We start from the raw sequence: 57,671 nt of genomic DNA on the forward strand, positions 1-57,671 counted from the left end.
ATTATGTAATCAAGCGTCTTTTTTGTCAACCCTTAAAACAGGCTTTTTCATATTTTTTTGAAAAAGTCTTTTTTGCAATCCTTGGAAGTGAGGTGGTGTAATGGCTACCTCACTTCATAATGCTAAAAAAGCTAAAAACGATGAATTTTTTACTCGCTATCAAGATATATCAGATGAAGTTAGCCACTACAGGCAACATTTCAGAGATAAAATTGTTTATTGTAATTGTGATGACCCTATTTATTCCAACTTTTGGAGATATTTTCACAATAATTTTACTAGCTTAGGTCTGAAAAAGTTAATCGCAACTCATTATAGGGCTGATAGCGAACCTTCTTATGCTCTAATTTATGAAGGCGGAGATGATTTCAATATGGAAGCTGGTGACGTTGTACCTATATATGGAGATGACGATTATACAGCTGGAGACTTCCGAAGCAAGGATAGTATTAGATATTTGAAAGAATCCGACATCATTGTCACTAATCCTCCATTTAGTCTTTTGAGGGAATTTGTTGCTCAATTAGTTTGTTATAATAAGAAATTCATCATAATGGGAAATAAAAATGCAATTACTTACAAAGAAATTTTCCCCTTACTGAAAAATAACAAAATTTGGATTGGAAATACTTCTCTAAACGGTGGAAGATGGATGATTATTCCTGATTATATCAAAGCGACTAGCGAAGGAATTAAAATAGATGACAATGGAGATAAAATATTGAATATCGCTGGTGTTTGTTGGTTTACTAATTTAGACAACAACAAACGACACGATGGACTTTGGCATATAGGGGATAAGTTCGATAAAACTAAAGCTCATAAATATTATGAAGGTTTTGAGGAACGCTATCCAAAATATGATAATTACAATGCCATTGAAGTTGGATATGTAAAAGATATTCCGATTGACTACAATGGGATTATGGGGGTTCCGATTACATTATATGAATAGTTTTAATCCAAATGAATTTGACATTCTAGGAATGAGTGCATCTGCTGGTTATAATCCTGAATTGGTAGGTATAGATTTTTTAGGAGAAAAAGATGCACGACCTTTAATTAATGGTAAAAACACATATGCTAGGATATTTATAAAAAATCGAAATCCCATTAAACGTAATGAAGATACAGGTTATTAAGGAGTATAAACAATGAAAGTAACAAGACTAAGAGATATATTAAATAAACCATTTACTATTCATGATTTAGTTACTGGTTATACCAATAATGATGATGGTGCTACTACTGACGCTGTAAAAGGATATAATGGTAACTTGAATATTCGTCCTTCTTATCAGAGAAATAGTGTATATAACGAAGATAAGAGACAAGCTGTAATTCAAACCGTTTTAGATGAGTGTCCTTTAGGTATTATGTACTGGGTTGATTTAGGAAACGGACAATATGAAGTTCTCGATGGTCAACAACGTATTTTAGCTATTTGTAATTATGTTATGGGGAATTACTCTGTAAAATCAAGTAAATTTCCATCCAGTGCTCCACAACAAGATTTCCCAAATCTTCAGATGAACCTAACTGACTTAGCAGAACAAATTCTTGATTATGAGTTAGACATATATGTTTGTGAAGGAACTGCTTCCGAAAAAATGAAATGGTTTCATGTTATCAATACAGCAGGCGAACCATTAAATGAGCAAGAATTAAGAAACTCTGCTTATACAGGAACTTGGCTTTCTGATGCTAAACAAAGATTTTCAACAAAGACTGGACGGGGCGTTGTACTTGCTGACGAGAATCCAAATAACGATAAAGCAGAACCGCTATTAAATGGTAATTGGAATAGGCAGGAGTATCTACAAACCGCTATTAAATGGGCAACTCAAAATGATAGTGACGATAATATAAATACAATTGAAGATTATATGTTGAAGCATCAAGGAGATGCTGATGCTTCTGAATTGTGGCAAAACTTCTCAGCTATTTTGGAGTGGGTACGTGGAAAGTTTATAAGCTATCAAAACAGCTTGAAAGGTATGGATTGGGGAACAATCTATAAAGAATATCATTCAGGACAGCTTGATGACAACGTCATCAAAAATAGCGCCTCAGTTATTAACGAAAAAATTGCGGAGTTGGTAAATGATGATGAAGTTACAACCAAAATGAAAGGAATTTATCAGTACATCATTTATGGAGATTCCAAATATCTCCAACTTAGAACTTTTGATGATAAAACTATCAAGCAAAAATATGAAGAGCAAAGTCATCATTGTGTTTATTGTGTAGATGAAGGAAACAATAGAGAGTATGCTCTCAAAGAACTAGCAGGCGACCACATTACACCATGGTCTTTAGGCGGAAAAACTGTTCCAGAAAATTGCCAATTACTATGTAAAAAGCACAATTCTTCTAAAGGAAATAACTATTAAAATCAAAAAGCGTTTCATAAATTTGAAACGCTTTTTGATTTTATCACAATTACTATATCTTGTGTTTGGTGTAAACTGGTATATAGTTCCCTAATTTTAAACGTCACGGCCAGCGATTTTGAGGCCGATTTATTTCTATATGATACTCAGGCGATAGAATTTCCAGAGTTTTATCTCATTTGCAAAGTTAGCTACCAAGACGACACAATAAAAGCAATTGAATTGGTTGAGATAGGCTATTAAAGAAAAGAGTGTATTCTCCATGAAAGTCCTCTGATGATAGATTTAACAATGTTGCCTTCGTTTTTCTCTGAAAAAACAGAACGTTATAGCAATTGAAATCGTTTAAGCTGCATTTTTTTAGATATGTAGTTAGTATGATATGGATGAGCAGTCGTAAATTTTACTCTGTATATTTTAATTTATTCCGATACTTTGTAGTTTTCTCACAGTCTTAATCGAATTGGACATGTTTTATACATGAAAGGAATGAATTTCTAAGGTAAATGTCTTAGATATAAATTTAACCGAACAATAAATCAGTACACTATCCACTCAAGAAATGGGAGTAGAAAGTAGACTGATATATAGGAACTAAAACTTTTAAAGACCAGTTGCTTGGTCTTTTTTTTGACTTCAAATTGTGGTATAATTGGCTGGTATCAAAAACGCGTTCCATTAGCGCGGAAAGGAAAAAAACATGACAAAAACACCGTTTTACATCACCACACCGATTTATTATCCGTCTGGTAAGCTCCATATCGGATCGGCCTACACGACTATTGCCTGCGATGTCTTGGCTCGCTACAAGCGTCTCATGGGGCACGAGGTCTTCTATCTGACAGGGCTTGATGAGCATGGCCAGAAGATTGAAGAGAAAGCTAAAGAAGCTGGTTTGACTCCGCAAGCCTACGTTGACGGTATGGCGGTTGGTGTCAAGGAGCTCTGGAACTTGCTGGACATCTCTTACGACAAATTCATCCGCACGACCGACGATTACCACGAGGAAGTAGTGGCGGCTGTTTTTGAAAAATTGCTGGCGCAGGACGACATTTACTTGGGAGAGTATTCCGGATGGTACTCCGTATCAGACGAGGAATTTTTCACCGAGAGCCAATTAGAAGAGGTCTTCCGAGATGAAAACGGCAAGGTAACAGGTGGTATCGCTCCGAGCGGCCACGAGGTTGCCTGGGTGTCAGAAGAGTCCTACTTCCTCCGCCTCAGCAAGTATCAGGATAAATTGGTTGAGTTCTTCAATGCTCACCCAGACTTTATCCAGCCGGACGGTCGTCTCAATGAAATCATGAAAAACTTCATCGAGCCAGGCTTGGAAGATTTGGCAGTGTCACGTACCTCATTTACCTGGGGTGTGCCTGTACCGTCCAATCCAAAACACGTTGTCTATGTTTGGATTGACGCCCTACTCAACTACGCAACTGCCTTGGGCTATGGTCAGGAAGAAACAGCCAACTACGACAAGTTCTGGAATGGAACAGTTTACCACATGGTTGGTAAGGACATTCTTCGCTTCCACTCCATTTACTGGCCAATCATGCTCATGATGTTGGATATGAAGTTGCCAGACCGCTTGGTTGCTCATGGCTGGTTTGTCATGAAAGACGGCAAGATGTCCAAGTCTAAGGGTAATGTGGTTTATCCAGAAATGCTGGTTGAACGTTTTGGTTTGGACCCACTGCGTTACTACCTCATGCGTAGTCTGCCAGTCGGCTCTGACGGCACCTTTACACCAGAAGATTATGTCGGTCGTATCAACTACGAACTGGCCAACGACCTTGGAAACCTGCTCAACCGTACCGTTGCTATGATTAACAAGTACTTCGGTGGTCAGGTACCGACTTTTGTGGCTAATGTGACAGATTTTGATGAGGACTTGGCAGCAGTAGTAGCTGAAAACTTGGCAAGCTACCACAAGTATATGGAAGCTGTTGACTATCCACGCGCTCTGGAAGCGGTCTGGAATATCATCTCCCGTACCAACAAGTACATCGATGAAACAGCACCGTGGGTCTTGGCAAAAGAAGAAGCAGATCGTGACAAGTTGGCGGCGGTGATGGCTCACTTGACAGCAGGTCTTCGTGTGGTGGCTCACCTCATTCAGCCATTCATGATGACCACTTCAAATGCTATTATGGAACAGCTTGGTTTGGGAACAACATTTGACCTTGAAAATCTTGACTTTGCAGGTCTTCCAGCAGGTTTGACAGTGGTCGTAAAAGGCACGCCTATTTTCCCACGTCTGGATATGGAAGAGGAAATCGCCTATATCCAAGCCCAAATGGGTGGTAGCTCTGCTATTTCCCAAGAGGAAGAAAAAGAATGGGACCCAGCTGACGTGGAACTCAAAAACGAAAAAGCTGCGATCAAGTTCGAGGACTTTGACAAGGTGGAAATCCGCGTGGCCGAAGTCAAAGAAGTAGCCAAAGTAGAGGGTTCTGACAAGTTGCTCAAGTTCCGCCTGGATGCAGGTGATGGCCAAGACCGTCAAATCTTGTCTGGTATCGCCAAGTACTATCCAAATGAGCAGGAGTTGGTCGGTAAGAAAGTTCAAATCGTTGCCAACCTCAAGCCGCGTAAGATGATGGGCTTGCTCAGCCAGGGTATGATCCTCTCAGCCGAACACGACGGCAATTTGACACTCTTAACAGTCGATCCATCTGTGCCAAACGGCAGTCAGATTGGGTAAAATTGCTTAGAAAAGACACAAAAACCAGCCTAATCAGCTGGTTTTTTGAGTGCTTTCCATTCCTCTTCTAGAATGGACATAATGAGTGTATCGGTGTAGCCATCTGCTGTCTTTTGGCTGTCCCGTTTGATACCTTCCAAACGAAAGCCAGCTTTTTCATAGGCACGTTTGGCGCGTGGATTGAAGGAAAAAACTTCCAGTTCCAAGCGATGTAAGCCAACCTGCTCAAAAGCAAAGTCTCTGGTCTTTTCAACTGCCCAAGAGCCCAATCCTTGTCCCAGATAACCCTCGTCAAAGATAACGATACGGAAGTTAGCAGAGCTGTTTTCCCTATCCAGTTCATTGATAACCGATTCGCCGATGAAGGTCCCGTCAGGTGCCATCAGCATAAAATCAAACCGTTCAGAGTCGTTGACAATTCGATTGTAGTAGCTGACTACATCTTCTTTTCTATAAGTTCCCGAACTCCCCGTCAGGCGATAAATTTCAGCAGAAGGCTTGGTAAAACAGTCCTCATAATACTTCTCCGCAAAGCCCGCTTGGAAGGACTGCAAGACAAAGCCGTCCTTTTCCCATTTGGCAATTTTTTTGGTCATTTTTACTCTCCTTTCCAACATTTTACCACAACTTGCGAACTAAGTAAAGAGAGGAGGTTTTATGTTAGTTGCACTTGATGAAGATGGACAAGTTTTTAATGTCTTGGAAAATCCTGCGCCGCAAGGCAGTTTTACTTGTCCGGGTTGTGGAGGCCTGGTCCGATACAAGTCTGGAAAGGTTCTGCGTTCGCACTTTGCCCATGTCACCCTGCGGGATTGCCACTATTTTTCCGAGAATGAGTCTGCCCAGCACCTCTCCCTCAAATCAGAGATTTACAGCTGGCTTGTGGAAAAGGAGCAGGTTGAACTTGAAAAATGCTTGCCAAAAATTGGCCAGGTCGCTGATTTATTGGTCAATAATGGTCTAGCCTTGGAAGTCCAATGTTCCAGTCTACCGATTTCTCGTTTGCAGGTGAGAACAAAAGCCTATTATGATACTGGTTATCAAGTTGTCTGGTTGCTTGGTAAGGATTTATGGCTCAAGGAACGACTGACCAATTTGCACAAGCAATTTCTCACTTTTAGTATGAACATGGGCTTTCATCTTTGGGAACTAGATGATGAGAAGAAAGAGTTAAGACTCCGTTACCTCATTCATGAAGATTTGCGAGGTAAGGTACACGGTCTTACGAAAGTCTTTCCCTTTGGTCAGGGAAACTTACTGGACATATTACGTTTACCTTTTGCCAAGCAAACCCTATCTAGCATGACTTGTCCAATGGATGAGGATTTGCCTCGCTACATTGCTCAACAGCTTTATTACAAATCCCCCAAATGGCTCGCCCTGCAAGCAGAGGCTTATGGACGTGGAGAAAATCTACTGACCAAGACAGCATTTGACTGGTATCCCCACATCCGTCTACCCCGCTCTGCTATTGGCTTTGCCCAAATTCGCCAAGACCTGACGCCGATTTACCAAGCTTTTAATCAGTTTTACGACAAAGTGGAAAATAAGAGGAAACAAGTCTTGTATCCACCTAAAATGTATAGATAAAACGTGTAAATAATGATATAATAAACAAAAATGGTTACAAGGAGGTTCAAAAGATGAAATTCAGTCGCATTTCCTTGATAAGTGTAGCATTATTGTTAATAGCTTGCTTATCAGCCTGTGCTGCTAGGTATGAAAAAGGACAAACAAGCACTGTCTCGAGTCAGCCAGTACAAACCATCAATGAGGAAGAAGCACAGAAGTTTACCTCCCAACATAGTCAGAAAGTAGTCTCTAAGGAAATAGCGGAAAGCGGAGGTACCAGCATTACCTTTGATGATGGAACTGAGTATGTTCATGTCTCCGATACAACCGTTGGGGAATATTATATGCTTTCCTATCCAAGTGGTTGTAAGGTAACCTATTTCGTTGAAAGTGGTGATTATACTGTAGCGACAGATGAATACGAAGGCGAAGACAAAGCAAGTGCAGCCAAGGGACAGGTCGGACAGTATTTTGTAGACAGTGGCTATTCTATTTCTTTTGCAAATGATGGCGCCCTCCTCATTGATTTACAAGGAAATTTCACCCACCAGTATGATGGCAAGGAGAAAAAAGGTAATATTAAAGATGCTGAAGGAAGCAGTTACGTTGACGATTTGTTAAATAAATATGGTATCCCCAATCTTGCATTCTATGACAGATTTGTCAAGGAAGCAGTAGCAGATGCCAAGACCTACTTTACTACTGATGAGTAGGTTGTAAGCCCTCACTTTTCAATGGAAAGCGAGGCTTTTTTGTGGTAAAATAATAGGAACGGAGGATTTATTATGTCTAAACAACGTCATGAAATTGAAGAAAAATACCAGTGGGATTTGACCACTATTTTCCCAACAGATGAAGCCTGGGAAGCAGAACTTGCAGATTTACAAGCTGAAACTGAAAAAACAAAAGAATTTGCAGGGCATTTGCTCGACTCAGCGATGAGCCTTTTGGAAATCAGCGAAACGCAACTTGGTCTCATGCGTCGCATTGAAAAACTCTATGTCTATGCGTCTATGAAAAACGACCAGGATACTCGCGAAGGAAAATACCAGGAATTTCAGGCTAAGGCTATGGGTCTTTATTCTGCTTTTTCACAAGCATTTGCCTTCTATGAGCCTGAATTTATGGCTATTACTGAAGAGCAATTGGAGGCCTTTAAGGCAGAAGAGCCTGCTCTTGTTCAGTACAGCCATCAATTTGAAAAACTCTTAGCAGCCAAGGATCATGTCCTGTCACAAGAAGTAGAAGAAGTCCTTGCGGCGACCAGCGAGATTTTCGAGTCACCAGCTGAAACCTTCTCAGTCTTGGACAATGCAAGTATTTTATTCCCTGAAATTGCAGACGAGGATGGTCATTTGGTACCACTCTCTCACGGAAACTACATCCACTTTATGGAGTCTAAAAACCGCGACGTCCGCCAAGAAGCATATGAGGCTATGTACGGTACCTACGAGCAGTTCCAGCATACCTACGCTAAGACTTTGCAGTCTAATGTCAAGGTCAATAACCTGAAAGCTCGTTTGCGTAAGTACGATTCAGCCCGCCACGCATCACTTGCAGCCAATTTTATTCCAGAATCCGTTTACGATACATTAGTGGCGGCTGTCAACAAGCACCTTCCGCTCTTGCACCGTTATATCAATTTGCGTAAGAAACTCCTGGGGATTGAGGACTTGAAGATGTACGATATGTACACACCATTGTCAGATTTCAGCACCAAGATTTCTTATGAAGATGCACTCAAGAAATGCCAAGAAACCTTAGAAATCTTTGGTGAGGATTATTCGGCTATTGTGAAGGAAGCCTTCGAAAATCGCTGGATTGATGTCCATGTTAATGAAGGAAAACGCTCAGGAGCATACTCAGGAGGCGCCTACGACACCAACGCCTTCATGCTTCTCAACTGGCAGGATAACTTGGATAATATGTACACCCTTATCCATGAAACAGGGCATTCTCTTCACTCTATGTTGACTCGTAAGACTCAACCCTATGTCTACGGTCATTATTCCCTCTTCTTGGCAGAAATTGCTTCAACAACCAATGAAAATCTTTTGACAGAAAAACTCTTGGCAGAAGTAGAAGATGATAAGGAACGCTTTGCGATTCTTAACCATTACCTAGATGGTTTCCGTGGTACAGTCTTCCGCCAGACCCAATTTGCCGAGTTTGAGCAAGCTATCTATAAGGCAGACCAGGAAGGTCAAGTCTTGACGGCTGATTTCCTAAATGAATTGTACGGTCAGACAAACGAGAAATACTACGGACTTTCTGCCGAAGAAAACCCAGAAATCCAGTTTGAGTGGGCTCGTATTCCACACTTCTATTACAATTTCTATGTCTATCAATATGCGACAGGTTTCGCGGCAGCATCAGCTCTAGCAAACAAGATTGTCAATGGTAGCCCAGAAGACAAAGAAAACTATCTCAACTACTTGAAGGCTGGTAGCTCAGATTATTCCCTCAATGTCATCGCTAAGGCTGGCGTAGACATGACCAAGGAAGATTACCTCAATGATGCCTTCAAGGTATTTGAAGCTCGTTTGGAAGAATTAGAAGCTCTCGTTGAGAAAGGTGTGCACCTCTAATATGATTTCCTATAAACGTTCGATTGTGATACCAGTTGCAGTCAGTATTGGTTTGGTCTTGATTGGAATTGGCTTAATGACAAAGCCGGAACCAGCAGTGATTTCAGGATTGTGTTATTTATTGCTGAATATTCCGTCAGCATTATATGCTTATTTCTTGCGCAAACAGGGAGCTGTCTTTGTCTTGAATGAGCAGTATTTAGAATATCAAAGCAAAGCAGGAGGAAACTATCAGCGCCATTCGTTAGAAGAGATTGCGGAGATTCGATACATCGTTTCTCCTGTCTATCGTGGCTATCAGTCGAAACGTTTGCGAATCGTAGGAAATAAGGGAACACTACTTGCAGTCGTCAATTTGAATAAGCTTGATGGTGCAGATTTTAATGATATTTACCATTTTGTAGAGCAAGTAGCACCGCTTATAAGATGGGATTTTTCAAATTCATAATGGAGGTATTATGTTAACGGAAGAACAACTACAGGACATTTTTGAACTGGCAGACCTCATGTCAAATGGTGACAGGGAGCTATTTCTTCAACTTAGGGATGTGGTTTTTGCTAGTGATCCGAATCAGATTCTAGACTCTATTGAACGCATCTTAGAACCAGATTCATTCGATGATTTCTTGGACCGTATTGGGGAGTCTGAAAAGGAAAATCTTTGGTTAATCTTGATAAAATTACTAGAGCATTATAATTATATTTGTGTGCGTGATTACAAGGATAATCTTGAAGATTTTATCTACTTTTTTGACCGTCTTCATCAAGTCCGCAATGCAGGGATTTCTCTCAAATTGGATTCAGATGGATTAAATCCAGCTGCCTCTATTTCAGAATGGGCAAGAGTCGTTGATAGCAAATATCTTGATGAAAACTTTTGTCTAGGGGCAGTAGATATGGACACGGATAGTTACTATCTCTTTTTCAGTAAGCAAGCGACTTATGTTCGACTTCAAGAACTAGCTGGAAATTTAGGGTATCGAATTGATTACGCCAAAAATATGTAAAGAAAAGGTGGGGAAACCTACCTTTTAGCGTGTTGAGGAAGAAAATCTTGTCGGCTTATGATATAATGGACTCTATGGTCGAATCATATAGTAAAAACGCAAATCACAATATGCGCCGTCCGGTTGTCAAGGAAGAAATTGTGGATTTTATGCGAACACGTCAGGCGCAAAATACAGGTTTTTTGAAAGAACTGGAAGAGTTTGCTCGTCAAGAAAATATTCCAATTATCCCTCATGAAACGGTAGCTTATTTCCGCTTGCTAATGCAGACACTCCAACCTAAACGTATTTTAGAAATTGGAACTGCTATTGGCTTTTCTGCGTTACTGATGGCTGACAATAGCCCGCATTCGAAGATTACAACGATTGATCGAAATGAAGAAATGATTGGCTTTGCAAAGGAAAACTTTGCCAAATATGATCAGCGCCAGCAGATTGAATTGCTGGAAGGGGAAGCGATGGACCTTCTTCCGACTTTACCAGATGACGCATACGATTTTGTTTTCATGGATTCTGCTAAATCAAAATATATTGTATTTTTACCAGAAGTCTTGAAAAAGGTCAAAGTAGGCGGTCTAATCATTTTGGATGATATCTTCCAAGGAGGAGATGTTGCCAAAGATATCAAGGATGTCAGAAGAGGGCAGCGTACTATTTATAAGGGATTACAACGTTTATTCGATGCGACTTTGGATAATCCAGATGTGACTGCTAGTCTTATTTCCATGAGTGACGGTCTCCTTATGTTGAGGAAAAATAGGGAAAATGTTGACTTAAAATATACAGAAATTTAAGAAGTTTTTAAGCTTTTGTGTTATAATGAAAGGGTTAACGAAAAAAGGAGAGAGACTTTAAATGAAGCAAACTAAAAAAATTCTCGCGGGTGCAGTAACACTCTTTGCTGCGGTAACGCTCGCTGCTTGTTCTAATGCAGCTGATAAAGATATCATTACGATGAAAGGCAACACGATTACTGTGTCTGAGTTTTATGAGAAGGTAAAAACAAACTCTCAAGCTCAACAAGTTCTATTGTCAATGATTATTAGTGATGTATTTGAAGACCAGTATGGTGACAAAGTGACTGCAAAAGAAGTCGATGAGGCTTATGACAAAATGGCAGAGCAATATGGTGATTCATTTGCAACAGCTCTTTCTTCAGCGGGCTTGACTCAAGAAACTTACAAAGAACAAATCCGTACTAATAAATTAGTTGAGTATGCTGTAAAACAGGCTGCTGAAAAGGAATTGACTGATGAGAACTACAAGGCAGCTTATGATGCCTATACACCAGAAGTAACCGCACGTGTCATCAAATTGACAGACGAAGCTAAGGCAAAAGAAGTTTTAGCTGCAGCACAAGCTGAAGGTGCAGATTTTGCTCAATTGGCAAAAGACAATTCTACGGATACTGCTACAAAAGACAATGGAGGCGAAGTAAAATTCGATTCAACTTCAACAACTGTTCCTACAGAAGTTCAAAATGCGGTCTTTGCCTTGGATGCAGGCCAAGTAGGGGCATCCGTTATTTCAGTAGTAGATATGACAACTTATACAACTAGCTACTATGTTGTAAAATTGGAAGCGAAGTCAGAAAAATCTGCCAACTGGGAAGACTACAAAGATAAGTTGAAAGAGATTATTTTGGCGCAAAAACAAAGTGATTCAACATTTGTTGCTACTGTGCTGAAAGAAGCGCTCCAAAAAGCAAACGTTAAGGTTAAAGACAGTGCTTTCCAAAATCTTCTTTCACAATATGTGACAACAGAAGAAAGCAGTTCTTCATCAACGGAAAGTAGCTCTTCGTCGACTGAAAGCTCTTCTTCTACAACAGAATCTTCTAGTTCTTCAGGTCAATAATTGACGTTTTACTTATTAAGAATAGATACTTGATTACTTAGTTCAGAAAATTGGCGGTTGTTGCGAGCCATCTAGGCCAAGTATCTTGCTACTTAATAGAACAATTGAATATGAGAACCTGTATTCATAGTTTAGTACTTCTATCTAGGTCTAGTTTTTCAGCTACTCATCGTTAGTTTTTTCAAAATACAGTCGTATTACCTTAAAAACTGCTTTGATTAGCGAAATTCTATCTCTTATATACGAGTGCTTCACTTGTGAGCATAGGTTATGAAATGAGAATGACAAGTCATTGAATGAAGGTGGTACCGCGGTTTTTCGCCCTTCGTTTGGTTTCTTGTTATTTTTTTTGGAGGTTATCATGAAGCAATTTCAAGTGAAACAGCGCTTTACCTTTGGTGGTGAAAAATTTGATATTCGTGATAGTTTTGGGGAGCTTGCTTATCAAGTGGAGGGCTCTTTCCTCGAAATTCCAAAACGATTTATCGTGACCAATTCCATAGGTGGGGAAGTTTGTCAGATTACTAAGAAGTTTTTGACCTTCCTGCCCCAGTTTACCATTGATATGGCAGATGGTCATTCTTTCTACTTGCAAAAGGAATTTACTTTTTTCAAGGATCGCTATACTGTGGAAAATCTAGGTTTAATCCTAGACGGAAATATCTGGGATTTGGATTTTCGCTTGAAAAGACCAGATGGTATGCTCGTAGCTGAAATCTCCAAAGAACTCTTTCATTTAACTTCTCATTACTCCGTTACTGTATTGGAGGACTCCTATGCAGATTTGGTCATTTCCTTGGTGGTCGCAATTGACTACATCGAAATGATGGAAGATGCATCGAATTAATCGTGAAATAATCCTTCAGTTTAACTGGTCCGTTAAATTGAACCCGCCTAACTATCACTTATGAAAGGAAATGTTCAATTTAGATAATTTTCTGAATTGAACCGGCCCGGAAGGCTCGCTTCTTTCTAATGCTGACTTCTCAAAATATCTAAACGAAAGGAAAGGGCATCGAGTTTATTCTGAAATGAACTCGGGCTACGGACTTTGTCAAAAAGAGAAACCCTTCCTAGACGCAAGCGTCTTCGTCAGGTTTCCTATTTTGACGGTGTCCGCTTAACGCCCTTAGTATCTTAGTTGAACTCGGGCTACGGACTTTCCCCTCAATTATTACTATATGAAAGGAAATGTTTAATTTAACTGTTTCGTTAAATTGAACCCGCCCGGAAGGCTCGGAAAAAAGATAAACTGCCTAGGAAATCAGGATTTCCTGTCAGTTTCCTATTTTTCAGTCGCCTTCTAATCGGGCTTGGTATCTTAGTTTATGAAAAATCTATCTTCTGCTCAAATTCGTCAAATGTGGTTGGATTTCTGGAAATCAAAGGGTCACTCTGTTGAGCCTTCAGCAAATCTAGTCCCTGTTAACGATCCAACTCTTTTGTGGATCAATTCTGGTGTGGCCACCCTCAAGAAATACTTTGATGGCTCTGTCATTCCAGATAACCCACGGATTACAAATGCCCAAAAATCAATCCGTACCAACGACATCGAAAACGTTGGTAAGACAGCCCGCCACCACACCATGTTTGAAATGCTTGGTAACTTCTCTATCGGAGATTATTTCCGTGATGAAGCGATTGAGTGGGGCTTTGAGCTTTTGACCAGTCCAGAATGGTTTGATTTTCCAAAAGACAAGCTCTACATGACTTACTATCCTGATGATGTGGATTCATACAATCGTTGGATTGCCCTTGGTGTTGAGCCAAGCCACTTGATTCCGCTTGAAGATAACTTCTGGGAAATTGGTGCAGGTCCTTCTGGTCCAGATACGGAGATTTTCTTCGACCGTGGTACTGACTTTGACCCTGAAAACATTGGTATCCGTCTCTTGGAAGAAGATATTGAAAATGACCGTTACATCGAGATTTGGAATATCGTATTGTCCCAGTTCAACGCAGACCCAGCTGTTCCTCGCTCTGAGTACAAGGAATTGCCAAACAAAAACATCGATACGGGCGCAGGTTTGGAGCGTTTAGCAGCTATTTTCCAAGGGGCTAAGACCAACTTTGAAACGGACCTCTTCTTGCCAATCATTCGTGAAGTAGAAAAGATTTCTGGTAAGACCTACGATCCAGATGGCGACAACATGAGCTTCAAGGTTATCGCAGACCATATCCGTGCCCTTTCTTTTGCCATTGGTGACGGTGCCCTTCCAGGAAATGAGGGCCGTGGTTATGTCCTTCGCCGTCTTCTCCGTCGTGCTTCTATGCATGGCCAACGTTTAGGCATTACAGAGCCATTCTTGTACAAATTGGTGGAGACAGTTGGCAATATCATGGAGAGCTACTATCCAGAAGTGCTTGAAAAACGTGCCTTCATTGAGAAGATTGTTAAGAGTGAAGAAGAGTCATTTGCTCGTACTATCCATACAGGTTCACAATTTGCTGAGCAATTGATGGATAAATTGGCAGCAGAAGGTAAGTCTGAGATTGATGGTCGTGACATTTTCAAACTCTATGATACCTATGGTTTCCAAGTAGAATTGACAGAAGAATTGGCTGAGCACCGTGGTATGACCCTTGACATTGCTGGCTTTGAAGCGGCTATGAAAGAGCAACAAGACCGTGCACGTGCCTCAGTTGTCAAAGGTGGTTCAATGGGTATGCAAAATGAAACCCTGGCTGCTATCACAGAAGAGTCGACCTTTGTTTATGGCCAAACAGCTCTTGAAGCAAGCTTATCTGTCATTGTGGCTGATAATGCGCGTACAGAAGCAGTCTCAGAAGGTCAAGCCCTCCTTGTTTTTGACCAAACACCATTCTATGCAGAAATGGGTGGTCAGGTTGCAGACCATGGTTTTGTGAAAAATGCTGCTGGAGACATTGTTGCGACTGTCATCGATGTGCAGAAAGCACCAAATGGTCAACCATTGCACACAGTTGAACTGTCCGCAAGTATTTCAGTTGGTCAAACCTACACACTTGAAATTGAAACAAAACGCCGTAAGGGTGTTGAGAAGAACCACACAGCAACTCACTTGCTCCATGCAGCTCTTCACAATATTATCGGCGAGCATGCAACACAGGCTGGTTCCTTGAACGAACAAGACTTCCTCCGCTTTGACTTTACGCATTTTGAGGCAGTTACTGCGGAAGAACTTCGTCGTATTGAAGAAGAAGTCAATGAGCAAATTTGGAATGCCATTCCAGTTGTGACGGTTGAAACTGATATTGACACAGCTAAGGAAATGGGTGCCATGGCCCTCTTCGGTGAAAAATACGGTAAAGAAGTCCGCGTTGTTACTATCGGTGACTACTCTGTGGAGCTCTGTGGTGGTACCCATGTTAGCAACACCGCTGAAATCGGTATCTTCAAGATTTTGAAAGAAGAAGGTATCGGTTCAGGTACTCGCCGTATCATTGCGGTAACAGGCCGTGAAGCCTTCCTTGCCTATCGTGACCAAGAAGATGCCCTCAAAGAAGTAGCGGCAACTATCAAGTCACCGCAGATCAAGGAAGTGCCAAACAAGGTTGAAAGTCTTGCACAACAAGTTCGTGACCTGCAAAAAGAAAATGCAGCTCTGAAAGAAAAAGCAGCGGCAGCAGCTGCTGGAGATGTCTTCAAAGATGTTAAAGAGGCAAATGGTGTTCGCTACATTGCTAGCCAGGTCCAAGTTTCAGATGCAGGTGCTCTCCGTACCTTCGCTGACAACTGGAAGCAAAAAGACTACTCTGACGTCTTGGTGTTGGTTGCCGCAATCGGTGACAAGGTCAATGTCCTTGTAGCAAGCAAGTCAAACGATGTTCATGCAGGAAACCTCATCAAAGTCCTTGCTCCAATCGTAGCAGGTCGCGGTGGTGGTAAGCCAGACATGGCCATGGCAGGTGGTAGCGATGCTTCTGCTATCCAAACCCTCTTGAACAGCGTAGCTGACAACTTATAATCTATACAAAAAAACTCTTTTATCCATTGGGTAGAAGAGTTTTTGGTATAATAAAAACATGATTTTAGTTTTTTATTTTCTTCTGCAAGTCATGAACATACTGTTTATCTGTCTAATAATATCCTATCAGATATGGAATTATCTATTAATTATTCCTCTCTATCTCATCTTTTGGATACGGTACCAAGGAAGTCCTCTATCCACGTTTTAGAAAGATAGAGCAAGTCTATAGGAAGAAATACAATCAGCGAAGCAGAAAGCACCAGCTAATTTACTACGCGGGTTTTGTTATGATTTATTCGGTTAGTTTTCCTTTTCTGATTATCGTCGCAATGTTTGTTACTGAGGCGGTCAAATCGATGATTGGTGAGAATTCAGGGGAAGTAATCATAGGAGTATTTATCATGAGCATTCTTCTTTTATTTACTCTGGTGCATGGCAAGCTACAAAGTTATAAAAGAAATTATGCTAAGTGGTTTAATTTAGAGATTATCATGTGGGAACATGGACATCCAGTCTTTAGAGAAAAGAAGCGAGAGTAATCTTGCTTCTTTTTTAATGAATTTTGGCTATCCTGACCAATATTTACTACATTTTGACAATGTTCATAAACTTTTTGACAAAAATTATTATTTTTTTGACAAAGATACTTGTCAAAAAGAAAAAGAAGTGTTACAATGATATCAAGATAAGGAGATGAAAACGAATTCATCAGACAAGAAAAAAGAAAGCTGGGTATAACCATGAAAAAGATAAATAGCAATAAAAAAGGAATTTTGATTACAGGAACAACCGTTGCGCGTGCAGTCGAAATAGGGTCCATTCTATTATTGGCTTACATTCTCCTTTCTGATTTGCTGGGATGGAGCGATATGGATACAGCTCTAATGACTACTCTAATTGCTTCAATTGCTTGTATCGAAGCAAGTTTACAAATGGAGAAAAAAGGAAATATGTAGAAGGAGATAGACCATGAAACGGTACATTTCAGCAGATATGTCAGCGATTATGATTATAGGGTCAATTATTATCGGCTTACTGATTGGAGTTGCTCTAGGACTACATAGTTTAGTCTAGGTTGCAGAAAATAGAAGGAGAAGAAACATGGAAGCGAAAAAGAAATTATATGAAGTCAATATCATGGAAAATAAGAAGTTTGTTTGGGGATTGAATATTCTTTCGACTGTTCTAATTTTCCCATTTGCTCTTCTATTCGGTAAGTTAGCCTTTTCCTTGTTGGCTAATGTAGAACAAAATTTGCCACTTACCTTACCAGAGTTATGGATAGGGATGGTTCTATTTCCTCTTTTGATAGTAGTGCATGAGGCTATCCACGGCATCTTCTTCAAGGTTTTTTGTCCTGAAAATCCTGTTAAATACGGGTTTAAATGGAAATCGGGCATGGCCTATGCTACCAGTCCAGGTTCCCTCTATAATCGGATGCAAATGTTGGTAATTTCCCTGGCTCCCTTTGTTGTGATTAGTCTAGGCTTGACAATACTAGCGAGCTTAGGGGGAATGGACGTATCTCTTTATCTGATGGTAGCTACCATGCATGCAGCTGCTTGTGCTGGTGATTTCTACTATACTTATCTCTTGTTGGTTAAGTTTGCTAAGGGGAATATAGCAGTTGAAGATACAGAAACAGGCTTGATTATCTACCAAGTCTAGAAAGGAAAACTCATGGAATATGTCTTAAAAAATCGGCTCAAGGAATTGCGAGCCAGAGATGGTCTCAATCAAACAGAACTAGCCAAGTTAGCAGAGGTTTCGCGACAGACCATTAGCTTGATTGAGCGGGGGGAGTACACGCCCTCGGTGGTCATTGCCATGCGAATTGCTCAAATTTTTAATGAAAATGTGGAGAATGTCTTTCAATTAGTGGAGGTTTGAAAATGAAAAAAGGATTTGTAAAGAAACACTGGAAGTTAGGGCTATTATTTATTTTGGGTTGGGCGACTGGGGCTACGGCTTCAGCACTAAACCGCACAGACTTGCCAAAATTAGTTGACATTGGGACAATCCTGTGGGGAGTCCGTCTGCCAGCTCTAGGCTTATTGCTTGCAGGTGCCTATTTTGCTTATACTGCCTCTCAAACCCACAAGGAATATGAGTTGGTGGATGAGGATGAAGAAGATTTGTTAGACCAGGTTTCCAATAAAATGTACCGTAGCCTAGAGTATGCAATTATTCTTACTAACTGCGTTAGTGCTCTGGTGATTATGAGTCTGTTTGTTAGTATGCAGTTGGTTTCGGATGAAAAAATTCCTCTAGTGGATTCTCTTGTTGATGCAGGGTTATTTGTCATTCTACTTGTGGCAAACTATATCGTCTTGAAATTGATTCACAAGATTCGGAATTATAAGCTCTCTATCTTTTCAACCTTTGAAGATGTCAAGGCTTATCTTGACTCTTACGATGAGGGCGAGAAACAGGCAAGCTATGAAATGTCCCAGTGGATTGTCTTCACTTTGAATCAACTTGTTCTACCGAGTTTGTATGGCGTACTATTGGTCATATCAGCCATTCTCAAAGAACAGCAGCTGGTTGCCTACTTAGTCGTTGTCTTTATTCATCTTTACATCAATATCATGCAGTATCGCATGGTTCGTCGTTACTTCAAATAAGGATTTTTGAAAGAGTTTTAGGTGATAGCTATGAAAAAGGAAAATCTACACATTCGAGCAATTCGTTATTTCTATGATATTGTTGATGAGTTAGACGAGGTGTCTTATGCGGCCTTGACCAATTTCGGTAACAATATGTATATGCTCTTTATGACAGTGACACTGCTGAGCTTCCTAGTTAGCTTTGCGCTGGGAGAAGATGTTATGGGGATAAGCTTCTTCTTGACATTGGTATATTCTCAGGTCAAGCAAGAGGCCATTATCAAACGGCTGGGCTTGGATAAATTGGTGGTTGCCAAGGCTGATGTAAAAATGGCTCGGAAGAAAATGATGAAACGAACTCTGTATCAAACCTTACAGATTGCCGTTTTGAGTTTGCTAGTCAGTATCGGCCTCTGGCAGTCACAAATTCCACAGGAAAGTGGAACATCTGCAGCAGAGTATTTCCAATTTGTCACTCCCATGACAGTTGTTCTTCTGACCCTGGTGGGATTCATTAGTTTCTATATTGTTAATCGTAAGAAAATCAAACGTATTTAGTTTAGATGGAGGTCAACTCATGAAAGTCTTTAAGAAAATTTATCTTGCTTCGTTTATCGGTCTCGGTCTCTACGCATTTGGCTATGTTTTCGGAGAATGGCTGGCTACTGGGCAGATTGATTTGTCAAATCTGAATATCCTTCTGCCGATGGTTTTGGGCTTGCCAGCTCTACTATTGTTCGAAAAAGGTGCTAAGAACTAATTGAGTGTATATAAAGGAGATTGCTATGAATAGACTTGGAAATGTCAAAGATTGGAATGTGGTTAAAAATTGGAAGTTTCTCTTTGTGGGACTGGCTGTCGTTGCACTAAATGTATTGACCCAGTTGGCTATGTTTACCCTACCAAATTTTGATGGGAATAACCTTCTGATTGCTGCAGCCCTTTTATTGTTAGCCGTGGTGCTTGGTCTTATCTTGACTGGTAAATTAGGTCTGTGGAAAAGTGAGCAGAAGTGGGGGATGGGTGCGAATGTTGGTTTTGTAGCCCTCGCCTTTATCGTTATGTTTGGTCTGAAAATAATTGGTGGGCAATTGATTATGCTGGAAGAGGGATACGGTCAAACGACTGCCAATCAGGAAATCATCAACAATTCAGGCTTACCGACTTTACTTTTGTTTCTCTTTACAGTTTTCTTTGCTCCAGTTTTGGAGGAACTGCTTTTCCGAGGGATTCTTATGGGGAAAGTCTTTGGTAAGGATTCGATTGTGGGATTATTGTTATCGAGTTTTCTGTTTGGACTTATTCACAATCCGACCAATATCGGATCTTGGGTTGTCTATGGAGGTATGGGCCTGGTCCTGGGATTCGCTTATCGTATTTCTGGCAAATATACCAATGCACTTATTCTACACAGTCTGAATAATCTTCTCGGATTTTTGTTGATGCTACTGATGCAAAGTCTGGGCTTGATATAGGAGGATAGGATGGAACTATTTTTATGGATTCTTGTGGGATTTCTATTTTTCAATTCTCTATCAGATAGGAAAAAAGTGAAGCAGTTGCAAGTTAGGGTAAAAAAGTTGCAGAAAACTACAAAAGGAGAAAATCAGATGTCCGTTTTATTGAAAGAATTGGTCGGAAGTAAGGCTAAAATCCGCTTTGATGAGGAATTTTCTATTGCTTATGAATACACCATTTTGGCAGTTGATGAGGAATGGGTTAAAATTTCTCGTGAATTAGCGAATGGGGAGATTGAAACCAAGTTAGTACGAGTCGATAATATTATTGACTTGAGCTTTTAGGGAGGGAATATGTTAAAATTTATCAAACACGTCGCATTAATATTTCTATACTTTGTTGCTTATCAAATTGCTTCAGGTTTTCTGATGGTAGGACCAACTTTACAAAGCATACAAGACATACCTACCCAGTTGATTGACAGTACAATTTGGATTTGTGCGATAGTTGGTATCGTTCTTTCCATTGCGCTCATTATTCTGTTATGGAAGTATATCTATCCACGTCATTCTATTGACTATCATGTGACAGCTTCATGGTTCCATAAGATTCAATGGCCGATATTACTCTATATTGCATTTTTTATCTTCCAATTTATTGTACCAGTCCCAGAAAGTGAAAATCAAAAGCTTGTGATCGAATTCGTATCAGCTTATCCCTTGATTGCATTTAGCTCAGTAGTGGTTTTTGCTCCAATTTTAGAAGAATTGATTTTCCGTGGATTTTTAGCGACCTATTTCTTCCCTAAAATGGCAGATATGAAGGCTGTTGGAATCTATCTTGCTGTAACGGGGTCTTTATTTAGTCTGGTCCATATGCCAGCAACTCTTCCCCAATTTTTGATTTATTTCACTATGGGACTCAATCTAGGATGGCTCTATCTGATCAAACGTGATATTCGTTATCCGATTGCGTTACATATGCTCAACAACGGTATTTCTTATTTGATGATTGTATTTTTAGTATAAAAAATAAGCAGCTCGGATTGAACTGCTTTTTTTGATTATAAACCGTAAAGATAGTCATCGTTCTGCATAGCTTCCACTTCACCAAGAAGATAGCCGTTACCGACTTGGGAGAAGAAGTCGTGGTTAGAAGTACCGGTTGAGATACCGTTCATGATGATTGGGTTGACATCATCTGCTGAATCTGGGAAGAGTGGATCCTGCCCCAAGTTCATGAGGGCCTTGTTGGCGTTGTAACGAAGGAAAGTTAAGACTTCCTCGGTCCAGCCGACTGCGTCATAAAGGGAGCGCGTGTAGCCTTCTTCATTTTCATAAAGTTGGTAGAGCAGGTCGTACATCCAGTCGCGGAGTTTATCTTGTTCTTCCTCGGACAATTCATTGAAACCAAGCTGGAACTTGTAACCGATGTAGGTACCGTGCACAGACTCGTCACGGATGATCAGCTTGATAATCTCCGCAACGTTGGCCAGTTTGTTGTTACCAAGGTAGTAGAGTGGCGTGAAGAAACCAGAGTAGAAGAGGAAGGTTTCTAGGAATACGCTGGCAACTTTCTTCTCAAGAGGTGTACCTGTTTCGTAGATTTCGTTGATAATCTTTGCCTTGCGTTGCAAATATTCGTTGCTGTTGGTCCATTCAAAGATGTCTTCAATCTCAGACTTGGTATTCAAGGTTGAGAAGATAGAAGAGTAAGACTTGGCATGGACTGACTCCATGAATTGGATGTTGTTGTAAACAGCTTCTTCATGCGGTGTACGAATATCATTGCGAAGAGCTTGGACACCTGTTTCAGATTGTAGAGTATCCAAGAGAGTTAATCCACCGAAGACTTTACCAACCAGGTCTTTTTCTTCAGCAGTCAGTTTACGCCAGTCATCCAAGTCATTTGATAAGGGGATACGAGTATCGAGCCAGAATTGCTCAGTCAACTTTTCCCAGGTTGACTTGTCGATAACATCCTCAATGGCGTTCCAGTTTATGGCTTTGTAGTAGGTTTCCATCATATTCTCTTTCTTTTTCTTATACTTCAAATATTATATCACAAATAGATAGTAGCCTGTAAAAAATCCCCTAAAAGGGATTTTAATCGATCGCTTATTAGTTGCTTCACATCGTGAACGACAGTGTCGTAAGGTAGCTAGCCAATCCGCTCATTGCGGTTGGCGTAGCTTGCCAACAGTAAAACTTGTGAAAGTTACGACCTGAGAAAAGTCGTTCGAACTTAACGACTTTTCGAGGTAGTAAGCCACTTAGGTACTGACCATATAGTCAGTACCGTTCATTCATTAGATGCTTTGGTATTAGTGTATTGCGACACGTAGAAACTGAAGATGATATTTCTTCAGTTTCGAAGTTAGTAAGGTAGCTAGCCAATCCGCTCATAGCGGTTGGCGTAGATTAGCTAGTTGGCTTGCCAACAGCTAATCTTGCTACGTCGAAATCGAGTTCGGGCTAAGGACTTGGCAAAAAAGATAAATCCCTTTGAGATGCAAGACATCTCTGCGGTATTTCCTATTTTTGCTGAGTCCTTTTGACGCCCTCACATCTTAAATCACACAACTTTCACATTGGTTTGCACCGACTTCTTCGCCGTCATCGGTAAAGGTACGTACATAATAGATAGACTTGACACCCTTATTGAAGGCGTAATTACGAAGAATAGAGAGGTCACGGGTGGTTTGCTTGTTCTCTGTTTTCCATTCGTAGAGTTCTTTTGGAAGCTCACTGCGGAGGAAGAGGGTAAGGGACAAACCTTGGTCAACGTGTTCTGTTGCGGCAGCATAGACATCGATAACTTTCCGCATATCCATATCGTAGGCAGACTTGTAGAATGGAATGGTTTCAGTTGCCAAACCAGCTGCTGGATAGTAGATTTTACCAATTTTCTTCTCTTGGCGTTCTTCAATCCGTTGGGTAATTGGATGAATAGAAGCAGAAACATCGTTGATGTAGCTGATAGAACCGTTTGGTGCAACAGCTAGTCGGTTTTGGTGATAAAGACCATCTACCATGACTTTTTCACGAAGGTCAGCCCAATCTTGTCCACTAGGAATGAAAATGCCTTCAAAAAGTTCTTTAACACGGTTAGATTGTGGTTGGTAGTCACCCGTCACATACTTGTCGAAATAGCTACCATCTGCGTATTTTGATTTTTCAAAGTTATGGAAAGTAGCCTTGCGTTCGCGGGCAATGTTATTTGATTCTACCAAGGTCCAGTAGTTGAGGAGCATGAAGTAGATGTTGGTAAATTCTACGGCTGTTTTTGATCCGTAGTCAATCAAGTTTTGTGCCAAGTATGAGTGAAGTCCCATTGCACCAAGCCCGATAGAATGAGCTTGTTCATTTCCAGCTTCGATAGACGGTACCGCAGAAATGTGCGAATGGTCTGTTACATAGGTCAAAGCACGAGTCATGGTACGGACAGAACGTCCAAAGTCAGGCGATTTCATCAAGTTGACAATGTTGGTTGAACCAAGGTTGCATGATACATCTGTCCCCATTGTCAAGTATTCCTGAGAATCATTGATGACGCTTGGCGTTTGAACTTGAAGAATTTCTGAACAGAGGTTTGACATGATAATCTTGCCGTCAACAGGGTTGCTGCGGTTGGCAGTATCGATGTTGATGACATAAGGATAGCCAGACTCTTGTTGGAGTTTGGAAATTTCTGTTTCCAAGTCACGTGCCTTGATTTTTGTCTTACGAATGCGAGGGTTTGCCACCAATTCATCGTATTTTTCTGTGATGTCAAGGTAGCTATAAGGGACACCGTATTCCAACTCAACTGAGTATGGGCTGAAGAGGTACATATCTTCGTTTTTACGTGCCAATTCGTAGAATTTATCAGGAACGGTGATACCGAGTGATAAGGTCTTCACACGAACTTTCTCATCGGCATTTTCTTTCTTAGTCGAAAGGAAGGAAATAATATCTGGGTGGAAAACATCCAGATACACTACCCCAGCCCCTTGGCGTTGCCCAAGTTGGTTAGAATAGGAGAAGCTGTCTTCGAAGAGTTTCATAACAGGAACAACCCCAGAAGCCGCCCCCTCATAGCCCTTGATTGGAGCACCTGCCTCACGCAAGTTGCTGAGGGAAATACCAACACCACCACCGATACGGGACAATTGCAGAGCAGAGTTGATAGAACGTCCGATCGAGTTCATATCGTCAGTGACTTGGATGAGGAAACACGATACCAACTCACCACGACGGGCACGGCCTGCGTTGAGGAAAGAAGGAGTAGCTGGCTGGTAACGAAGATGAATCATTTCGTTAGCCAAGTTCAAGGCCAACTCTTCATTTCCTTCTGCAAAATACAAGGCGTTGAAGAGAACACGGTCTTCCATGCTCTCCAAATAGTAGGCACCGTCGTTTGTTTTGAGGGCATACTGATTGTAGAACTTGTAAGCTGCCATGAAAGACTTGAAGCGGAAATTTTGGTCTTTCAAGAATTGATCAATTTTGATGATAAATTCTGGACTGTATTGGTCTAAAAACTCTTTTTCAAGGTAATTTTCTTCTAATAGATAAGCAATCTTGTCTAAAATACTATCAAATTGCTTGGTGTTTGGAAGGACGTTTTCCTTGAAGAAAGCCTTGACAGCCTCTTGGTCCTTGTGGAGAGGAATTTGTCCATTGACAGGACGGTTGATTTCGTTATTTAAACGGAAGTAGGACACATCGCCTAGCTCTTTTAAACTCATAGTCGCAATCTCTTTCTATAAACAGTAGGGAGTTAAACCAAGGCTTTTAGTTTTCCTGGTTGAAAACCTGAGAAAACATCATTTTCAGTTTCGATAACAGGTGCAGCTGAGAAACCGAGACCTTTTACGTGATCGATAAATTCAGGCTGTTCATCTAGATTGATTTCTTTATAATCTACACTATGTTGATCCAAGAATTTCTTGGTCATTTTACACTGTACACAATCATTTTTTGAATAGATCGTTACCATTCAATTTCTCCTTTGTCCATGAGGGATTAATAAAAAATCCCAATTTTGTTACCAATCTAGGATACAAGATTTTAAGGTTAAAGTCAAGAAGGAAGTTTATTTAAAATCACAAAATATAGTGCACAATATTTTTGTAAGACACCATATATTGTACATCCGTCCAATGATGCCAAGTCAAAAAATAGCGTTTACATAGCTGTTTCTATTTAGTTTGATAACCCTAACAATCTCTCGGTAAAGTATAAATCAGCTTTTTTACAAATGTCATAATATTTTGAAGGAAATACACGATGTTACAAAATATAACATTTATAGTTATACATGTGTTGAATATATATTAGCTTTTGTACTATACTATTAAATAATGCCGAAAGAGGTTATAAAATATGGAAAAATCATATATAAAACGCTTGGTTCATAAAGGGAGAGAATATTCATATTATGCATTGGATTCGATTTCAATGGAAGAAAAAGTGGATATTCATTCACTTCCCTATACTATTCGTATTTTATTAGAGAGTCTTTTAAGAAAAGAAGATGGTTTGGATGTTACAAAAAATCACATAATGGAGTTGCTTTATTATCAGGCTGCATCTCCTAAAGGGGAAATCCCTTTTAAACCTAGTCGTGTTATTTTGCAAGATTTTACAGGTGTTCCTGTTGTGGTAGATTTAGCCTCCATGCGTGATGCGGTGGTGAAAGCAGGTGGAAACCCTGAATTGATTAACCCAGAAATTCCAGTGGATTTAGTCATCGACCACTCTGTTCAAGTTGATTTTTTTGGGACTGAAGATGCTCTGGAGAAAAATATTGCCTTAGAGTTCGAAAGAAATAATGAACGCTATGAATTTCTGAAATGGGCAGAGAATTCCTTTGAAAATTATCGCGCTGTGCCTCCAGCAACAGGAATTATCCATCAGGTAAACATTGAATTTCTAAGCGATGTTATTATCAACAAGGATGGTTTGCTTTATCCAGATTCTATGTTTGGTACAGACAGTCATACGACCATGATTAATGGTATTGGTGTACTTGGTTGGGGTGTAGGTGGTATTGAGGCGGAAGCTGCAATGTTGGGTGAAGCATCTTATTTTCCTATTCCTGAGGTGATTGGTGTTCGCCTAGCTGGGCAATTGCCTAAGGTTGCCACTGCAACGGATTTGGCGCTTAAGGTCACTCAACTTCTACGTCAGGAAAATGTAGTTGGGAAGTTTGTAGAATTCTTTGGACCAGGTTTATCTTCTCTTACATTAGCGGATCGAGCAACTGTTTCCAATATGGCTCCAGAATACGGTGCGACTTGTGGCTATTTCCCGATTGATGGAGAAACTTTACATTATATGAGATTGACCAACCGTTCGGAGGAGCATGTGGAGTTGACAGAAGCCTATGCTAAGGCTAATTATTTATTCTATGATGCTGAACGTTTTCCGTCTTACAGCAAGGTTTTAGAATTGGATTTATCGACAGTAGTCCCATCTATTTCTGGTCCTAAAAGACCACAGGATTTGATAGAATTAACAGATGCAAAAGCAGAGTTTCAGGCTAGTTTAATACGTGAAGTAGGTGTGCGTGGATTTGGTTTGGAGGAAGCAGAGTTAGATAAAACAGCCACGGTTAAATATGTTGAAGGAGATGAGCAAATTCAAACAGGTCATGTTGCTATTGCGGCGATTACCTCGTGTACAAATACCTCCAATCCGTATGTCCTTTTGGCGGCAGGATTACTGGCAAAAAATGCGGTAGAAAAAGGTTTGGCAGTTTCTAAGACGGTCAAGACGTCATTGGCACCAGGCTCAAAAGTAGTGACTGGCTATTTGAAAAAATCAGGTTTGCAGACCTATCTAGATGCCTTAGGGTTCAATTTGGTTGGTTATGGTTGTACAACTTGTATCGGTAACTCAGGTGATCTGCGTCCTGAAGTGGCGGAGGCGATTAAGGAAGAAGATTTATTGGTTTCTGCGGTATTATCTGGAAATCGTAACTTTGAAGGACGGATTAATCCGTTGGTAAAAGCTAATTTCTTAGCGAGTCCACCGATTGTTGTTGCCTATGCTATTGCGGGAAATATGAATGTAGATTTAACAAGGGATCCGCTGGGGTATGATGAGAAGCAACAAGCTGTCTACCTTGCGGACATTATGCCAAGTCGTAAGGAGGTAGATGACTACATTGAGCGTTATGTGACTCGTGACCTTTATAAGGAAGAATACCAACAGGTATTTACAGATAGTCAGGCTTGGAATGCGATTGAAACAAAGACAGATAAGAATTACAATTGGAATTCATCTTCTACATATATTCAAAATCCGCCCTATTTTGACAACATGCAGGCAGATTTATCCATAAAACCACTGGAAAATTTATCTGTTTTGGCTAAATTTGGCGATTCTGTAACGACAGATCATATTTCCCCGGCGGGGAATATTGCACGATTGAGTCCTGCAGCTCGTTATCTCGAAGAGAATGGTATTGTTTATAAGGATTTTAATTCTTATGGAAGTCGTCGTGGAAATCACGAAGTCATGATGCGTGGGACTTTTGCAAATATTCGTATAAAGAATGAGCTGGCGGATGGAAAAATTGGTGGTTGGACAAGAGTTGGCGACGAGATTCTTTCAATCTATGATGCGGCCATGAAATATAAGGCCGCTGGTATCGGTAGTATTGTTATTGCTGGTAAAGACTATGGGATGGGGTCAAGCCGTGATTGGGCAGCCAAAGGTTCAAGTTTACTTGGTGTGAAGGCTGTTCTTGCTGAGTCATTTGAGCGGATTCACCGTTCAAACTTAGTGATGATGGGTGTTCTTCCTTTACAATTTTTAGAAGGTCAGTCGGCAGAAAGTCTTGGCTTGACTGGACATGAAAGCTATACAATTGATTTGCCAGAAGATGTTGGTGTTGGTCAAATTGTAACAGTCCATGCGCAAACAGATGATGTTACAAAGGAGTTTCAAGCTCTGGTGCGGTTTGATGCAGAGGCGGATATTCGTTATTATCGCCACGGAGGTATTTTACCTATGGTAGTAAGAAAGAAACTAGGAGGAAAGGTATGACAGAAACGAATGGGTTAAAAGATGCGATTGCCTGTGATACGCGAATCAGTGCAATTGAAAATGACCGCTTGTCCTATGCAGGGTATGACATTGCTGAATTGATGGAGAATAACGCTTCTTTTGAGGAAGTCATCTATCTTCTGTGGAACCTGCATTTGCCAACTCAGATTGAATTAAATTATTTTGAGAAAAGCTTGCGAAAAGAATATGCGATTTCAGATGCGGTAGAGCAATGTATTCTGATTCAATCACGGCGACATTTGCATCCCATGAGTGTGTTGCGTTCGACAGTATCTCTCCTTGGAGTATATAATGTACACGCTGAAGAGAGTTCGTTAGAAGCTTTGTATGAGCAATCTATTCAGATTATGGCCAAGGTTCCGACGATTATTGCAACATTTGCTCGGTTGAGACGCGGATTGGTTCCAATTGAACCGCGGTCTGATCTGGGTTTTGCGGCGAATTTTCTTTATATGCTGAATGGTGAGGAGCCGAGTGATTTACAAATCAAAGCGTTTAATAAAGCTTTGGTGCTTCATGCTGATCATGAATTGAATGCGTCTACTTTTGCTGCGCGTGTCACGGCATCAACGTTAACGGATTTATATTCTTGTGTTACCACGGCAATTGGGACTCTGAAAGGCTCATTGCATGGTGGTGCAAATGAACGAGTGTTTGACATGTTGTTGGCTATTCGTGAGAGTGGTGATACCGAGAGATATTTGCAGAAGAAGCTGGATTCGAAGGAAAAAATTATGGGATTTGGCCATCGAGTCTATAAAACGGTTGATCCTCGTCAAGAGTATTTGAAAGAGATGGCGCGTGATTTGACATTCGGAACAGACGATGAAGTGTTTTATAGATTGTCAGAGGAAGTAGAGAGCTTTATTAAAAACAAAAAAGGTTTAATTCCAAACGTAGATTTTTATTCGGCGACAGTTTACCATGTGCTAGGTATTGATAGTGATATTTTTACATTGATTTTTGCAATGAGCCGTATGGCGGGGTGGATTGCACATGTCCAGGAACAACGGAAAAATAATAAATTGATTCGTCCGCGCTCTTTCTACTTAGGTGGTAGAAATTTGGTTTACATCCCGATTGGAAAGAGGTAAATATGGCAGAAAAAATCCTGATGAGAGAGGGGCGGTTAATTGTCCCAGATTATCCCGTTATTCCCTATATTGAAGGAGATGGTATTGGCAGGGATATTTGGTCAGTCAGTCAAAAAGTTATTGATGCTGCAGTGAAAAAAGCCTATGCAGGTCAACGTTCTATTCAGTGGAGGGAGGTTTTTGCAGGAGAAAAGGCTTATGAATTAACGGGAACTTCTTTGCCGAATGAGACATTAGCAATAATCCGTGAGCATTTAGTTGCAATCAAAGGTCCCTTGGGGACGCCGATTGGGAAAGGTCATCGTTCTCTTAATGTTGCACTTCGTCAAGAATTAGATTTGTATGCCTGTGTGCGTCCAATTCGCTATTTTAAGGGAGTGCCAAGTCCGCTGAAAGAGCCCGAAAAGACGGATATTACTATTTTTCGTGAAAATACAGAAGATATTTATGCAGGTATTGAATGGGAGGCTGGTTCAGCTGAAGTTGCCAAAGTCATTTCCTTTTTGCAAGAAGAAATGGGAGTGGTAAATATCCGTTTTCCAGAATCTTCAAGTATTGGTATCAAACCGATTTCGGAAGAAGGGAGTAAACGCCTCATTCGCTCTGCAATAGAATATGCCCTAGAACATCAATTGAAGAAGGTGACCTTAGTTCATAAGGGAAATATTCAAAAGTTTACAGAAGGCGGCTTCCGCAAGTGGGGTTATGAATTGGCGAAAGAAGAATTTACTACAGAACTTGCAGAGGGGACTTTGGTAGTAAATGACATTATTGCGGATAACTTTCTGCAGCAGATTTTATTGGCACCGGAAAACTTCCAGGTGGTTGCTCTTACAAATCTAAATGGAGATTATGTATCAGATGCTCTTGCGGCTCAGGTCGGAGGAATAGGCATCTCACCGGGTGCTAACATTAATTATCAGACAGGTCATGCTATCTTTGAAGCGACACATGGAACTGCTCCTGATATTGCAGGAAAGGATTTGGCTAATCCATGTTCCCTCTTGCTTTCGGCTTGTATGATGTTGGAATATATTGGCTGGAAAGAAGCGGCTGTTTTAATTATTCAGGCCTTGGAAGGCGCTTTTATAAATAAAAATGTCACGCTTGATTTTGCTAAAATTTTGGACGTTGCTCATCAATCTACTAGTCAATTTTCAGAAGTTCTAATAGATTCTATTTAATGAAGAAAAAGTAAAATGAACCTATCTTTTTATGACGGAAACATGAAAGAAAGGTAAAAAAATCTTGAAAATGATTTCAAAAAGTGGTATAATGTCCTTTGTAAGGGTTATCACAAATAACTCGCAATTTTGTAAAAATAAAGGAGAATCCAAATATGGCTTCAAAAGACTTCCACATTGTGGCAGAAACAGGTATCCACGCACGTCCAGCAACTTTGCTTGTGCAAACAGCTAGTAAATTTGCTTCAGACATTACTTTGAACTACAAAGAAAAGTCTGTTAACCTTAAATCTATCATGGGTGTTATGAGCCTTGGTGTTGGTCAAGGTGCTGATGTAACTATCTCAGCTGAAGGTGCTGATGCTGACGACGCAATCGCAGCTATCACTGAAACAATGGAAAAAGAAGGATTGGCATAAGAATATGACAGAAATGCTTAAAGGAATCGCAGCATCAGATGGTGTTGCTGTTGCTAAGGCATATCTACTCGTTCAGCCAGATTTGTCCTTCGAAACTGTTACAGTTGAAGATACAAATGCAGAGAAAGCTCGTTTGGATGCTGCTCTAGAAGCATCTCAAAACGAGCTTTCTGTTATTCGTGAGAACGCAGTAGCTAGCCTAGGTGAAGAGGCCGCAGCCGTATTTGATGCACACTTGATGGTTCTTGCTGACCCAGAAATGATTGGTCAGATTAAGGAAACAATTCGTGCGAAGAAAACAAACGCTGAGACTGGTTTGAAAGAAGTTACGGATATGTTTATCGCTATCTTTGAAGGTATGGAAGATAACCCATACATGCAAGAGCGTGCCGCAGATATTCGTGACGTAGCCAAACGTGTATTGGCACACTTGCTTGGTGTTCGCTTGCCAAACCCAGCAACTATCGACGAAGAATCAATCGTTATCGCGCATGACTTGACACCTTCAGATACAGCGCAATTAAACAAACAGTTTGTAAAAGCTTTCGTAACGAACATTGGTGGTCGTACAAGTCACTCAGCTATCATGGCTCGTACACTTGAAATTGCTGCTGTTTTGGGTACAAATAACATTACTGAAATCGTTAAGGACGGCGATGTATTAGCTGTTAACGGTATCACGGGTGAAGTGGTTATCAACCCTTCTGAAGAAGTGATTGCAGAATTTAAAGCAGCTGGTGAAGCTTATGCTAAACAAAAAGCTGAATGGGCTCTGTTGAAAGATGCTCAAACAGTAACAGCTGATGGTAAACACTTTGAATTGGCAGCTAACATCGGTACACCAAAAGACGTTGAAGGTGTAAATGATAACGGTGCTGAGGCAGTTGGTCTTTACCGTACAGAGTTCTTATACATGGATTCACAAGATTTCCCAACTGAAGACGAGCAATACGAAGCTTACAAGGCTGTTCTTGAAGGTATGAATGGCAAGCCAGTTGTGGTTCGTACAATGGATATCGGTGGTGATAAGGAACTTCCTTACTTCGATCTTCCACACGAAATGAACCCATTCCTTGGTTTCCGCGCCCTTCGTATCTCTATCTCTGAGACTGGTAACCAAATGTTCCGTACTCAGTTGCGTGCCCTTCTTCGTTCATCAGTACATGGTAAACTTCGTATCATGTTCCCAATGGTTGCCTTGTTGACTGAATTCCGTGCAGCAAAAGCAATCCTTGATGAAGAAAAAGCAAACTTGTTGGCTGAAGGTGTAGCAGTTGCGGATGATATCCAAGTGGGTATCATGATTGAAATCCCTGCAGCAGCAATGCTTGCAGACCAATTTGCCAAAGAAGTTGACTTCTTCTCAATCGGTACAAACGACCTTATCCAGTACACAATGGCTGCAGACCGTATGAATGAACAAGTTTCATACCTCTACCAACCATATAACCCATCAATCCTTCGCTTGATCAACAATGTTATCAAGGCTGCACACGCAGAAGGTAAATGGGCTGGTATGTGTGGTGAGATGGCTGGTGATCAACAAGCTGTTCCACTTCTTGTAGGTATGGGCTTGGATGAGTTCTCTATGAGTGCAACATCTGTACTTCGTACACGTAGCCTTATGAAGAAACTTGATACAGCTAAGATGGAAGAATATGCTCACCGTGCCTTGACAGAATGTGCAACGGCAGAAGAAGTTCTTGAACTTCAAAAAGAGTATGTTGATTTCGATTAATAAGAAATTTAAAGTTTGGAGTAGATAAACTACTTCAAACTTTTTTTGTATGCTCCAGCATTGAGTACTATATATTTTTTGAGATATACGGCTTAAAATACTTTGAAGATTGAAATTGATTTGAAAGAAAATTCGAAATTTTCAAAAAATTATTGCTAAACCAGGTTCAATATGTTACAATAATCACATTATACTCAAAGGAGGAAAAAATGAAGGCGTATAATAATTATATTAACGGTTCTTGGGTTGGATCAGAAAAATCAATCGCGATTCACTCACCGATTAATCAAGAAAAACTTGGTACAGTACCTGCTATGTCAAAAGAAGAAGTTGATAAGGCGATGGATGCTGCTAGAAAGGCATTGCCCGCTTGGCGTGCCTTGTCAGCATTTGAACGTGCACAATATTTGCATAAGGCAGCAAATATTTTGGAAGAACGTAAAGATGCAATCGGTGAAATTTTAGCTAAAGAAGTTTCGAAAGGGATCAAGGCTTCCATCGGAGAAGTGGATCGTTCTGCCCACCTCATTCGTTTTGCTGCTGAAGAAGGCTTGCGTGTTTATGGTTCATCATTAGAGGGTGGAACCTATGAGCCAACTGCTAAGTCAAAGGTTTCTTTGGTTCGTCGTGAACCGGTAGGTATCGTATTGGCGATTGCACCGTATAACTACCCTGTTAACTTATCGGCATCAAAAATTGCACCTGCTTTAATTGGTGGCAACGTAGTTATGTTTAAACCACCTACACAGGGTTCAATTTCAGGTCTATTGCTGGCGGAAGCTTTTGCAGATGCTGGTATCCCAGCGGGTGTCTTCAATACCATTACAGGTCGTGGTTCAGAAATTGGTGACTACATCATTGAACATCCAGAAGTAAACTTCATTAACTTTACAGGTTCAACACCAATTGGACAAAAAGCTGGTAAATTAGCAGGCATTCGTCCAATCATGCTTGAATTAGGTGGTAAGGATGCTGCGGTTGTTATGGAAGATGCGGATTTGGCCCACACTGCAAAAGAAATTGTAAGTGGTGCCTACAGCTATTCAGGTCAACGTTGTACGGCTATTAAGCGTGTTCTTGTTATGGATTCTGTAGCTGATGAATTGGCTGTGAAGTTGAAAGCAGAAGTTGAGAAATTGACTGTCGGTGATCCATTTGAGAATAAGGACATTACGCCAGTTATTGACGAACAATCAGCAGAATTTATTGAAGGTCTGGTTAGAGATGCTCAGGCAAAAGGTGCAACTGAATTGACACCATACAAACGTGAGAAAAACTTGATTTGGCCAACCCTTCTTGACCATGTTACACCAGATATGGAAATTGCTTGGGAAGAACCATTTGGACCAGTTCTCCCAATTATTCGTGTTTCATCATTGGATGAAATGTTGGAATTGTGTAACCAATCTGAGTATGGTCTTCAATCTTCTATCTTTACAAGCAACTATCCATTTGCTTTTGATTTTGCTTCTAAATTAGAAGTTGGTACGGTTCATATCAATGCCAAGACACAACGTGGTCCAGACAACTTCCCGTTCTTGGGTGTCAAGGGTTCAGGGGCAGGTGTTCAAGGTATCCGTTACAGTATCGAAGCGATGACTAAAGTGAAGTCAGTGGTATTTGACGTTCAATAAAATAATAAGGGAGTGGGACAAAAATCGGTAACCCGCAGGGTTCGATGAGTCGTCAGCCCACCCCCCGCACAGTTGAGTAGGGCTGTAAAGAGGCTGGGCAGAAAGTACAGCCTCGCTTCTCAGAGTTCGTGTCAACATCTCAGCGCAGTGGTTGATTGGCAGATTTGTTCGTGTTTCACACTCCAGATCTGACCTAATCAACTGTGCGGGGGTGGGAAGACGAACTCTTTTTAAACTGGTCGAGTTCTTTCCCACTCCCTAATTAGAGCCCACTCAACCACTGCGTCAAGTTTAACTATTGAAAAAAACTAAGGAGGCCAGGACTTTTGTCCCTGCCTCTTTTCTTACATACAGGCAACCATTCAATCACAAAAAAAGTTCTAACCTCAAAATGAGATTAGAACTTTATTGCTTATTTGGCTTGATAAAACTTATTGTGTTGGTAGATAGGGTCAAAGGTAAGATTGATGCCTAATTTACGAAGGACACTCTTGTCTTCATCGGATAGGATAACAGTCGAATGAGCTTCGCTACCATTTAATTGGCCTAATTCTTTCATGGCACGTGCAGCAAGAGGGCTATCTTGTGCAGTGATGGCAAGGGCGTTAAGAATTTCGCTTGCATCGAGTCGTGTATTGGTCTTATCCAGATAATCTGCCTTCAATTCTTGAATTGGACGGATGTAGTTTGGTTCGATGAGAAGTGTTTCATCATCGATTTTAGCAATTTGCTTGATGGCGTTGAGAAGGACAGTTGCAGTTGGCTTGAGGAGGTCGGATGTCTTACCTGTTACAATCTCTCCAGTTGGCAACTGAATAGCAAGGGCAGGGCTAGTTGTCAGCTCTGCTTTTTCGCGCGCAGCGATAACAACCTTACGATCTGCTGGTGTCACACCGACTTCATTCATGAGGAGTTCAATCTTTTTAACTGCTTGCTCGCTCACCCGCTCTGCCTTGAAATCAACCAAGGTCTGGTAGTAGCGGCGGATGATTTCTTGCTTGGATGCTTCGATCGCAGCATCTTCGTCCACGATGGAATAGCCCACCATGTTAACGCCCATGTCTGTCGGTGAGGCGTATGGTGATTTGTTCAAAATACGTTCAAAGGTACGGTTGAGGACAGGGAAGACCTCGATGTCACGGTTGTAGTTGACCGCAGTTTTGCCATAAGTTTGCAGGTGGAAGGGGTCAATCATGTTGAGGTCGTCCAGGTCAGCAGTTGCTGCTTCATAGGCCAAGTTAACGGGATGGTGGAGTGGTAAGTTCCACACTGGGAAGGTTTCAAACTTGGCATAGCCTGATGTTACGCCATGTAGTTGGTCGTGGTAAAGTTGGGAAATACAAGTCGCCAATTTACCTGAACCAGGTCCAGGTGCGGTGACAACGACGAGATTGCGACTAGTTTCAATGTAGTCATTTTTGCCCATACCTTCTGGTGAAATGATGTGGTCGATATCAGAAGGATAGCCCTTGATTGGGTAGTGGAGATAGGACTTGATGCCGTGTTTTTCCAACTGTTTGCGGAAGGCGTCTGCGGCTGGTTGGTTGCGGTATTGGGTAATGACCACAGAACCAACATAAATATCAATATCATTGAAGGTGTCAATCAAGCGGAAGACTTCTTGGTCATAAGAAATACCCAAGTCGCCGCGTGCCTTAGAATGTTCGATGTTGCTTGCATTGATGGCAATGACGATTTCTACTTGGTCTTTTAACTCTTGGAGGAGTTTGATTTTGTTATCTGGTTCATAGCCAGGTAAAACACGGGCTGCGTGGAAATCCTCCAACATTTTTCCGCCAAATTCCATATAGAGCTTGCCTTCAAACTGAGCAATACGCTCTAAAATGTGATCACGTTGCAAATTCAAGTATTTAGTTGAATCAAATGCGATTTTCTTCATCAAATAAGTCCTCCAAATGTGTAATTTTCTCTGGGAAAAACAAAAATAGCTCCCTAAAACTAGGGAGCCTTTTCTCCGACCTCTCAAAAGAGGTGCCCGAACAATACTATAACAAACTGTGCTAATCTTGTCAAGAAAAAGTCGGATAGAACAAAAATTAAACAATTGCTTAAAAAATATTTAATTTTTATAAAATTAAGTATTGACTTTATTAAAATAAAGTGTAAAATAATATTAAACGAATATTTAATTGATATTTAAGGAGATGTTTATGAAAAAGTTGATTCACAATAAATTATTCCTATCTAGCTTTGTAGCGGACTTGATTTCTAACTTTGGAGATACGCTTTACTATCTGGCTTTGATGAACTATGTTTTACTCTTACCAGATACCAAGTTTGCCCTGGCTATGATTACCGCATCTGAAACCTTGCCGATTTTAGCAGGCCTCTTTATCGGGATTTGGGCAGACAAGACCAAAAATAAATTGGATACCATTCTGGCTACCTTGGTCGTACGTGTCGGTTTCTATGCCTTTGTTGGCTTCTTGATGGGATTTGCACCAGCCCTCTGGGTTGTGGCGGTGGTCTGCGTCATCAACTTCCTGTCTGACCTTGCTGGTCAATACGAAAACGGTCTCTATATGCCAGTCAGCTTGCGGGTTGTGGCTGCTGAAGACCGTGAAACAGCTATGGCTTTTAAGATGACGGTGAAAAGTCTTTTGCAAATTGCCTTCCAAGCTAGCGGTGCTATCCTCATCGGATTCATGTCTTACCAGAATCTCGCCTTCTTCAATGCAGGGACCTTCTTGGTCAGTCTTGTCATCATGGCAATCCTCCGTCCAGCTCTTGCCAAGCTACTGAAGGAAAATCCTATCCAAGAAGCTGAGCAAACAGAAACAGAAGCAGGACTTATCAAGGGCATGCGTAACAGTCTCAAAGAATCCTACCAAGCTGTTCAGAATATTCCTGTTCTCAAAGCGTCAATTGTGACCATTGCCAGCCTGAATGCCATTTTTACCGCACTTTCACCATTAGTTATTCTAAATATGAAGGAGTTCTCAGACTTTGTGATTGTCAATGCAGGAACAACCGTTGCTTTGATTTCCATTTTCTTCTCAGTTGGTAGTATCTTGGGGTCAAGTATCGGTATGGCTTTGTTCAAAAATGTCAGCTTGATCAATCTCCTCAAATTCTCTACATTGATGCCAGTCTTGATTTTCTCAGGTTTCTTCCTCCACAATATTTATGTGGTACTGACGGTTATTTTTGTGACAGCTATGACTTTGGGTGTCTTCAATCCGAAAATGAATACCTTGGTCTTAAATGAACTGCCTGAAGATAAATTGGCGACAGTCGGTGGAGGGATTGATGCTTTCTGCCAGATTGGTATGGTAGCAGGTCAAGCCTTGGTAGCCCTTATGGTGACGATGCTTTCTGCGACAAGTATTTCCCTCATCTTTCTCTTGCTTTCTGTGGGACTCTTGGGTTATAGCATTTTTACAGGAAAAAATACTGAAAAGATTGTAGCTAGTGCTTAGAAAGAAAATCCTGACTATTAGAAGGAGAATTACTTTGAAAAAGATACTCAACAATAAATTGTTCTTATCAAGCTACCTAGCAGATGTGATTTCCAACTTTGGAGATACACTCTATTATCTGGCTTTGATGAACTACGTCTTGTTTTTACCAGATACCAAGTTTGCTTTGGCCATGATTACGGTTTCTGAAACTCTGCCGATCTTGTCGGGACTTTTTATGGGAATTTGGGCTGATCGGACCAAAAATAAATTGGATACGATTTTGGCTACTCTGGTGTTTCGTTTTGTTCTTTATGCCCTCGTTGGCTTACTGATGGGATTTACACCAGCTCTCTGGATTGTAGCAGTCGTCTGTGTGGTGAATTTACTGTCTGACTTGGCTGGTCAGTATGAAAACGGGCTTTATATGCCACTTAGCCTGCGAGTATTAGAGGCAGAAGACCGTGAAACAGCCATGGCCTTTAAGAATGCTGTTGGCGGCATCTTGATGATTGTCTTTCGATCTAGCGGTGCTATTCTCATCGGCTTCATGTCTTACCAGAATCTCGCCTTTTTCAACGCTGGGACCTTCTTGGTCAGCCTTGCGATTATGGCAGGTTTGCGTCCAGCTTTTGCCAAGTTATTGAAAGAAAATCCTATCCAAGAGGTTGAACAAACCGAAACAGAAGCAGGACTTGTCAAGGGAATTGGTCAGAGCCTCAAAGAATCTTATCAAGCCATTCAAAACATCCCTGTATTAAAGGCTTCTATTCTGACCATTTCGGGTATCAATACGGTTGTTAGTGCCGTATCTCCCTTGGTTATCCTGTCTATGAAGGAATTTTCAGACTTCGTGATTGTCAATTCTGGAATAACTCTTGCCTTGGTATTCAACCTATTTTCTGTTGGTTACATCCTTGGCTCTAGTCTAGGTATGGCTTTCTTCAAAAATATCAGCTTATCCAACCTGCTTAAGTGTTGTACAGGTTTGGCGGTCATCCTGTTTGTTGGTTTTTATTTTCATAATATTTATATTGTGATGGCGACTATCTTAGTCACTACCATGACGACTGGCATTATCAATCCCAAATTGTATGCCCTGATAATGAATGAACTACCCGAAGATAAATTGGCGTCTATCTATGCAGGAATGGGGACTATATTTAATATTGGGATGCTTGCAGGTCAAACCTTGGTCGCCCTTATGGTGACTCTTCTTTCTGCGACAAGTATTTCTCTCATCTTTCTCTTGCTTTCTGTGGTGCTAGTAAGCTATACTATTCTTGTGGGGCGTAGGCCTGAAAATGAAGTAGTTGTTAAAGCTTAGAAAGTATGCGTATGAAATTAGATTACCGTGATTACCGCAGTGAAATTGTGGAAAAACTGTTCATTCCCTTGATTGTCAAGGATCGTGAGGAACCGATTGAGGCGGATTTTTCACAGAAAGAAAAAGACATTCTCAAAGATGCCTTGGACATTCGTTATGAGATTGAAGAAAAGTTGTTAGATTTTCGTCAGGAAGTCAATCAAGTCTTTGTCTGGGGACATATCTTCAACATTTTGCATAGTCTTTATTTTTATCTCTTGAATGATGGACAGGATCCAAAGACAGTTGAGGAAGCTTGTCAATTGATTTTAAAGCTGTCTCAAGAAGAAGTAGAAGATGCCATGCGAACCATGTTGGCGTCTGAAAATGACGGACATCGTGAGAAGACCCTCAGCCTCATGGAACTTTTGGAAAAAACGGATAAAAAGCCGGCAGATAAGTGGTACTGGTCACTGGCTATTCGCAATCCCTTGGAAACGGTTCAGCGGTCTGTCCATCTCTTGGATAAGATGCTTCCAATCTATCAGCCCTATTTTGAAGAGGCAAGGGCGGAGCGTGAAAAATTTGCTCATGAATTTGACATTGAAAAACTCTATCAAGAATCCAAGCAGTTAGCCATGACTAGCTTGGATAGCTTGAGTGTAGAAACTGCCCAATTCTTCGTTCTCAGTCCGTGGAATTATTGGTTTGCTTATTATGGCAATGAACAATTTGACTATATGAAAGTCGCTCTTTTAGCGTCTTGTCGAATTGAACAGATTATGCTGTCAAATGACGAGCTGGATCTGGATGATTTGACAACGGCTCTTAAAGTCATCAGCGATAGCACGCGCTATCAGGTCTTGGTGGAGCTGACCAAGCCTCATGCTAAGAGCAAGGACATCGCAGAGCGACTAGCTATTACAGGAGCAGCCGTATCCTTCCACACCCAAAAGCTGATTAATGGCGACCTGCTCCTCTTTAACACAAAAGTCAAGGACGCTAAATACAGTGTCAATCGCGACCTGCTCCAACAGGTGATTGATAAGTTGAAAGAGGATTTTGATTTGTAAAAAAGCCTTGTAAGTTAAGTCTTACAAGGTTCTTTTGTGCTTATACTCTTCGAAAATCAAAATCAGACGTTGTTGACTTGATTTGATGAGTGAAAAGGTCCAGTGGATCTTTTCAGCCTGTTCCCTTGAAATATAATAAGGAATAGTGTTCTATCTGCATCTTACGGTCACGAACCAAGTTCGTCTAATTTCCGACCTCCAACAGTCTATTTCCAGACTGTTGGAGCTAGTCTGTTTTTGATTTTCTTTGAGTATTAATGATTAACCAGCTGAGCAGTTGGCAAGTGATGATGGTGATAAGGAAGACTAACCAACCTTGCTGTATTTTGGTCAGGGAACTAGTTTCTAGGAAGAAAAAGCTGATTTCCACTGGGATAACATGGATAAAATAATAATAGCTGGCGTATCCTTTGAGAAATTGGAATTTTTTCTGGCGGAAGAGGTCTGTGGTTAGGGTCCAGGCGACTAGATAGGCTGTGAATGGAATCAGGCTAAATAGAAAGTTCTTGTCGTAGCCCTGATTGAGATAGATGATAGTGGCTTCAAAGGCTAAAAGGGCTATGCAGACAAGTAGTTTGGTCTTTTGTCGGTATTGGAAAATGGATTGATTGAGTTTGTCGGCTAGATAAAAGCCTGTCAGGACAAAAATCGGTGCGTAGAAGAGGCCGTTGCGGCTGGTGAAAAAGAAGGTTTTGTAGCTGTCAAATGCGGTCAGGAAAATCGATTCTGCCAGGTAGGAGGAGTAGGTTTCGACTGATCCTAGGAGATAGAGAAGGCAGGCTAGACAAGCTGTGATGCGCCAGCCCCATTTCTCCAAGGAAAAATGGACGAGGACAAGTCCTAGCAAGAAGGCGGGCATGTACCAGAGTTGGTAGCTGGTGCCGGTGTAGGTCAGGCCGACTAGGAGTGCGAGGGGGTAGTGGAGTAGGGGGATTTCTTGGAGTGTTAGGTAGATGAGGTAGAAGGGCAGGTAGAGGATGGACCAGGTCAGGTATTGTTTGCTGTAGCGGATGAGGTATTGTTTGGGGAGACTGGGGTAGTTGCGTCGGAGGAAGAAGCTGGCTGTGACCATGAAGTAGGGAACGACCATGCGACTAAAGATTGATTTTTGGATGAAGTGGAGCTGGTCTGCTTCAAATAACCTGCGGCAATGGAGGGCGATAACGAGAATGGCTCCGATGAACTGGATGAGGGAGAGCAGTGATGTATTGAGTGGTTTTGTCTTATTTTGCATGCTAACGTTTTTCTTTTTTTTCTTCTATTTTATCGAAATCTGATGAATATGTAAATGTTTGCAAAAAGATGTGGAGAGGTGCTGGCTGAAACTTAGTTGACAAGAGAAGTCCAGTGGAAAATATGGTATAATGTTAGGACGGAGTAAATGTAAACCATCTATTTCGTTTAAGTTAGAAAGGAGCATATAGATGAAAGATTTACATGCAAAATTATTGGCTGATTTTGGGATCGATTTTTCAGACTTAAGTTTGCTGGAAACGGCCTTTACCCATACTTCCTATGCCAATGAGCATCGCCTTCTAAAAATTTCACATAATGAACGCTTGGAATTTTTAGGAGACGCTGTTCTCCAACTGATGATTTCCAAGTACCTTTATAAAAAATATCCTGATAGACCCGAAGGTGAGATGTCCAAGTTACGTTCGACCTTTGTTCGTGAGGAGTCCTTGGCTAGTTTTTCACGTGCCTGTGGCTTTGATCAATTTCTTCGTCTTGGTAGAGGAGAAGAGAAGTCTGGGGGTCGCAATCGCGATACTATTTTAGGAGATGCTTTCGAGGCGTTCTTAGGAGCTCTGCTATTGGACAAAGGGGAAAAGACCGTGGAGGAATTTATCCATAAGGTCATGATTCCTCGTTTAGAAAAAGGGAATTTTGAGCGCGTGACCGATTATAAGACTGCTTTGCAGGAAATTTTGCAGGTCAATGGTGAGATTGCTATTTCGTATCAAGTAATAGCTGAGTCTGGACCTGCCCATGATAAGACCTTTGAAGTGGAGGTATCTGCTGATCAGCGTGTGATTGGTCGTGGTCGTGGTCGCTCTAAGAAATTAGCTGAACAAGCCGCCGCCAAAAATGCTGTGGAGGCTAGAGGATAGGTATGTATCTTAAATCGATTGAAATGCAGGGCTTTAAGTCCTTTGCGGATAAGACTAAGGTAGTCTTTGATCGTGGAGTGACTGCTGTTGTAGGGCCGAATGGTTCTGGCAAGTCTAATATTACAGAAAGTCTACGTTGGGCCTTGGGAGAGTCGTCTGCTAAAAGCCTACGTGGAGGTAAGATGCCAGACGTCATCTTTTCGGGAACAGAAAGCCGTAAGGCTCTTAACTATGCCTCGGTTGTCGTGACCTTGGATAATAGCACAGGTTTTATCGCCAATAAACAGAAAGAAATCAAGGTAGAACGCCACATCTATCGGTCAGGGGATAGTGAGTACTTGATTGATGGGCAAAAGGTTCGTCTACGGGATATTCATGATCTTTTCATGGATACGGGCTTGGGACGTGATTCTTTCTCTATCATTTCACAAGGGCGGGTTGAAGCAATTTTCAATTCCAAGCCTGAGGAACGCCGTGCTATTTTTGAAGAGGCGGCAGGGGTCTTAAAATACAAGACGCGTAAAAAAGAAACAGAAAGTAAGTTGGCACAGGCCCAGGGCAACTTGGACCGCTTGGATGATATTATCTATGAATTGGATAATCAGGTCAAACCATTAGAGAAACAGGCACAAACTGCTAAGAAATTTCTAGAATTAGATGGTCAACGTAAGGAGTTATACTTAGATGTTTTGGTGGCTCAGTTGTCGCTTGGTAAGGAAAAGTTATCGGAAAAAGAAGCCGAACTAGAGTCTGTCAAAACTGAATTGACTAGCTACTACAAACAGCGTTCTGAGTTGGAGCAAGAAAATCAGAACTTGAAAGAGAAGCGCCACCGCCTTTCAGAACAATTGGAGCGTGAACAGGCAGTTCTGTTGGATTTGACCAAGTTAATCAGTGATTTGGAGCGAAAAATTGAGGTCCATAAACTGGAATCTAGTCAAAACGAATTAAGTCGTCAAGAAGCGCAGGCGCGTTTGGAAAACTTGTTGACTAGACAAGAGCATTTGGCAGAACAGATTGAGCGAAAGCAAGAAACGCTTGCGCAATTAGATGGTTCCTTGTCTAGCTTGAAAGACGATATTGCTGCGGTAGACAAAGAAATTTCCTACTTTTCAGAAGATCCTGATCAAGTTTTAGATCATCTGCGTGAACAGTATGTTGCTCTGATGCAGGAAGAGGCAGAAGCTTCAAACAGTCTGACCAAGATTCAGCAGGATATTGCCAATCAAATCAGTCTTTCTGAGAGTAAATCTGAAGACTTGGCACGCTTGCAGACGGAAAAACAAACAGCTCAAGAAGTGCTTGATAAGAGTCGGAAAAGTTTAGAAGAAGCTGATCACGTGTTACGCCGGTTACTTGAGAGCTATCAGACCAAAAAATCAGAATTGGATCAAACCCAGACTGCTTATCAGGCTGAGCAAGGTCGCTTGTTTGATTTGCTGGATCAGTTGAAAGGCAAGCAGGCTCGCCAGTCTAGTTTAGAAGCTATTTTAAAAAATCATTCCAATTTCTACGCGGGGGTTAAGGCTGTCTTACAGGCGGCACCAAGCTTAGGAGGAATTATTGGAGCAGTCAGTGAACAATTGACCTTTGATACTCGTTACCAAACGGCTTTGGAAATTGCTCTTGGCGGTGCTAGTCAAAACGTCATCGTTGAAGATGAAGCGACTGCTAAACGAGCAATCGCATTTTTGAAAGAAAAACGGCAAGGACGGGCAACCTTCTTACCTCTAACAACTATCAAGCCACGTCAGCTTTCTGGACAGCAAGTCTCTTTACTAGAATCTTCAGAAGGATTCTTGGGGCTTGCAAGTGATTTGGTGACTTATCAGCCAAATTTAGATGCGATTTTCCAAAATTTGCTAGGTACTATCGCGATTTTTGATACCATTGACCATGCCAATCAGGCGGCGCGGGCAACCAAGTTTCAAGTGCGTATGGTGACCATGGATGGAGCGGAAATCCGTCCTGGTGGAGCCTTTGCTGGTGGTAGCAATCGAAATAACAGTACGACCTTTATCAAACCAGAACTAGATGCTCTTTTAGGAGAAATAGCAGAGCTGTCTAGCCAGTTGCAGGAGCAAGAAAGCTTGGTTGCAGCTAAGAAAACTAGCTTAGACCAAACCAGAGAAGCCTTGGAAACGATTAAGGCGGAGGGGGAAGAAGCTAGATTGAACCAGCAGAGCGCAAGGATTCATCAGGAACAGGCAGAAAATAGACTGGCTCAGCTATCAGCCCAGTATGACCTGCAAATGAGTCAGGTTAGTCCGACCATTTTGACTGAGCTAGAAGAGGCTGCTGCTAAGGAAGAAGTAAATGTCCAAGCCTTGAATGAGAAAAAACTAGCCTTGGATCAACAAATCAATCAAGTCCGTGATAATCGCGACAGTATTCAAGAAAGCTTGCAGAAACTACAGACTCAGAAGGGTCAACTAACTTTGGAACAGGCTGAACTGACTAGCCAACTTCGTTTTGAACAGACAGATTTGAGACGTTTGCAAGAAGAAAAAGTGGTTGCAGATAAGGAAATTTCTCTTTTAGAGGATATGATTGACCAGAAGCTAGAAGCTCTTGAAGATACTAGTATTGAGATTCTTGAAGAACAATTGCAGGCCGCATCTGATAAGCAAAACCAGACCAATCAGATTCTAATTCGCTTAAAGTTTGAATTGGAAGATATTGATGGGCAGTTTGAAGACTTGGAAGAAAGATTGCAACAAGCTCGGACTAAGAATGATGATTTGATTCGTAAGCAGGCTAAGTTAGAGGCGGATTGTGAGCAAGCGGGCGATAAATTACGGACTTTACTTGGTAATTTGACCGAGCATTTCAAATTGAGTTTTGAAGCTGCTCAGTCTCAGGCCAAGGAAGTTGAGAATCTTGCAGTTGCTGAACAAAGCCTCAAAGACCTAGAAAGAGCTATTCGTGCTTTGGGCCCAGTCAATTTGGATGCTATTGAGCAGTATGACGAGGTCAATAATCGCCTTACCTTCCTCAATGAGCAACGGACAGATATTTTGTCGGCGCGTGATTTACTACTAGATACTATCCACGAGATGGATGATGAAGTCAAAGAGCGCTTCAAGGTTACTTTTGAAGCTATTCGCGAAAGCTTTAAGCAGACATTCAAACAAATGTTTGGCGGTGGTTCAGCGGATTTGATTTTGACAGAAGGTGACCTATTGACTGCGGGTGTGGAGATTTCAGTTCAACCTCCGGGTAAGAAAATTCAATCTCTCAATCTTATGTCAGGTGGCGAAAAAGCCCTTTCGGCCCTCGCTCTGCTATTTTCCATTATCCGTGTTAAGACCATTCCTTTTGTAATTCTCGATGAGGTGGAGGCAGCCTTGGATGAGGCGAATGTCAAACGTTTTGGCGACTACCTCAACCGTTTTGATAAGGAGAGTCAGTTTATCGTCGTGACCCACCGTAAAGGGACCATGGCGGCAGCGGATGCCATGTATGGGGTGACCATGCAGGAATCTGGCGTGTCCAAGATTGTTTCCGTTAAGCTGAAAGATGTGGAGAAATTATGATTAACAAAATTTACGCCAGTGATATGGATGGTACCTTTTTACGAGAAGACCATAGTTTTGATAAGGAACGGTTTCGTCGTATACTGAATCAGTTTAAAGAAAAAGGTTATTTATTTGTGGCAGCAAGTGGGCGATCTATGCAAAGCCTGAAACTTGTTTTTGAAGATTTTGTAGATGAAATCGGTTTTGTGGCAGAAAATGGTTCAATCGTTGAATATCAGGGGCAGACTATCTTTATGGATGATCCAATTAGTCCTGAAATCTATCTGCCGATTATCGCGGGTATTGATGCAGGTCCCTTTGGTAGCAGTCGTTCCATGGTGCTGTCTGGACTCGAAAACTTTTATTTATTAAAAAATGCTGAGCCTCAGTTTTTAGAAGCGATGACGAATTATTACGCACATTTTCGATTGGTAGACACATTTGAAGAAGTTCGAGAAGAGATTATAAAAATCAATGCCAAATTTTCTCCTGAGGAAATGGACGATGCCAGACGATGGTTAAATGATACATTTGAAGGTGTAACGGCCATGACAACTGGTTTTGACAATATTGATATAATTCCAAATGGTTCAAATAAATCAGTTGGATTGAGCCATCTCTGTGCTTATTTTGGAATTACTCGTCAGGATGTAGTGGCATTTGGTGATAATCAAAATGATTTAGATATGTTTGACTTTGCAGGTCTGGCTCTTGCGACAGAAAATGCAAGAGAGGAAGTGAAGGTCCAGGCAGATTCTATTATTGGTCATTGCAATGATGGGGCAGTATTAGCCTATTTAGAGGAGGAAGTAAATGGCAATTAAGTTGATTGCATTGGATTTGGATGGAACACTTCTGACATCGGACAAACGGATTTCAGAAGCAAATAAAAAGGCCTTGCAGGCAGCGCGTGAGCGTGGAGTTTATGTAGTTCTGACAACAGGGCGTCCTTTACAAGCTATCGGTACTTTTCTAGAAGAACTAGATCTGCTAGGGGAGAATCAATATTCGATTACATTTAACGGTGGTCTAGTCCAGGAAAATACAGGTCGGGTTTTGGATAAGGTTGGCTTTACCATTGAAGATGTGCGCACCATCCGTCGTGTGACAAATGATTTGGACCTGCCTCTGGATGTTCTCTATGGTGGTGATGTCTATTCTCTACCATCAGCCCATGAATCACTTTATCTAACTTGTAATCCATTGCTTAATAAAATTGTGGCAAGCGATGAGGAAATGCCAGAAGATTTTGTCTACAATAAGGCAGTTTCAGCTGTGGCAGCAGACTTTTTGGATGGACAAATTCCAAAAATTCCTGCGGAACTTCACGAGCGCTTCGAGATTTTCAAATCGCGTGATATTCTGCTCGAGTGGAGTCCAAAAGGTGTTCATAAGGCAAATGGTCTGGCTAAGTTGATTGGACATCTGGGGATTGATCAGTCAGAAGTTATGGCCTGTGGCGATGAAGGAAACGATCTTTCGATGATTGAATGGGCTGGTCTGGGTGTTGCCATGGCTAATGCGACTGATGAAATCAAGTCTGCGGCCAACCTTGTCCTGCCAAAAACCAATGATGAAGATGGCATTGCTTGGGCCATCGAGCACTATGTATTGAATGAGGACTAGTATGGGATTATTTGATCGATTATTTGGACAAGAAAAACAAGAGGAGCAAGTCGCTCTTGTTGAAGAAGTGGAAAGGGAGCAGTCGGCTTCTAGCGAAGATACAGTAACTACTGAAGTTGAGTCAGCTACTCAAGAAATGGAAGAGTTCCAGTCTGAAGTAGCAGAGCCTGAATTGACAGCCGAACAAGAAGCTCAGAAACAACGGACCTTAGACATGATGGCTCAGTATTATGCAGCCAAAGAAGCTGCTGCAGCTCGAGTGAAGGAAGCGCAGGAACAAGGTTTTGACCCTGCTATTCAAACCAAGGTCAAGGAAGAGCCTGTTGAGGAAGTTGCTCCAGTAGAGCAAGAAAGTGAGCAGGACAAGTACCAGCGTACCTTGAAAAAAACTCGTACAGGATTTGGAGCAAGGCTCAATGAATTCTTTGCCAATTTCCGTTCGGTTGATGAAGAATTTTTCGAAGAGTTGGAAGAAATGCTGATTTTGTCAGACGTAGGTGTGCAAGTTGCTTCTACGCTGACAGAGGAGCTCCGCTATGAAGCCAAGCTACAAAATGCCAAGAAGACAGATGAACTCCGTCGGGTTATCATCGAAAAATTGGTGGATATTTACGAAAAAGATGGTCAATTCAGCGAGCAGATCAATTTCCAAGATGATTTGACAGTCATGCTCTTTGTCGGTGTCAACGGTGTTGGGAAGACGACGTCTATCGGTAAGTTAGCCTACAAGTACAAGCAGGCTGGCAAGAAGGTTATGCTGGTTGCAGCGGACACCTTCCGTGCGGGTGCGGTAGCCCAGCTGGTCGAGTGGGGTCGCCGTGTCGATGTGCCAGTAGTCACAGGACCTGAAAAGTCAGACCCAGCCAGCGTGGTCTTTGACGGGGTAAAACGTGCCGTGGCAGAAGGCGTGGATATTCTCATGATTGATACAGCAGGTCGCTTGCAAAATAAAGAAAACCTCATGGCAGAGCTGGAAAAAATCGGTCGCATCATCAAACGGACTCTGCCTGATGCACCGCATGAAACCCTCTTAGCACTAGATGCCTCCACAGGTCAAAACGCCCTCAGTCAAGCCAAGGAATTTGCAAAAATTACCCCATTGACAGGTCTTGTCTTGACCAAGCTAGACGGTACGGCCAAGGGGGGTGTCGTCCTTGCCATCCGTCAGGAACTGGATATTCCAGTTAAGCTGATTGGTTTCGGTGAGAAAATTGATGACATTGGAGAATTCAAATCCGAAGAATTCATGCGCGGGCTTTTGGAAGGATTGGTGTAATATTGAAAAAAGTCGTTAGTTGAAAAACTAGCGACTTTTTCTATCTGTATGCAGCAGTGAGTAAATGGCAATATCCACAATACCACGATTGTTTCGAGCGGCTTGGCGGAGAGTTCCTTCATAGGTCATACCGACTTTTTCCATGACACGACCAGAAGGACGATTTTCACTATCGTGAACAGCTGTAATCCGTAAACAGCCCACTTCCTCCAATAAATAGTGATTAACAGCTTCAAGAGCTTCGGTCATATAACTTTGCCCCCACCATTTACTGCCCAACACCCAACCTAATTCGGCAGCTTGGACTCTTTCATTAAGGTTGACAACGGAAATAACTCCAATATGTTGCTTACTTTCTTTGAACTCGATTACCCAGCTGTATGTTTTTTCCTATGAATAGGATTGGATACAGAACTGGATGTAGTCTTGGGTATCTTGAATTGTCTGATGAGTTGGCCAGGTCAGATAGGTGGTAACCCTTTCATCTGAAGTCCAGTTTTGGAAAACTGATTCAACATCGCTTGCTTGAAAAGGGCGTAAAATTAGATGTTCTGTTTCTAAAATCTGAGTTCCTTTATGTTGCATCTTATTTCCTCCTCAACAATGCCTCAATCCAGTCGGGTGCGTAGGCAGAAGTACAGCCTTTTGGCACCTTCATATCGGAATAGACCGCGAGTTCCTGACCGATTGCAAGCCCCTGTTCCAGATAGTCAGGATAGGCAACTGCAATTTCTACCAAACATTGATTCATGGTCCATTGGATCAATGGGTCAGCGGTTTGCAAATGCTGGCGAATATGGTCTAGAGACTCTTCGATTTCTTGATTTGAGGCAGTTCTTCCAGCAAAATATTTGGCACGGAGGAACCAGCCAAGGCGTTGAAAAATAGCTTGATCTTTGGCAAGCAAATCTTCTTCCCAAACCCTGCCGTCTTTTCGTTTGCTGAGAATGATGGAAGCCAGCTTATCGAGCACATTGACCGAAATTTGTTCATTGAGGCAATTCTCTAGGTCAGCTTTGGGAAGCTGGTCAGGCTTATTTTTTGCAATTTGAATAGCTAAATATTGTGCTTCTAGGACACCTGTTTGCCAGAGTGGGGCAAACAAGTCCAGTCGATTTTTATAAGCTTTTGCGATACTAGAAATAGCTCCCATTGGAACGCCGTAGTAGGGCTTAGTTTCGCCAATTTTTTCGTATCGCTTGAGTGTGCCAGTGTGGCTGGCTGCTTCAAGCTGTGTGAGAATGGTGTTTAATTCAGTCATAATTATCTCCCAAAAAAACTGGAGTACTCCAGTTTTTATATATAGTCGTTTAGTTTGCTTTTAGTACAAGGTAACGAGGTGCAGGTTGCTAGAACAGCCTAGAGGCTGTTCTAGGTTGGAAATAAGACATGCGAAGCAAGTCACTTTCGTGGAGTACGGCAAAGTGAGTTAACGAAGCAATCAAGGATAAACTAAATGACTATTTCAACAAACCACGTTCACGGTACCAGACATCTGGAGTCCATACCCACTTGCAACCGTAGCTTTCTAGCAAATCAAAGGCTGCTTGTGGTCCCATGGTTCCTGCTGGGTAGGTGTGGAGTGGGACTTGGTTATTTGCCCATAAATCAACAATGCGGTCAATCAAGCTCCAGCTTGCCTTAACCTCTTCCCAATGGCTAAAGTTGGTAGAGTCGCCATTTAGAACATCGAAAAAGAGTTTCTCGTAGGCTTCAGGTGAATTACCCAGAGCAGTAGCATTGTGGCGGAAGTTGAGTTTGGCAGGAGTAAGAGCAAAGTGGGAACCAACTTCCTTGCCGTTGATAGAGAGCATGAAGCCTTCTGTTGGCTGGATGAAGATGGTCAATACATTGGCCTCAGAAGGCTGACCAAAAATATCTTCCGCATGCTTGAAGGTGATGGTCACGCGCGTGCCCTTTTCTGTCAGGCGTTTACCTGTACGGAAGAAGAAAGGTACATCACGGAAACGGTCGGTATCAACGAAGAAGACACCTCCTGCAAAGGTTTCCGTCTGAGAACCTTCGGCAATATTTGGTTCATCCAAGTAGCTAACGTAGTCTTTTCCGTCGATGGAACCTGCAGCGTACTGGCCACGGATGAAGTTGCGTTTGAGATCTTCGTCTGAAGGTTGACGTAAGTGTTGGAAGACCTTGATCTTCTCCGCACGGACATCTTCTTCTTTAAAGCTGGCTGGCTTATCCATTGCCAAGAGAGAAAGGACTTGAAGTGCATGGTTTTGAACCATATCTTTTAAGGCGCCAGAATGGTCGTAGTAGCCACCACGGTCCTCAACCCCAATCGCCTCAGCAAAAGTGATTTGGATATTGTCAATGTAATCGCGGTTCCAAATATGTTCAAATATAATATTGGCAAAGCGGACAGCGAAGATGTTTTGCACCATTTCCTTACCAAGATAATGGTCGATACGGTAGATTTGGTCTTCATTGAAGGCTGCGGCTAATTCATCATTGAGTTTGCTTGCAGTTGCAAGGCTTGTTCCGAATGGTTTTTCGATAATCAAACGCTCAAAACCTTGTCCGTCAACGATCTTCTCAGACTTGAGGTGTTTGGCAATGGTTCCGAAAAATTCTGGCGCCATAGAGAGGAAGAAGACCTTGTTGTGCTGGGTATCGTATTTTTCACACAAGTCGTCCTGCAATTTACGAAGAGCTACATAATGTTCCGTGTCATTGACATCGTGGCTTTGGTAGTAGAAATGACTAGCAAATTCATGAGCTTGACGTGGTGTGTCAGGCAGATCACCTAGTGATTCAATGACGGTTTGCTCAAAAAATTCCTTAGTCCAGGGTCTGCGAGCTGTACCAATTACTGCAAAGTTTTCCTTGATGTGTCCAGCCTTATAGAGGCGAAATAAAGATGGGTAAAGTTTGCGTTTGGCAAGGTCGCCACTAGCACCAAAAATTGTAAACAATACATGTGATGACATAATTTCATTCCTATCTGTTGAATATCATTAATAGTATACCACAAATTGTCAGAAAATTCACTTTTTTAGTTGGAATTATTAGAAAACACGGTAGACGTACGGGGAATCTGGCTGTTCAATCTGAACCATCGATTGTAATTCAAGTGTTGGGAGATTTTGTTTCAACGATGTGTGGTAGGAAACCTTGACTGTTCCTCTGGCTTTTACCCAAGTATTGTTAGGAAATTCTGTGGTAGCCCCCGTAGAGAGTAAGCCATATACCCCAGAATCAGCAATGCAATGAATAATACCAAAGCGGAAAAGGAAAAATTGCTGGCTATTGTCAGGGTCATTGTAGACAAATCCAATCATTTCAATCGTTTTTCCTGAAAATTCTGTAGGATAGTCGTAGATTGCTTCCATCACTTCCATATAGTTTTCATTAGTAACGACAATGGTTTCTTCAGCCAAGTATCTGTCAGCAATTTCACGCATCTGGTTTTGATAGGCAGATTTTGTAAAATAAATAGACGTATCAGGCTTGAGATACTGAACAGTCGTCCCTTCTTGGTTTTGTGTATTAGTATCGTTTTCTGCTGCTAGTGGGAAATGATAGCCCTTGGCAGCAACAGTTGTTGAATCCAGGCTGACCGTAGGAAAGAGCCAGGCTATAGCAAGAGGAATGAGCAGTAGTCCAATGCTTGATAGTTTGGCAATTGTGCTTTTTAAATGGCTATGTACTCGAATTTCTTTTACCCAGACATACAATTGTACGATGGCAAGTATGAAAGATAAAACCATGGATAGATAGGCTAGATAGCTATAGTGCAGATTAATGTATTGGTCTAATTTTCCAGAAATATAGAGATACATGGTCATTTCAAAGTAACCTGCAAGAATTAAAAAACGAATCATACTATACCTCCAAGTATCAGACTATATCCCAAAATAACGAGAGTGATAGTAATGATAAAACCGGCTATAAATTTTCCCTTGAAATAATGTTTCATCATGAGCAAGTTTTTAACATCCACCATGGGTCCGATAACTAAGAAAGCCATTACTGGGGCGAATCCGAAGCTGGATAGTAGTGATGCACCAATAAAGGCATCGGCTTCAGAACATAGGGAAAGAAGAAAGGCCAGCAACATCATCAGTAAAATAGCTGTTAATGGACTGTGACCGATGGTAGTCAGGACAGCGGTTGGAATATAGACTTGTACGAGACTGGCAAATAGACAACCAAAGATTAGGTAACGTCCCGTATCAAAAAATTCATCAATGGCATGAATAAGTGCGAAGCCAACTTTTTGCCAGCTGGTTTTATCTGAATAATCATGCTGGTGATGGTCAAACTTGTTTCCTTTAAGAATTGGTCCTTTTACGAAAAAACCAAGAATGATTCCCAATACTAGGGATACAATGATGGCTCCTAGGGCTCTATAGAAGGCGAAAAGTAGGGAATTGCCAAAAGCGGTAAAGGTTGCAAAAAGGACGATGGGATTAATGACAGGAGCCGTTACTAAAAAGGGAACAGCAGTGTAACTAGGTACTTTTTTCTCTAATAGTCGATTGACAATAGGGACAATACCACATTCGCAAGACGGAAAAATGAAGCCGATAAAGGTTCCAAATAGAATGGCAAGAAACTTGTTTTTAGGTAAGAGTTTACGAACCTTATCTGGTGTTATAAACACATCGATAAAACCTGAAATAATAGCTCCAATCAAGACAAAGGGCAAGGCTTCAATCATGATAGACAGGAAAATAGCCCCCGCCTGTAGGACGGAGGTAGGTAATTGATCAAGACCAAACATATTATTTTTTATCCTGATTCAAGTTGTTTTTCTCGGAATGTTCTTTTGATTTTGGATCTGGATACTCAATTTCTTCCAATTTTTCAAATGAAGCAAATTCTTCCAGCATCTTTTCTAAATCATCTTGTCGTTTATAGGTTACAGCCATAGGGCGCCTCCAAAAATTTTATATAAACATTATACATTTTTTGCTAAAAATTATCTAAAGGAATCTGTTTTTATTGAAGCGCAAATATAGTTCGCACCCTCAAATCATGATATAATATTCTTATGAAAACAAGAATATCAGAATTAGTTAGCGTGCTCAATCAATACGCTAAAGAGTATTATCAATTAGACCAACCTAGCGTATCAGATGCAGAATATGATACGCTTTATCGTGAATTAGTAGAGCTAGAAACGGCTTATCCAGAACTGATTTTACCAGATAGTCCTACCCATCGGGTCGGGGGAAAGGTGCTAGACGGATTTGAAAAATATAGTCATGTTTATCCTCTTTTTAGTTTGCAGGATGCCTTTTCTCGTGAAGAGTTAGAAGCTTTTGACCAGCGAGTTCGTAAGGAATTTCCTCAAGCAACGTATATCTGTGAATTGAAGATTGATGGTCTATCTATTTCCCTGACCTATGAAGCGGGTAATTTAGTCGTGGGTGCTACACGTGGTGACGGTAGTGTCGGTGAAAATATCACAGAAAATCTCAAACGAGTGGCTGATATTCCTTTGACCTTACCCGAAGCTGTGGACATCACTGTCCGAGGTGAGTGTTATATGCCAAAGGCTTCTTTTGACCGTGTTAACAAACAGCGTCAGGAGGCTGGTGAAGCTGAATTTGCTAATCCGCGTAATGCAGCAGCAGGGACCCTCCGCCAGCTTGATACGGGAGTGGTGGCCCAGCGTGGCCTCGCTACCTTCCTCTACCAAGAGGCTAGTCCATCTGAAGCGACTAGTCAGTCACAAGTACTGGAGAAACTGGATGCTCTGGGATTTGTGACCAACCACGAATATTGCTTGGCGGAGTCGATTGATGACACGTGGGATTTTATTGAAAAAATAGCAGAGCGTAGAGATGATTTACCCTATGAGATAGATGGTGTTGTCATCAAGGTAAATGATTTAGCTATACAAGAAGAACTAGGATTTACAGTAAAAGCGCCACGATGGGCAGTAGCTTACAAGTTTCCAGCTGAGGAAAAAGAAGCAGAAATCTTGTCGGTTGATTGGACTGTTGGCCGAACAGGTGTTGTGACACCAACTGCCAATCTTAGTCCTGTTCAACTGGCAGGAACGACTGTCAGTCGAGCGACCTTGCACAACGTAGATTATATCGCCGAAAAAGATATTCGTATTGGCGATACGGTCATTGTTTATAAGGCGGGAGATATTATTCCAGCAGTTCTGAAAGTGGTGGACAAGTATCGAAAAGAGCAAGAAATCATGCCCATTCCTAGTCATTGTCCGTCTTGTCAGAGCGACCTACAACACTATGAGGACGAAGTTGCCCTCCGCTGTATCAACCCTATTTGTCCTAGCCAGCTGATGAGTAAGTTGGAACATTTTGCAAGTCGGGATGCCATGAACATCGCAGGGCTAGGGTCTTCAATCGTTGAAAAACTCTTTGGGGCAGGCTTGGTACACGATGTTGCTGATATTTATAAATTAACTGTTGATGACCTATTGACTTTGGAAGGTTTCAAAGAAAAATCAGCTGACAAGCTCTATCAAGCCATTCAAACTTCTAAGAGCAACTCAGCAGAACGCCTCCTATTTGGACTAGGTATTCGCCATGTAGGTAGTAAGGCAAGTAAGATTTTAGTAGAAAAATTTGGTGATTTAGAAACTCTAGCATTTACTGATCAAGAAGCAATTGCTTCGCTAGAAGGGCTTGGTCAGGTTATTGCTAAGTCTTTGACAACTTTTTTTGCTAGTGAGGGTGCGCAACAACTTTTAGCCGAACTTAAGGAAGCTAAGGTAAACTTAACCTATCTCGGACAAGTAGTAGATGAAAATGCTGCGCTATCGGGTATGACAGTTGTACTGACTGGTAAATTGGAGCGAATGAAACGAAACGAAGCCAAAGCCAAATTAGAAGCTTTAGGGGCAAATGTAGCGGGATCTGTTTCTAAAAAAACTAATCTTGTGGTTGCCGGAACAGATGCAGGCAGTAAATTGACCAAAGCACAGGAGCTAGGTATCGAAATTAAAGATGAGGCTTGGTTAGAGAGCTTGTAAAGGTAAAACGATGGAAGAAAGAAAACGTGCTAGACTAATATATAATCCGACCTCAGGTCAAGAAATCATGAAGAAAAATGTGGCCGAAGTATTGGAAATTTTGGAAGGCTACGGTTATGAAACTTCAGCTTTCCAAACAACTGCTGAGAAAGACTCTGCAAAGAATGAAGCTACACGTGCGGCGCTTGCAGGCTTTGACTTGATTATAGCGGCTGGTGGAGATGGAACGATCAACGAAGTCGTCAATGGAATTGCTCCGCTTGAAAAACGTCCGCAGATGGCCATCATACCGACTGGCACCACCAATGACTATGCGCGTGCCTTAAAAGTGCCTAGGGGAAATCCTGTAGAAGCAGCTAAGGTTATCGGTAAGCAGCAGACCATTTTAATGGATATTGGTTTAGCCAAAAATCAAAAAAATGGTTTTCATCAAGAACATTATTTTATCAACATTGCTGCGGCAGGTACACTTACGGAGTTGACCTACAGTGTTCCCAGTCAACTTAAGACCATGTTTGGCTATTTGGCCTATGTAGTAAAAGGAGCAGAACTCCTACCACAAGTACAATTTACACCTGTTCGTGTAGAGCATGACGAGGGAGTATTTGAAGGCTCGGTTTCAATGATTTTTGTTGCCTTAACCAATTCAATTGGAGGTTTTGAACAGATCGTTCCAGATGCTAAGTTAGATGATGGTAATTTTACCTTATTGATGGTTAAAACAGGAAATCTATTTGAAATTCTGCATTTGATTCGTCAAGTCTTAGACGGTGGCAAACACATTGAGAGTGATTTAGTTGAATACATAAAAACCAAGAGCCTATCCATCGAAAATCTGAACCCAGATAACCGTCTACTGCTCAATCTAGATGGAGAGTTTGGTGGGGAAGCCCCTGTACGTCTGTACAACCTATCAAACCATATAGAGTTTTTCGCAGATACAGATCTGGTTTCTGACCATGCAATCACTCTTGATACTGATCAGATGAATCGAGAAGATATGGCCAAACGATTCATTGAAGAAACAGACCATATTGATGAAGCTATTAAATAGGAAGAAAAGATGAAATACTCTTTTCTTTTTATTTTACAAAAACGAATTAAACGCTTACAATGGCGGTATTTTCTTGACAAATAGATGTTTTAGGAGTATCCTTACATGGTATTAAATTTTAAAAGGAGAATTCGTTATGAGTTTAGGCGCATTGGCCCTTGGATTGGCCTGTCTTGGTGTAAGTATCGGTGAGGGACTGTTGGTGGCTTCATACCTTAGTTCGACTGCACGTCAACCAGAAATGCAAAGTAAATTGATGGCTGGTGTATTTTTGGGTGTTGCCTTTATCGAGGGAACTTTCTTCGTAACCTTGGCTATGACATTTGTCTTGAAATAGTAGAAAATAGAGAAATAGAAAAGGGGGGAACCTCCATTGGAAGAACATTTAAGTCCAACCCTTACCCTTGGTCCCGTAACCTTTGACCTGACCATGGTATTGGTTTCTGTCATTACCATTTCCATTATTTTCTTACTTGTTTTTTGGGCTAGTCGTCGGATGGAGCTCAAGCCAAAAGGAAAACAGAATGTTTTGGAGTACGTTTACGAATTGACCATCAATTTTACAAAAGGGAATCTTGGCGATGCGGAAGCAAAGCGGTATTCCTTGTTCTTCTTTACAGTCTTTACTTTCCTTTTGGTTGCCAATAATCTAGGTTTGATGACCAAATTGGAAACAGCAGAAGGACATAATTTGTGGACTTCTCCAACGGCCAATATGGCTTACGATTTCGGTTTGGCAACAATTGCAACAGTATTTTGTCATGTTGAGGGTATTCGTCGTCGCGGTTTCAAGGCATACCTCAAATCTTTTGTGACACCCTGGGCTATGGCTCCAATGAACATTTTGGAAGAAGTGACCAACCTTGTGTCGCTTGCTCTTCGTCTGTACGGTAACATTTATGCTGGTGAAGTGCTTGTCTCTCTTCTTCTACAATTATCTCAACAAAGTGCACTTGCATATCCAATTGCCTTTGCTCTGAACGTTGTTTGGACAGCATTTTCTGTATTCATTTCATGCTTGCAGGGATATGTATTTATCATGTTGGTATCTATG

The 57,671-nt window shown here is 41.4% G+C and carries 52 protein-coding genes and 1 pseudogene (1 of these 53 cut by a window edge); 41 read left to right on the top strand and 12 right to left on the bottom strand.

Features of this window, described 5'->3' with window-relative positions; translation table 11 throughout:
• Positions 1-100 precede the first annotated feature (100 nt).
• From NOL38_RS00040 to metG, 4 genes are all read left to right on the top strand, one after another.
• Positions 101-955, top strand: a complete 855-nt coding sequence (locus tag NOL38_RS00040) for an adenine-specific methyltransferase EcoRI family protein (protein ID WP_277941032.1) — start codon at positions 101-103, stop codon at positions 953-955.
• The gene (locus NOL38_RS00045; RefSeq protein WP_277941033.1) at positions 948-1,142 is read left to right on the top strand and encodes a hypothetical protein; all 195 of its coding nucleotides are present in this window, start codon (positions 948-950) and stop codon (positions 1,140-1,142) included. The genes NOL38_RS00040 and NOL38_RS00045 overlap by 8 nt, the downstream gene beginning before the upstream one ends.
• A gap of 12 nt (positions 1,143-1,154) precedes the next feature.
• Entirely contained in the window at positions 1,155-2,393 is a 1,239-nt protein-coding gene (locus tag NOL38_RS00050) for a GmrSD restriction endonuclease domain-containing protein (protein ID WP_277941034.1), read from the top strand.
• 700 nt (positions 2,394-3,093) lie between these two features.
• Positions 3,094-5,097 (top strand): methionine--tRNA ligase, encoded by a 2,004-nt coding sequence (metG, locus tag NOL38_RS00055; protein ID WP_277941035.1) that lies wholly within the window; start codon positions 3,094-3,096, stop codon positions 5,095-5,097.
• Between the two features lie 29 nt (positions 5,098-5,126).
• Here the strand turns inward: metG and NOL38_RS00060 are convergent, their stop codons facing one another.
• Positions 5,127-5,693: a GNAT family N-acetyltransferase gene (locus tag NOL38_RS00060; protein WP_024391871.1), complete on the bottom strand. Its 567-nt coding sequence runs from the start codon at positions 5,691-5,693 to the stop codon at positions 5,127-5,129.
• A 61-nt stretch (positions 5,694-5,754) separates the two neighbouring features.
• On the opposite strand from NOL38_RS00060, the gene NOL38_RS00065 reads away from it, so the two are divergent.
• From NOL38_RS00065 to NOL38_RS00155, 19 genes are all read left to right on the top strand, one after another.
• Positions 5,755-6,687 (top strand): competence protein CoiA, encoded by a 933-nt coding sequence (locus NOL38_RS00065; RefSeq protein WP_277941036.1) that lies wholly within the window; start codon positions 5,755-5,757, stop codon positions 6,685-6,687.
• Between the two features lie 53 nt (positions 6,688-6,740).
• The gene (locus tag NOL38_RS00070; RefSeq protein ID WP_277941037.1) at positions 6,741-7,382 is read left to right on the top strand and encodes a hypothetical protein; all 642 of its coding nucleotides are present in this window, start codon (positions 6,741-6,743) and stop codon (positions 7,380-7,382) included.
• A 72-nt stretch (positions 7,383-7,454) separates the two neighbouring features.
• On the top strand, positions 7,455-9,257 hold the full coding sequence (pepF, locus tag NOL38_RS00075) for an oligoendopeptidase F (RefSeq protein ID WP_277941038.1): 1,803 nt from the start codon (positions 7,455-7,457) through the stop codon (positions 9,255-9,257).
• A gap of 1 nt (position 9,258) precedes the next feature.
• Positions 9,259-9,705 (top strand): hypothetical protein, encoded by a 447-nt coding sequence (locus NOL38_RS00080; RefSeq protein WP_277941039.1) that lies wholly within the window; start codon positions 9,259-9,261, stop codon positions 9,703-9,705.
• A 10-nt stretch (positions 9,706-9,715) separates the two neighbouring features.
• Entirely contained in the window at positions 9,716-10,264 is a 549-nt protein-coding gene (locus NOL38_RS00085; RefSeq protein WP_277941040.1) for a DUF6630 family protein, read from the top strand.
• Positions 10,265-10,338: 74 nt separating this feature from the next.
• Positions 10,339-11,058 carry an O-methyltransferase gene (locus NOL38_RS00090; protein ID WP_277941041.1) on the top strand — a complete coding sequence of 240 codons (720 nt, stop codon included), beginning with the start codon at positions 10,339-10,341 and terminating at the stop codon, positions 11,056-11,058.
• Positions 11,059-11,119: 61 nt separating this feature from the next.
• Positions 11,120-12,121: a peptidylprolyl isomerase PrsA gene (gene prsA / locus NOL38_RS00095; RefSeq protein WP_029996495.1), complete on the top strand. Its 1,002-nt coding sequence runs from the start codon at positions 11,120-11,122 to the stop codon at positions 12,119-12,121.
• 361 nt (positions 12,122-12,482) lie between these two features.
• The gene (locus NOL38_RS00100) at positions 12,483-12,968 is read left to right on the top strand and encodes an LURP-one-related/scramblase family protein (protein WP_141596898.1); all 486 of its coding nucleotides are present in this window, start codon (positions 12,483-12,485) and stop codon (positions 12,966-12,968) included.
• A gap of 481 nt (positions 12,969-13,449) precedes the next feature.
• On the top strand, positions 13,450-16,068 hold the full coding sequence (gene alaS, locus NOL38_RS00105) for an alanine--tRNA ligase (protein WP_277941042.1): 2,619 nt from the start codon (positions 13,450-13,452) through the stop codon (positions 16,066-16,068).
• A 290-nt stretch (positions 16,069-16,358) separates the two neighbouring features.
• Positions 16,359-16,610, top strand: coding sequence for a hypothetical protein (locus NOL38_RS00110; protein ID WP_029944329.1), 252 nt, complete (start codon positions 16,359-16,361; stop codon positions 16,608-16,610).
• 201 nt (positions 16,611-16,811) lie between these two features.
• On the top strand, positions 16,812-17,027 hold the full coding sequence (locus NOL38_RS00115) for a hypothetical protein (RefSeq protein WP_277941043.1): 216 nt from the start codon (positions 16,812-16,814) through the stop codon (positions 17,025-17,027).
• Positions 17,028-17,172: 145 nt separating this feature from the next.
• Complete coding sequence (locus NOL38_RS00120) at positions 17,173-17,739, top strand: DUF3267 domain-containing protein (RefSeq protein ID WP_277941044.1); 567 nt, start codon at positions 17,173-17,175, stop codon at positions 17,737-17,739.
• A 12-nt stretch (positions 17,740-17,751) separates the two neighbouring features.
• A complete protein-coding gene (locus NOL38_RS00125; RefSeq protein WP_029944331.1) occupies positions 17,752-17,961 on the top strand; it encodes a helix-turn-helix transcriptional regulator in 210 nt (69 codons plus the stop codon).
• A 2-nt stretch (positions 17,962-17,963) separates the two neighbouring features.
• Positions 17,964-18,695: a DUF3169 family protein gene (locus NOL38_RS00130; protein WP_277941045.1), complete on the top strand. Its 732-nt coding sequence runs from the start codon at positions 17,964-17,966 to the stop codon at positions 18,693-18,695.
• Positions 18,696-18,725: 30 nt separating this feature from the next.
• Complete coding sequence (locus NOL38_RS00135) at positions 18,726-19,235, top strand: DUF3278 domain-containing protein (RefSeq protein ID WP_277941046.1); 510 nt, start codon at positions 18,726-18,728, stop codon at positions 19,233-19,235.
• Between the two features lie 19 nt (positions 19,236-19,254).
• A complete protein-coding gene (locus NOL38_RS00140) occupies positions 19,255-19,437 on the top strand; it encodes a hypothetical protein (protein ID WP_277941047.1) in 183 nt (60 codons plus the stop codon).
• 25 nt (positions 19,438-19,462) lie between these two features.
• Entirely contained in the window at positions 19,463-20,152 is a 690-nt protein-coding gene (locus NOL38_RS00145; RefSeq protein WP_277941048.1) for a CPBP family intramembrane glutamic endopeptidase, read from the top strand.
• 9 nt (positions 20,153-20,161) lie between these two features.
• Positions 20,162-20,479: a hypothetical protein gene (locus NOL38_RS10455; protein WP_024388414.1), complete on the top strand. Its 318-nt coding sequence runs from the start codon at positions 20,162-20,164 to the stop codon at positions 20,477-20,479.
• Between the two features lie 9 nt (positions 20,480-20,488).
• On the top strand, positions 20,489-21,163 hold the full coding sequence (locus NOL38_RS00155) for a CPBP family intramembrane glutamic endopeptidase (RefSeq protein WP_277941049.1): 675 nt from the start codon (positions 20,489-20,491) through the stop codon (positions 21,161-21,163).
• A 35-nt stretch (positions 21,164-21,198) separates the two neighbouring features.
• Here the strand turns inward: NOL38_RS00155 and nrdF are convergent, their stop codons facing one another.
• The 3 genes from nrdF to nrdH all read right to left on the bottom strand — a co-directional run bounded on the left by nrdF (position 21,199) and on the right by nrdH (position 25,115).
• On the bottom strand, positions 21,199-22,158 hold the full coding sequence (gene nrdF / locus NOL38_RS00160) for a class 1b ribonucleoside-diphosphate reductase subunit beta (RefSeq protein ID WP_277941104.1): 960 nt from the start codon (positions 22,156-22,158) through the stop codon (positions 21,199-21,201).
• Positions 22,159-22,704: 546 nt separating this feature from the next.
• Positions 22,705-24,864, bottom strand: coding sequence for a class 1b ribonucleoside-diphosphate reductase subunit alpha (gene nrdE / locus NOL38_RS00165; protein ID WP_277941050.1), 2,160 nt, complete (start codon positions 24,862-24,864; stop codon positions 22,705-22,707).
• A 32-nt stretch (positions 24,865-24,896) separates the two neighbouring features.
• Entirely contained in the window at positions 24,897-25,115 is a 219-nt protein-coding gene (gene nrdH, locus NOL38_RS00170; RefSeq protein ID WP_004299071.1) for a glutaredoxin-like protein NrdH, read from the bottom strand.
• 386 nt (positions 25,116-25,501) lie between these two features.
• On the opposite strand from nrdH, the gene acnA reads away from it, so the two are divergent.
• From acnA to NOL38_RS00200, 6 genes are all read left to right on the top strand, one after another.
• A complete protein-coding gene (acnA, locus tag NOL38_RS00175) occupies positions 25,502-28,171 on the top strand; it encodes an aconitate hydratase AcnA (RefSeq protein WP_277941051.1) in 2,670 nt (889 codons plus the stop codon).
• The gene (locus NOL38_RS00180; RefSeq protein ID WP_277941052.1) at positions 28,168-29,286 is read left to right on the top strand and encodes a citrate synthase; all 1,119 of its coding nucleotides are present in this window, start codon (positions 28,168-28,170) and stop codon (positions 29,284-29,286) included. Before acnA ends, NOL38_RS00180 begins: the two co-directional genes overlap by 4 nt.
• 2 nt (positions 29,287-29,288) lie before the next feature.
• Positions 29,289-30,470: an NADP-dependent isocitrate dehydrogenase gene (gene icd, locus NOL38_RS00185; RefSeq protein ID WP_277941053.1), complete on the top strand. Its 1,182-nt coding sequence runs from the start codon at positions 29,289-29,291 to the stop codon at positions 30,468-30,470.
• A 155-nt stretch (positions 30,471-30,625) separates the two neighbouring features.
• On the top strand, positions 30,626-30,889 hold the full coding sequence (locus NOL38_RS00190; RefSeq protein WP_002936050.1) for a phosphocarrier protein HPr: 264 nt from the start codon (positions 30,626-30,628) through the stop codon (positions 30,887-30,889).
• A 4-nt stretch (positions 30,890-30,893) separates the two neighbouring features.
• Complete coding sequence (gene ptsP, locus NOL38_RS00195) at positions 30,894-32,627, top strand: phosphoenolpyruvate--protein phosphotransferase (protein ID WP_277941054.1); 1,734 nt, start codon at positions 30,894-30,896, stop codon at positions 32,625-32,627.
• A 209-nt stretch (positions 32,628-32,836) separates the two neighbouring features.
• Positions 32,837-34,261, top strand: coding sequence for an NADP-dependent glyceraldehyde-3-phosphate dehydrogenase (locus tag NOL38_RS00200; protein ID WP_277941055.1), 1,425 nt, complete (start codon positions 32,837-32,839; stop codon positions 34,259-34,261).
• Positions 34,262-34,673: 412 nt separating this feature from the next.
• Here NOL38_RS00200 and NOL38_RS00205 read toward each other — a convergent pair whose 3' ends face one another.
• Positions 34,674-36,161, bottom strand: a complete 1,488-nt coding sequence (locus tag NOL38_RS00205) for a DUF1846 domain-containing protein (protein ID WP_277941105.1) — start codon at positions 36,159-36,161, stop codon at positions 34,674-34,676.
• A gap of 271 nt (positions 36,162-36,432) precedes the next feature.
• Between NOL38_RS00205 and NOL38_RS00210 the strand changes: the two genes are divergently transcribed.
• The 3 genes from NOL38_RS00210 to NOL38_RS00220 are packed head-to-tail and all read left to right on the top strand — an operon-like array spanning position 36,433 to position 40,059.
• Positions 36,433-37,701, top strand: a complete 1,269-nt coding sequence (locus NOL38_RS00210) for an MFS transporter (protein WP_277941056.1) — start codon at positions 36,433-36,435, stop codon at positions 37,699-37,701.
• Positions 37,702-37,735: 34 nt separating this feature from the next.
• Entirely contained in the window at positions 37,736-39,007 is a 1,272-nt protein-coding gene (locus NOL38_RS00215) for an MFS transporter (protein ID WP_277941057.1), read from the top strand.
• 11 nt (positions 39,008-39,018) lie between these two features.
• Positions 39,019-40,059: an ArsR/SmtB family transcription factor gene (locus NOL38_RS00220; protein WP_277941058.1), complete on the top strand. Its 1,041-nt coding sequence runs from the start codon at positions 39,019-39,021 to the stop codon at positions 40,057-40,059.
• A 226-nt stretch (positions 40,060-40,285) separates the two neighbouring features.
• Here the strand turns inward: NOL38_RS00220 and NOL38_RS00225 are convergent, their stop codons facing one another.
• A complete protein-coding gene (locus NOL38_RS00225) occupies positions 40,286-41,293 on the bottom strand; it encodes an acyltransferase family protein (RefSeq protein WP_277941059.1) in 1,008 nt (335 codons plus the stop codon).
• 190 nt (positions 41,294-41,483) lie between these two features.
• On the opposite strand from NOL38_RS00225, the gene rnc reads away from it, so the two are divergent.
• Genes rnc through ftsY form a run of 5 tightly spaced genes read left to right on the top strand, consistent with a single transcriptional unit; the run spans position 41,484 to position 48,590 of the window.
• Entirely contained in the window at positions 41,484-42,170 is a 687-nt protein-coding gene (gene rnc / locus NOL38_RS00230) for a ribonuclease III (RefSeq protein ID WP_277941060.1), read from the top strand.
• Positions 42,171-42,172: 2 nt separating this feature from the next.
• Positions 42,173-45,706, top strand: a complete 3,534-nt coding sequence (smc, locus tag NOL38_RS00235; RefSeq protein WP_277941061.1) for a chromosome segregation protein SMC — start codon at positions 42,173-42,175, stop codon at positions 45,704-45,706.
• Positions 45,703-46,512 carry a Cof-type HAD-IIB family hydrolase gene (locus NOL38_RS00240; RefSeq protein WP_277941062.1) on the top strand — a complete coding sequence of 270 codons (810 nt, stop codon included), beginning with the start codon at positions 45,703-45,705 and terminating at the stop codon, positions 46,510-46,512. Before smc ends, NOL38_RS00240 begins: the two co-directional genes overlap by 4 nt.
• On the top strand, positions 46,502-47,314 hold the full coding sequence (locus NOL38_RS00245; protein ID WP_014637797.1) for a Cof-type HAD-IIB family hydrolase: 813 nt from the start codon (positions 46,502-46,504) through the stop codon (positions 47,312-47,314). Before NOL38_RS00240 ends, NOL38_RS00245 begins: the two co-directional genes overlap by 11 nt.
• A 1-nt stretch (position 47,315) precedes the next feature.
• The gene (gene ftsY / locus NOL38_RS00250; protein ID WP_277941063.1) at positions 47,316-48,590 is read left to right on the top strand and encodes a signal recognition particle-docking protein FtsY; all 1,275 of its coding nucleotides are present in this window, start codon (positions 47,316-47,318) and stop codon (positions 48,588-48,590) included.
• Positions 48,591-48,617: 27 nt separating this feature from the next.
• Here the strand turns inward: ftsY and NOL38_RS00255 are convergent.
• The 6 genes and pseudogenes from NOL38_RS00255 to NOL38_RS00280 form a co-directional block, all read right to left on the bottom strand.
• Positions 48,618-49,175 (bottom strand): annotated as a pseudogene (locus tag NOL38_RS00255) (GNAT family N-acetyltransferase).
• A gap of 1 nt (position 49,176) precedes the next feature.
• Positions 49,177-49,851 carry a DNA alkylation repair protein gene (locus NOL38_RS00260; protein ID WP_277941064.1) on the bottom strand — a complete coding sequence of 225 codons (675 nt, stop codon included), beginning with the start codon at positions 49,849-49,851 and terminating at the stop codon, positions 49,177-49,179.
• A 199-nt stretch (positions 49,852-50,050) separates the two neighbouring features.
• Positions 50,051-51,538: a glucose-6-phosphate dehydrogenase gene (gene zwf, locus NOL38_RS00265; RefSeq protein WP_277941065.1), complete on the bottom strand. Its 1,488-nt coding sequence runs from the start codon at positions 51,536-51,538 to the stop codon at positions 50,051-50,053.
• Between the two features lie 78 nt (positions 51,539-51,616).
• The gene (locus NOL38_RS00270) at positions 51,617-52,432 is read right to left on the bottom strand and encodes a TIGR03943 family putative permease subunit (RefSeq protein ID WP_277941066.1); all 816 of its coding nucleotides are present in this window, start codon (positions 52,430-52,432) and stop codon (positions 51,617-51,619) included.
• Positions 52,429-53,334: a permease gene (locus NOL38_RS00275; protein ID WP_024386524.1), complete on the bottom strand. Its 906-nt coding sequence runs from the start codon at positions 53,332-53,334 to the stop codon at positions 52,429-52,431. Before NOL38_RS00275 ends, NOL38_RS00270 begins: the two co-directional genes overlap by 4 nt.
• 1 nt (position 53,335) lies before the next feature.
• Entirely contained in the window at positions 53,336-53,482 is a 147-nt protein-coding gene (locus NOL38_RS00280) for an SPJ_0845 family protein (protein ID WP_012027144.1), read from the bottom strand.
• A 122-nt stretch (positions 53,483-53,604) separates the two neighbouring features.
• On the opposite strand from NOL38_RS00280, the gene ligA reads away from it, so the two are divergent.
• From ligA to atpB, 4 genes are all read left to right on the top strand, one after another.
• On the top strand, positions 53,605-55,563 hold the full coding sequence (gene ligA, locus NOL38_RS00285) for an NAD-dependent DNA ligase LigA (RefSeq protein WP_277941067.1): 1,959 nt from the start codon (positions 53,605-53,607) through the stop codon (positions 55,561-55,563).
• Positions 55,564-55,573: 10 nt separating this feature from the next.
• Positions 55,574-56,617 carry a diacylglycerol kinase family lipid kinase gene (locus tag NOL38_RS00290; RefSeq protein WP_002939803.1) on the top strand — a complete coding sequence of 348 codons (1,044 nt, stop codon included), beginning with the start codon at positions 55,574-55,576 and terminating at the stop codon, positions 56,615-56,617.
• A 136-nt stretch (positions 56,618-56,753) separates the two neighbouring features.
• A complete protein-coding gene (locus NOL38_RS00295) occupies positions 56,754-56,954 on the top strand; it encodes a F0F1 ATP synthase subunit C (RefSeq protein WP_002936021.1) in 201 nt (66 codons plus the stop codon).
• A 36-nt stretch (positions 56,955-56,990) separates the two neighbouring features.
• A protein-coding gene (gene atpB / locus NOL38_RS00300; RefSeq protein ID WP_002936020.1) for a F0F1 ATP synthase subunit A crosses the window boundary here: on the top strand, positions 56,991-57,671 show its 5' portion. 36 nt of this gene lie beyond the right edge of the window; the window shows 681 of its 717 coding nt (coding positions 1-681); its start codon is at positions 56,991-56,993; its stop codon lies beyond the right edge, outside the window.

The organism is Streptococcus suis (assembly GCF_029616525.1).
In the GTDB taxonomy this organism is placed as follows: Bacteria; Bacillota; Bacilli; order Lactobacillales; family Streptococcaceae; genus Streptococcus; species Streptococcus suis_AF.

What these genes read in the sequence shown, in the direction of transcription:
- NOL38_RS00040 (WP_277941032.1), top strand. Translation starts at nt 101, where the DNA reads ATGGCTACCTCACTTCATAATGCTAAAAAAGCTAAAAACGATGAATTT.
- NOL38_RS00045 (WP_277941033.1), top strand. Translation starts at nt 948, where the DNA reads ATGAATAGTTTTAATCCAAATGAATTTGACATTCTAGGAATGAGTGCA.
- NOL38_RS00050 (WP_277941034.1), top strand. Translation starts at nt 1,155, where the DNA reads ATGAAAGTAACAAGACTAAGAGATATATTAAATAAACCATTTACTATT.
- metG (WP_277941035.1), top strand. Translation starts at nt 3,094, where the DNA reads ATGACAAAAACACCGTTTTACATCACCACACCGATTTATTATCCGTCT.
- NOL38_RS00060 (WP_024391871.1), bottom strand. Translation starts at nt 5,693, where the DNA reads ATGACCAAAAAAATTGCCAAATGGGAAAAGGACGGCTTTGTCTTGCAG.
- NOL38_RS00065 (WP_277941036.1), top strand. Translation starts at nt 5,755, where the DNA reads ATGTTAGTTGCACTTGATGAAGATGGACAAGTTTTTAATGTCTTGGAA.
- NOL38_RS00070 (WP_277941037.1), top strand. Translation starts at nt 6,741, where the DNA reads ATGAAATTCAGTCGCATTTCCTTGATAAGTGTAGCATTATTGTTAATA.
- pepF (WP_277941038.1), top strand. Translation starts at nt 7,455, where the DNA reads ATGTCTAAACAACGTCATGAAATTGAAGAAAAATACCAGTGGGATTTG.
- NOL38_RS00080 (WP_277941039.1), top strand. Translation starts at nt 9,259, where the DNA reads ATGATTTCCTATAAACGTTCGATTGTGATACCAGTTGCAGTCAGTATT.
- NOL38_RS00085 (WP_277941040.1), top strand. Translation starts at nt 9,716, where the DNA reads ATGTTAACGGAAGAACAACTACAGGACATTTTTGAACTGGCAGACCTC.
- NOL38_RS00090 (WP_277941041.1), top strand. Translation starts at nt 10,339, where the DNA reads ATGGTCGAATCATATAGTAAAAACGCAAATCACAATATGCGCCGTCCG.
- prsA (WP_029996495.1), top strand. Translation starts at nt 11,120, where the DNA reads ATGAAGCAAACTAAAAAAATTCTCGCGGGTGCAGTAACACTCTTTGCT.
- NOL38_RS00100 (WP_141596898.1), top strand. Translation starts at nt 12,483, where the DNA reads ATGAAGCAATTTCAAGTGAAACAGCGCTTTACCTTTGGTGGTGAAAAA.
- alaS (WP_277941042.1), top strand. Translation starts at nt 13,450, where the DNA reads ATGAAAAATCTATCTTCTGCTCAAATTCGTCAAATGTGGTTGGATTTC.
- NOL38_RS00110 (WP_029944329.1), top strand. Translation starts at nt 16,359, where the DNA reads ATGATTTATTCGGTTAGTTTTCCTTTTCTGATTATCGTCGCAATGTTT.
- NOL38_RS00115 (WP_277941043.1), top strand. Translation starts at nt 16,812, where the DNA reads ATGAAAAAGATAAATAGCAATAAAAAAGGAATTTTGATTACAGGAACA.
- NOL38_RS00120 (WP_277941044.1), top strand. Translation starts at nt 17,173, where the DNA reads ATGGAAGCGAAAAAGAAATTATATGAAGTCAATATCATGGAAAATAAG.
- NOL38_RS00125 (WP_029944331.1), top strand. Translation starts at nt 17,752, where the DNA reads ATGGAATATGTCTTAAAAAATCGGCTCAAGGAATTGCGAGCCAGAGAT.
- NOL38_RS00130 (WP_277941045.1), top strand. Translation starts at nt 17,964, where the DNA reads ATGAAAAAAGGATTTGTAAAGAAACACTGGAAGTTAGGGCTATTATTT.
- NOL38_RS00135 (WP_277941046.1), top strand. Translation starts at nt 18,726, where the DNA reads ATGAAAAAGGAAAATCTACACATTCGAGCAATTCGTTATTTCTATGAT.
- NOL38_RS00140 (WP_277941047.1), top strand. Translation starts at nt 19,255, where the DNA reads ATGAAAGTCTTTAAGAAAATTTATCTTGCTTCGTTTATCGGTCTCGGT.
- NOL38_RS00145 (WP_277941048.1), top strand. Translation starts at nt 19,463, where the DNA reads ATGAATAGACTTGGAAATGTCAAAGATTGGAATGTGGTTAAAAATTGG.
- NOL38_RS10455 (WP_024388414.1), top strand. Translation starts at nt 20,162, where the DNA reads ATGGAACTATTTTTATGGATTCTTGTGGGATTTCTATTTTTCAATTCT.
- NOL38_RS00155 (WP_277941049.1), top strand. Translation starts at nt 20,489, where the DNA reads ATGTTAAAATTTATCAAACACGTCGCATTAATATTTCTATACTTTGTT.
- nrdF (WP_277941104.1), bottom strand. Translation starts at nt 22,158, where the DNA reads ATGGAAACCTACTACAAAGCCATAAACTGGAACGCCATTGAGGATGTT.
- nrdE (WP_277941050.1), bottom strand. Translation starts at nt 24,864, where the DNA reads ATGAGTTTAAAAGAGCTAGGCGATGTGTCCTACTTCCGTTTAAATAAC.
- nrdH (WP_004299071.1), bottom strand. Translation starts at nt 25,115, where the DNA reads ATGGTAACGATCTATTCAAAAAATGATTGTGTACAGTGTAAAATGACC.
- acnA (WP_277941051.1), top strand. Translation starts at nt 25,502, where the DNA reads ATGGAAAAATCATATATAAAACGCTTGGTTCATAAAGGGAGAGAATAT.
- NOL38_RS00180 (WP_277941052.1), top strand. Translation starts at nt 28,168, where the DNA reads ATGACAGAAACGAATGGGTTAAAAGATGCGATTGCCTGTGATACGCGA.
- icd (WP_277941053.1), top strand. Translation starts at nt 29,289, where the DNA reads ATGGCAGAAAAAATCCTGATGAGAGAGGGGCGGTTAATTGTCCCAGAT.
- NOL38_RS00190 (WP_002936050.1), top strand. Translation starts at nt 30,626, where the DNA reads ATGGCTTCAAAAGACTTCCACATTGTGGCAGAAACAGGTATCCACGCA.
- ptsP (WP_277941054.1), top strand. Translation starts at nt 30,894, where the DNA reads ATGACAGAAATGCTTAAAGGAATCGCAGCATCAGATGGTGTTGCTGTT.
- NOL38_RS00200 (WP_277941055.1), top strand. Translation starts at nt 32,837, where the DNA reads ATGAAGGCGTATAATAATTATATTAACGGTTCTTGGGTTGGATCAGAA.
- NOL38_RS00205 (WP_277941105.1), bottom strand. Translation starts at nt 36,161, where the DNA reads ATGAAGAAAATCGCATTTGATTCAACTAAATACTTGAATTTGCAACGT.
- NOL38_RS00210 (WP_277941056.1), top strand. Translation starts at nt 36,433, where the DNA reads ATGAAAAAGTTGATTCACAATAAATTATTCCTATCTAGCTTTGTAGCG.
- NOL38_RS00220 (WP_277941058.1), top strand. Translation starts at nt 39,019, where the DNA reads ATGAAATTAGATTACCGTGATTACCGCAGTGAAATTGTGGAAAAACTG.
- NOL38_RS00225 (WP_277941059.1), bottom strand. Translation starts at nt 41,293, where the DNA reads ATGCAAAATAAGACAAAACCACTCAATACATCACTGCTCTCCCTCATC.
- rnc (WP_277941060.1), top strand. Translation starts at nt 41,484, where the DNA reads ATGAAAGATTTACATGCAAAATTATTGGCTGATTTTGGGATCGATTTT.
- smc (WP_277941061.1), top strand. Translation starts at nt 42,173, where the DNA reads ATGTATCTTAAATCGATTGAAATGCAGGGCTTTAAGTCCTTTGCGGAT.
- NOL38_RS00240 (WP_277941062.1), top strand. Translation starts at nt 45,703, where the DNA reads ATGATTAACAAAATTTACGCCAGTGATATGGATGGTACCTTTTTACGA.
- NOL38_RS00245 (WP_014637797.1), top strand. Translation starts at nt 46,502, where the DNA reads ATGGCAATTAAGTTGATTGCATTGGATTTGGATGGAACACTTCTGACA.
- ftsY (WP_277941063.1), top strand. Translation starts at nt 47,316, where the DNA reads ATGGGATTATTTGATCGATTATTTGGACAAGAAAAACAAGAGGAGCAA.
- NOL38_RS00260 (WP_277941064.1), bottom strand. Translation starts at nt 49,851, where the DNA reads ATGACTGAATTAAACACCATTCTCACACAGCTTGAAGCAGCCAGCCAC.
- zwf (WP_277941065.1), bottom strand. Translation starts at nt 51,538, where the DNA reads ATGTCATCACATGTATTGTTTACAATTTTTGGTGCTAGTGGCGACCTT.
- NOL38_RS00270 (WP_277941066.1), bottom strand. Translation starts at nt 52,432, where the DNA reads ATGATTCGTTTTTTAATTCTTGCAGGTTACTTTGAAATGACCATGTAT.
- NOL38_RS00275 (WP_024386524.1), bottom strand. Translation starts at nt 53,334, where the DNA reads ATGTTTGGTCTTGATCAATTACCTACCTCCGTCCTACAGGCGGGGGCT.
- NOL38_RS00280 (WP_012027144.1), bottom strand. Translation starts at nt 53,482, where the DNA reads ATGGCTGTAACCTATAAACGACAAGATGATTTAGAAAAGATGCTGGAA.
- ligA (WP_277941067.1), top strand. Translation starts at nt 53,605, where the DNA reads ATGAAAACAAGAATATCAGAATTAGTTAGCGTGCTCAATCAATACGCT.
- NOL38_RS00290 (WP_002939803.1), top strand. Translation starts at nt 55,574, where the DNA reads ATGGAAGAAAGAAAACGTGCTAGACTAATATATAATCCGACCTCAGGT.
- NOL38_RS00295 (WP_002936021.1), top strand. Translation starts at nt 56,754, where the DNA reads ATGAGTTTAGGCGCATTGGCCCTTGGATTGGCCTGTCTTGGTGTAAGT.